The organism is Pseudoalteromonas sp. MSK9-3 (assembly GCF_003590335.1).
Classification (GTDB): domain Bacteria; phylum Pseudomonadota; class Gammaproteobacteria; order Enterobacterales; family Alteromonadaceae; genus Pseudoalteromonas.
The window spans coordinates 1-43,417 of record NZ_MIET01000019.1 but is presented as its reverse complement, the minus strand read 5'-3'; the positions used below and the strand labels follow the sequence as shown (position 1 = coordinate 43,417).

47 protein-coding genes are annotated in these 43,417 nt (G+C 40.7%); 25 read left to right on the top strand and 22 right to left on the bottom strand.

Features of this window, described 5'->3' with window-relative positions; all coding sequences use genetic code 11:
* Positions 1-194: 194 nt before the first annotated feature.
* Positions 195-719: a hypothetical protein gene (locus BGP78_RS07130; RefSeq protein ID WP_147386065.1), complete on the bottom strand. Its 525-nt coding sequence runs from the start codon at positions 717-719 to the stop codon at positions 195-197.
* Between the two features lie 98 nt (positions 720-817).
* Here BGP78_RS07130 and BGP78_RS07125 point away from each other — a divergent pair, with 98 nt between their 5' ends.
* The gene (locus BGP78_RS07125) at positions 818-1,972 is read left to right on the top strand and encodes an IS110 family transposase (protein ID WP_119860748.1); all 1,155 of its coding nucleotides are present in this window, start codon (positions 818-820) and stop codon (positions 1,970-1,972) included.
* A gap of 406 nt (positions 1,973-2,378) precedes the next feature.
* Here BGP78_RS07125 and BGP78_RS07120 read toward each other — a convergent pair whose 3' ends face one another.
* From BGP78_RS07120 to BGP78_RS07110, 3 genes are all read right to left on the bottom strand, one after another.
* Positions 2,379-2,660 (bottom strand): hypothetical protein, encoded by a 282-nt coding sequence (locus BGP78_RS07120; protein ID WP_119860747.1) that lies wholly within the window; start codon positions 2,658-2,660, stop codon positions 2,379-2,381.
* A 340-nt stretch (positions 2,661-3,000) separates the two neighbouring features.
* Entirely contained in the window at positions 3,001-4,089 is a 1,089-nt protein-coding gene (locus BGP78_RS07115) for an IS91 family transposase (protein ID WP_119860746.1), read from the bottom strand.
* Positions 4,086-4,919 carry a tyrosine-type recombinase/integrase gene (locus BGP78_RS07110; protein ID WP_119860745.1) on the bottom strand — a complete coding sequence of 278 codons (834 nt, stop codon included), beginning with the start codon at positions 4,917-4,919 and terminating at the stop codon, positions 4,086-4,088. The genes BGP78_RS07115 and BGP78_RS07110 overlap by 4 nt, the downstream gene beginning before the upstream one ends.
* A gap of 421 nt (positions 4,920-5,340) precedes the next feature.
* Between BGP78_RS07110 and BGP78_RS07105 the strand changes: the two genes are divergently transcribed.
* Both BGP78_RS07105 and BGP78_RS07100 read left to right on the top strand, forming a co-directional pair.
* Complete coding sequence (locus BGP78_RS07105; protein ID WP_119860744.1) at positions 5,341-5,592, top strand: site-specific integrase; 252 nt, start codon at positions 5,341-5,343, stop codon at positions 5,590-5,592.
* Between the two features lie 128 nt (positions 5,593-5,720).
* On the top strand, positions 5,721-6,491 hold the full coding sequence (locus BGP78_RS07100; RefSeq protein WP_310732131.1) for an integron integrase: 771 nt from the start codon (positions 5,721-5,723) through the stop codon (positions 6,489-6,491).
* Between the two features lie 89 nt (positions 6,492-6,580).
* Here the strand turns inward: BGP78_RS07100 and BGP78_RS07095 are convergent, their stop codons facing one another.
* Entirely contained in the window at positions 6,581-7,468 is an 888-nt protein-coding gene (locus BGP78_RS07095) for a PD40 domain-containing protein (RefSeq protein WP_119860742.1), read from the bottom strand.
* Between the two features lie 418 nt (positions 7,469-7,886).
* On the opposite strand from BGP78_RS07095, the gene BGP78_RS07090 reads away from it, so the two are divergent.
* Entirely contained in the window at positions 7,887-8,090 is a 204-nt protein-coding gene (locus tag BGP78_RS07090; RefSeq protein WP_119860741.1) for a hypothetical protein, read from the top strand.
* Between the two features lie 97 nt (positions 8,091-8,187).
* Here the strand turns inward: BGP78_RS07090 and BGP78_RS07085 are convergent, their stop codons facing one another.
* The 3 genes from BGP78_RS07085 to BGP78_RS07075 all read right to left on the bottom strand — a co-directional run bounded on the left by BGP78_RS07085 (position 8,188) and on the right by BGP78_RS07075 (position 10,524).
* Positions 8,188-9,498 carry a hypothetical protein gene (locus tag BGP78_RS07085; RefSeq protein WP_119860740.1) on the bottom strand — a complete coding sequence of 437 codons (1,311 nt, stop codon included), beginning with the start codon at positions 9,496-9,498 and terminating at the stop codon, positions 8,188-8,190.
* Positions 9,499-9,585: 87 nt separating this feature from the next.
* Complete coding sequence (locus BGP78_RS07080) at positions 9,586-10,062, bottom strand: GreA/GreB family elongation factor (protein ID WP_119860739.1); 477 nt, start codon at positions 10,060-10,062, stop codon at positions 9,586-9,588.
* Positions 10,063-10,080: 18 nt separating this feature from the next.
* Positions 10,081-10,524, bottom strand: coding sequence for a hypothetical protein (locus BGP78_RS07075; protein WP_119860738.1), 444 nt, complete (start codon positions 10,522-10,524; stop codon positions 10,081-10,083).
* A 310-nt stretch (positions 10,525-10,834) separates the two neighbouring features.
* On the opposite strand from BGP78_RS07075, the gene ccoN reads away from it, so the two are divergent.
* The 14 genes from ccoN (at position 10,835) to BGP78_RS07005 (ending at position 25,247) form a co-directional block, all read left to right on the top strand.
* Positions 10,835-12,268 (top strand): cytochrome-c oxidase, cbb3-type subunit I, encoded by a 1,434-nt coding sequence (gene ccoN / locus BGP78_RS07070; protein WP_119860737.1) that lies wholly within the window; start codon positions 10,835-10,837, stop codon positions 12,266-12,268.
* A gap of 12 nt (positions 12,269-12,280) precedes the next feature.
* Positions 12,281-12,955 carry a cytochrome-c oxidase, cbb3-type subunit II gene (gene ccoO / locus BGP78_RS07065; protein ID WP_010362723.1) on the top strand — a complete coding sequence of 225 codons (675 nt, stop codon included), beginning with the start codon at positions 12,281-12,283 and terminating at the stop codon, positions 12,953-12,955.
* Between the two features lie 5 nt (positions 12,956-12,960).
* Positions 12,961-13,146, top strand: a complete 186-nt coding sequence (locus BGP78_RS07060) for a CcoQ/FixQ family Cbb3-type cytochrome c oxidase assembly chaperone (protein WP_010362722.1) — start codon at positions 12,961-12,963, stop codon at positions 13,144-13,146.
* Complete coding sequence (ccoP, locus tag BGP78_RS07055; protein WP_010362721.1) at positions 13,143-14,111, top strand: cytochrome-c oxidase, cbb3-type subunit III; 969 nt, start codon at positions 13,143-13,145, stop codon at positions 14,109-14,111. Before BGP78_RS07060 ends, ccoP begins: the two co-directional genes overlap by 4 nt.
* 112 nt (positions 14,112-14,223) lie before the next feature.
* Positions 14,224-14,715: a FixH family protein gene (locus tag BGP78_RS07050; protein ID WP_119860736.1), complete on the top strand. Its 492-nt coding sequence runs from the start codon at positions 14,224-14,226 to the stop codon at positions 14,713-14,715.
* A gap of 5 nt (positions 14,716-14,720) precedes the next feature.
* Positions 14,721-17,096, top strand: a complete 2,376-nt coding sequence (locus tag BGP78_RS07045; protein ID WP_119860735.1) for a heavy metal translocating P-type ATPase — start codon at positions 14,721-14,723, stop codon at positions 17,094-17,096.
* Positions 17,093-17,266 (top strand): cbb3-type cytochrome oxidase assembly protein CcoS, encoded by a 174-nt coding sequence (ccoS, locus tag BGP78_RS07040; protein ID WP_119860734.1) that lies wholly within the window; start codon positions 17,093-17,095, stop codon positions 17,264-17,266. Before BGP78_RS07045 ends, ccoS begins: the two co-directional genes overlap by 4 nt.
* Positions 17,253-17,924 carry a sulfite exporter TauE/SafE family protein gene (locus BGP78_RS07035; RefSeq protein WP_119860733.1) on the top strand — a complete coding sequence of 224 codons (672 nt, stop codon included), beginning with the start codon at positions 17,253-17,255 and terminating at the stop codon, positions 17,922-17,924. Before ccoS ends, BGP78_RS07035 begins: the two co-directional genes overlap by 14 nt.
* Positions 17,925-17,958: 34 nt before the next feature.
* Positions 17,959-18,693, top strand: a complete 735-nt coding sequence (locus tag BGP78_RS07030; protein WP_119860732.1) for an FNR family transcription factor — start codon at positions 17,959-17,961, stop codon at positions 18,691-18,693.
* Between the two features lie 100 nt (positions 18,694-18,793).
* Positions 18,794-19,720 carry a universal stress protein UspE gene (uspE, locus tag BGP78_RS07025; protein WP_119860731.1) on the top strand — a complete coding sequence of 309 codons (927 nt, stop codon included), beginning with the start codon at positions 18,794-18,796 and terminating at the stop codon, positions 19,718-19,720.
* 138 nt (positions 19,721-19,858) lie between these two features.
* Entirely contained in the window at positions 19,859-20,530 is a 672-nt protein-coding gene (locus BGP78_RS07020) for a response regulator transcription factor (protein ID WP_119860730.1), read from the top strand.
* Between the two features lie 5 nt (positions 20,531-20,535).
* Positions 20,536-21,921: a sensor histidine kinase KdpD gene (locus BGP78_RS07015; RefSeq protein ID WP_119860729.1), complete on the top strand. Its 1,386-nt coding sequence runs from the start codon at positions 20,536-20,538 to the stop codon at positions 21,919-21,921.
* A 102-nt stretch (positions 21,922-22,023) separates the two neighbouring features.
* Positions 22,024-23,880 (top strand): DUF1800 family protein, encoded by a 1,857-nt coding sequence (locus BGP78_RS07010; protein WP_119860728.1) that lies wholly within the window; start codon positions 22,024-22,026, stop codon positions 23,878-23,880.
* An 11-nt stretch (positions 23,881-23,891) separates the two neighbouring features.
* A complete protein-coding gene (locus BGP78_RS07005; RefSeq protein ID WP_119860727.1) occupies positions 23,892-25,247 on the top strand; it encodes a DUF1501 domain-containing protein in 1,356 nt (451 codons plus the stop codon).
* A gap of 187 nt (positions 25,248-25,434) precedes the next feature.
* Here BGP78_RS07005 and BGP78_RS07000 read toward each other — a convergent pair whose 3' ends face one another.
* Positions 25,435-26,040, bottom strand: a complete 606-nt coding sequence (locus tag BGP78_RS07000; protein ID WP_119860726.1) for a DUF998 domain-containing protein — start codon at positions 26,038-26,040, stop codon at positions 25,435-25,437.
* A 270-nt stretch (positions 26,041-26,310) separates the two neighbouring features.
* Between BGP78_RS07000 and aroQ the strand changes: the two genes are divergently transcribed.
* On the top strand, positions 26,311-26,838 hold the full coding sequence (aroQ, locus tag BGP78_RS06995; RefSeq protein WP_259386216.1) for a gamma subclass chorismate mutase AroQ: 528 nt from the start codon (positions 26,311-26,313) through the stop codon (positions 26,836-26,838).
* 65 nt (positions 26,839-26,903) lie between these two features.
* Here the strand turns inward: aroQ and ttcA are convergent, their stop codons facing one another.
* Positions 26,904-27,785 (bottom strand): tRNA 2-thiocytidine(32) synthetase TtcA, encoded by an 882-nt coding sequence (gene ttcA / locus BGP78_RS06990; RefSeq protein ID WP_119860725.1) that lies wholly within the window; start codon positions 27,783-27,785, stop codon positions 26,904-26,906.
* Between the two features lie 226 nt (positions 27,786-28,011).
* Between ttcA and BGP78_RS06985 the strand changes: the two genes are divergently transcribed.
* Positions 28,012-28,251: a hypothetical protein gene (locus BGP78_RS06985; protein WP_040697040.1), complete on the top strand. Its 240-nt coding sequence runs from the start codon at positions 28,012-28,014 to the stop codon at positions 28,249-28,251.
* Between the two features lie 64 nt (positions 28,252-28,315).
* Here BGP78_RS06985 and ppiC read toward each other — a convergent pair whose 3' ends face one another.
* Positions 28,316-28,594, bottom strand: a complete 279-nt coding sequence (gene ppiC / locus BGP78_RS06980; protein ID WP_010362706.1) for a peptidylprolyl isomerase PpiC — start codon at positions 28,592-28,594, stop codon at positions 28,316-28,318.
* 270 nt (positions 28,595-28,864) lie between these two features.
* Between ppiC and BGP78_RS06975 the strand changes: the two genes are divergently transcribed.
* Both BGP78_RS06975 and BGP78_RS06970 read left to right on the top strand, forming a co-directional pair.
* The gene (locus BGP78_RS06975) at positions 28,865-29,065 is read left to right on the top strand and encodes a hypothetical protein (RefSeq protein WP_119860724.1); all 201 of its coding nucleotides are present in this window, start codon (positions 28,865-28,867) and stop codon (positions 29,063-29,065) included.
* A gap of 150 nt (positions 29,066-29,215) precedes the next feature.
* Positions 29,216-30,226: a tetratricopeptide repeat protein gene (locus tag BGP78_RS06970; protein WP_119860723.1), complete on the top strand. Its 1,011-nt coding sequence runs from the start codon at positions 29,216-29,218 to the stop codon at positions 30,224-30,226.
* 92 nt (positions 30,227-30,318) lie between these two features.
* On the opposite strand, the gene BGP78_RS06965 is transcribed toward BGP78_RS06970, so the two are convergent.
* The 4 genes from BGP78_RS06965 to BGP78_RS06950 form a co-directional block, all read right to left on the bottom strand.
* Entirely contained in the window at positions 30,319-31,161 is an 843-nt protein-coding gene (locus BGP78_RS06965) for a hypothetical protein (protein WP_119860722.1), read from the bottom strand.
* 266 nt (positions 31,162-31,427) lie between these two features.
* Complete coding sequence (locus BGP78_RS06960) at positions 31,428-33,671, bottom strand: NAD(P)-binding protein (RefSeq protein ID WP_119860721.1); 2,244 nt, start codon at positions 33,669-33,671, stop codon at positions 31,428-31,430.
* A gap of 32 nt (positions 33,672-33,703) precedes the next feature.
* Positions 33,704-34,663 carry an acetoacetate decarboxylase gene (locus BGP78_RS06955; protein ID WP_119860720.1) on the bottom strand — a complete coding sequence of 320 codons (960 nt, stop codon included), beginning with the start codon at positions 34,661-34,663 and terminating at the stop codon, positions 33,704-33,706.
* A 22-nt stretch (positions 34,664-34,685) separates the two neighbouring features.
* Positions 34,686-35,282, bottom strand: a complete 597-nt coding sequence (locus BGP78_RS06950) for a hypothetical protein (protein ID WP_119860719.1) — start codon at positions 35,280-35,282, stop codon at positions 34,686-34,688.
* Positions 35,283-35,610: 328 nt separating this feature from the next.
* On the opposite strand from BGP78_RS06950, the gene BGP78_RS06945 reads away from it, so the two are divergent.
* Positions 35,611-36,423, top strand: coding sequence for a TIGR02285 family protein (locus tag BGP78_RS06945; RefSeq protein WP_119860718.1), 813 nt, complete (start codon positions 35,611-35,613; stop codon positions 36,421-36,423).
* A gap of 5 nt (positions 36,424-36,428) precedes the next feature.
* Here BGP78_RS06945 and BGP78_RS06940 read toward each other — a convergent pair whose 3' ends face one another.
* The 6 genes from BGP78_RS06940 to BGP78_RS22630 all read right to left on the bottom strand — a co-directional run bounded on the left by BGP78_RS06940 (position 36,429) and on the right by BGP78_RS22630 (position 41,575).
* Positions 36,429-37,001 (bottom strand): YceI family protein, encoded by a 573-nt coding sequence (locus BGP78_RS06940; RefSeq protein WP_119860717.1) that lies wholly within the window; start codon positions 36,999-37,001, stop codon positions 36,429-36,431.
* Position 37,002: 1 nt separating this feature from the next.
* A complete protein-coding gene (locus tag BGP78_RS06935; RefSeq protein ID WP_119860716.1) occupies positions 37,003-37,566 on the bottom strand; it encodes a cytochrome b in 564 nt (187 codons plus the stop codon).
* Positions 37,567-37,743: 177 nt separating this feature from the next.
* Complete coding sequence (ccoG, locus tag BGP78_RS06930; RefSeq protein ID WP_119860715.1) at positions 37,744-39,126, bottom strand: cytochrome c oxidase accessory protein CcoG; 1,383 nt, start codon at positions 39,124-39,126, stop codon at positions 37,744-37,746.
* Positions 39,127-39,271: 145 nt separating this feature from the next.
* The gene (locus tag BGP78_RS06925; RefSeq protein WP_119860714.1) at positions 39,272-40,708 is read right to left on the bottom strand and encodes a sigma-54-dependent Fis family transcriptional regulator; all 1,437 of its coding nucleotides are present in this window, start codon (positions 40,706-40,708) and stop codon (positions 39,272-39,274) included.
* A gap of 138 nt (positions 40,709-40,846) precedes the next feature.
* Positions 40,847-41,341, bottom strand: a complete 495-nt coding sequence (locus BGP78_RS06920; RefSeq protein ID WP_119860713.1) for a peptidylprolyl isomerase — start codon at positions 41,339-41,341, stop codon at positions 40,847-40,849.
* Between the two features lie 57 nt (positions 41,342-41,398).
* Positions 41,399-41,575, bottom strand: coding sequence for a hypothetical protein (locus BGP78_RS22630; RefSeq protein WP_182912240.1), 177 nt, complete (start codon positions 41,573-41,575; stop codon positions 41,399-41,401).
* Positions 41,576-41,717: 142 nt separating this feature from the next.
* Between BGP78_RS22630 and BGP78_RS06915 the strand changes: the two genes are divergently transcribed.
* Entirely contained in the window at positions 41,718-42,182 is a 465-nt protein-coding gene (locus tag BGP78_RS06915) for a GNAT family N-acetyltransferase (protein ID WP_119860712.1), read from the top strand.
* Positions 42,183-42,224: 42 nt separating this feature from the next.
* Here the strand turns inward: BGP78_RS06915 and BGP78_RS06910 are convergent, their stop codons facing one another.
* The gene (locus BGP78_RS06910) at positions 42,225-42,785 is read right to left on the bottom strand and encodes an NAD(P)H-dependent oxidoreductase (protein WP_119860711.1); all 561 of its coding nucleotides are present in this window, start codon (positions 42,783-42,785) and stop codon (positions 42,225-42,227) included.
* A gap of 129 nt (positions 42,786-42,914) precedes the next feature.
* Between BGP78_RS06910 and BGP78_RS06905 the strand changes: the two genes are divergently transcribed.
* Positions 42,915-43,277 (top strand): helix-turn-helix domain-containing protein, encoded by a 363-nt coding sequence (locus BGP78_RS06905; protein WP_119860710.1) that lies wholly within the window; start codon positions 42,915-42,917, stop codon positions 43,275-43,277.
* Positions 43,278-43,417: the final 140 nt, after the last annotated feature.

Here is a 43,417-nt window from a genome sequence, read left to right as displayed (position 1 = left end):
AATTGATATAGATATATTAATTTAACTTCTGAACGCAAGAAGTGCATCCACTCGGCTAAAATAAATGAACGCCGCTACAAATAGAAAAATATATTCATCACTATTTACTATAAATAAGCTATAAAACTCACTTCGGGCTTGTTCAACACCCAGATAAGGTGTCGGCTGCGCGACACCTATCCTTATTTGTTAGGTTACTGTTCCCAATGCTCTATTGTATATAAACCACAAGCAGAAATTAAGTCTAAGAATTCGTTCAATTTATCGATGTTTCGATAATATATAATATTTGTATAATCCTCACTTCCTAAGTAAATACACTCATATTCAGGAATGGCAATTTTAAAATATTCGTCATTTGTACCACTACAATAATGCTTTAATAACTCTCGACTTCTAAACTCTTTGAAAGCTACTCTATCAGCATTTTTACCTTTGAATCTATAAGTATAAACCCTTGTAATCTCGATTAACTTTTCACTTAACAGGTTTAATTTAGAAGTTCTTTTTCGATCTTCTTCATCAGAAACATTTTCAAGAAAATGGTAATCATCCTTCCCTAACCACTGCTCAAACACAGAAACAGCTAAGTATGTAAAACCTTCTACTTTATGAGCTGCGCTATAAGTTGCAGAATCAATATTTGGAAATTTTTCAGTTAACTCCTTATTTAGAGTTTTGCTGATATTCTGGAATCTGCGCATAAGTAACCTAGACATAATGACTCCCACACGGTGCTAGCCTCCGCATTTTCGTGGGTTAGCTTAAAGCCAGAGCCATAATTAGTTTGTCAAATAACTAAATAGCAGAGGCTAGCATGAGCAAACATAACATACTTTTCATTGGCTTAGATACTCATAAAGAGTTTAATGAAGTGGCTTATATTGAAGAGCAACGCGGCGCTCAACCTATCCATCACGGCCGAATTCCTTCTTCTAAAGTCGCTATTAAAAAGCTTATCAGGCAATTTGAATCTAAATACCCTAATGCAACTCTGCATTTCGTTTATGAGGCTGGCCCTTGTGGTTACTGGATTTACCGTTTAATTACTTCTCTTGGACATTGCTGTTACGTGGTTGCCCCCTCTTTAATACCTAAAAAGCCTGGTGAACGCATTAAAACTGACAAACGTGATGCACTAAAACTCGCAAAGCATCTTAAATCTGAAGACTTAACCCCTATTTATGTCCCCGAGCCTGAAGATGAAGCTATTCGTGATTTATCTCGTGCTCGAGAAGTCGCCATGAAGGATTTAAAAGATGCCAAATACCAACTAAAAGCGCTGTTACTTCGCAATAATATTAACTATGCAGGCACAGCAAACTGGTCTCTCAAACACTTACGTTGGCTCACCGAACTTGTGTTGCCACACCCTGCACAACAAATCGTTTTACAAGAGTTTATTCAAACTATAAACGAGCGAACTCCACGATTGGGCCGACTCGACAACGAACTATCTCATCATATTTATCAATGGCGTTATTACCCCGTTGTTAAAGCCATTCAAGCCATGCGCGGCGTTCGCTTACTTGTCGCCGCTGGCGTTGTGGCTGAGCTTGGTGATTTAACCCGCTTCGATCATCCGCGTAAACTCATGAGTTACCTTGGCCTTGTACCAAGTGAACACTCAAGCGGTGGTAAAAGGCATATTGGTGCAATTACTAAATGTGGCAATGGTCGAGCAAGGCGATTATTAGTTGAAGGCGCGCATAGTTATCGCCATGCTGCCAACGTATCGACTGAACTACAAAAACGACAAGAAGGCTTGCCAAAGCAAATTGTTGATATCGCATGGAAAGCACAATTAAGACTCTGCAAACGTTATAAAAAGCTTATAAATAAAGGCAAGCATTACAACCTTGTTGTCACTGCTATTGCCAGAGAAATGATTGCGTATATCTGGGCAATTGCAAAAGAAGTAGTATTGATACCCGTTAATCCAAGATTACGTTTAGCACGGGTATCCGCTTAAAATGAACGAATTAGAGTTAATGCATTGGGTCAGGCATCGGGTGTGGCACAAACACCGACGGCGTTAGGATGGCAATGCTGCAAACACAGCATTGAACCACGAACATAGACTGAAGACAGGTGCCACGTCGAACTAAGTAAGGTCTGCTCTGCTCACGAAAGTGAGTAACCAACGAATATCAGCATGAAAACCGACGAAATTACTTGCTTCATCCTATGTATTAACTCGCTCTAATTCGAATTGAGAGATTATGGCTTATAGTTAAGCAGGGATCAGTGTGTTTAACTTGACAGTGGGAGTCATACCAACGCCGCCATAAACGGCACAAAATAGCTGGCTAAAATAAGCGAGGAACGAGCACAAGCCAGCTGTTTTGTGTCCGCTTTTGATGACCTTGTTATAAGCCTTATAAACGAACCCCATTCTCATAATGGTAATGTTCTTGGCTGGCAGTTGTGAAACCACCTATAAAATTTGGCTGTTTACTCTTTTCGGCCAATTTTTCTTTTTTAATGCTGTGCATGTCATTTTCTATAGCCCAATCAAATACACCTTGATCAAGGGGGTATTTCGTAATTAGCCCACTTAACTTATTTTCTTTTATCCAGCTTTCAGCCAATTCCAACGTGCTAAAAACACCACCAGAAAAGCCATTACTATTTTTATTAAATACCCAAACCCAATTCATACATCATAGCTCCAAGGGCTTATAACTATTTAGTATTTATGCAGCACGTTGTTTGTGCTGCATAATCGCTTGTTGGACTGAGCCGCTACCTGCTCGGTGTGTCAGAGTTGGTGTTATTTATGCTATGGGAATTTGCTTTTAGTGGCGTAACTTGTCTCGAGCCTATTTTATCGGCTTGTCTTTCGTGATTAAGCAATCCCTGCATTACTCAGTACGTTTTATCCTGCCATTAGAGCTAATTTTCGCCGATTTATCAATGATATTTTCACCGCGCACGCACTTTTCTAGCCCGAACACTTAAGCAGGTTAACGCGTTGATTTAATTCAGCAAGCTCTGCTGCTAACTCGTTCGCGCTAATTTCATTGTCTCTTCACTTGAATTAACCATTTCACTAAATCGTAAGACCCCTATTTTACATACTTCACAAGCCCAATGAGGGGATGGTGACGCAGCTTCCGCCTTTTTCTTCTTCACTTTACATAGATTGGGCCCTTGTGCCTTTATCAACGCTAACTTTCGTTTGCAACATGCATTGGCTAAAAAGCCATAGTGACGAATGCGCATAAACCCTTTTGGCAGCACATGCTGTAAATAGCGCCGTAAGAACTCTCTACAACTCAGTGTCATGACCTTTTCGCTGTGTTTATCGGCATAGTTTCGATATTTAAAGCGCACGCTGTGTTTATTCACCGACACCAGTCTCGATTCTGACATCGCGCCCTTTCGGGTATACCGTGCTAGATAACTTACTAACTTATCACTGTATGTTAAACACGCTTTGCTATACACACACCATTTAGCTGGTGTGTGTATATGTGTCAGCGAAGTACCTTGCGCATGCAAGGCCGCAAGCATTTTCCCTCTAAATACTGTTGATAATGCTTTAACTGGGTATAAGTAGCCCTGTTCTATTTCATGCCATTGAGTTTGCGTTAGCCCTCCCGCTGGTACTAAGCAATGCAAGTGAATATGCTGACTTAAGGTTTGTCCCCATGTATGCAAAACGCTTGTCATCCCTAACTGCCCATGCCCTTTACGCTGTGCAAATTTACTTAGGGTGTCCCATACTGCTTTAAATAAACACTGATAAAGCGTGTTTGGGTCATAGCGTGCAACAATATTCAGCTCATGTGGCAGTGTAAAAACAAGGTGGAAGTAACGACAAGGCAATAAACGGGCTTGCTGTTTTTGCGCCCACTGTGCTGTTGCCATACTTTGACAGCGTGGGCAGTGTCGGTCTCGGCAGCTGCATCCGACCTGTTTTACCTCGCCACACGTATCACATTGCCATGATTGATACCCTAACTTGCCTGTCCTACATGATTGAAGATGTTGGCAAACCCGTGTCTGCTGGTAATTCAGAGAGTGGTGTTGCCGATAATCATCTAACCCTAAGTTTAAAATATCAGCAAGGTGTAACCTACTCATTGTTTTGCCCAATCGGCCAGTAAATCAATGCCGCCATGGCCTAATTCAGGTAACCAATGCAAGTAACTCTGTGTCGTTTTGATATCACTGTGACCAAGCTGATGTTGCAATTGGTGAAGCGGCATGCCTGACTCAAGTTGATGTGTCGCGTAAGCATGGCGAAGTGCATGCGGGTTACACTGCTGCAAACCAATGCTGTGTGACTGCTTCCTTAATGACTTTCTAAAGCTCGATGGCGACATCGGTTTGTCCATAAGCCATCGAGAATAGAACATCCAGCCTGATGGACGGTACACTTTCCAGTAGCAACGTAACTGCTTCAATACACTCTCTGACACAACAACGTAACGTGATTTATCTCCTTTACCCTGCTCAATTAAAATGGTTTTTCGTTTACCGTCTATGTCTGTAACTTTAATGCGCAATAGCTCACCAATACGTAAACCACAGCCATAACACACGATAATTAGCGTCTTTAATCGCATGTCTGTGCAGCTTTCTATCAGCCGTTGTATCTCGCTACGAGATAAATAAATGGGTGCTCGAGACTTCGCTTTTGGTAAGGTAATATCTAAGTTCAATGGCCGATGTAAAATGTGCTTAAACAAGAACCAAATACTGTTTATCTGTAACTTTTGGCTTGCCCGAGAAAGCTTGCGAATCGCCGGATCTTGAAAGAATGAATTCAACTCTTCATCTGTAATTAAATCCAATGATTTATTAAAGTAATTTCTGAGTTTAAGTAAGTGCGCGCAATAGCTTTTACTTGTTCTTTGTGAATAACCTCGATAGGTTATTTCTGCCTTGACCTGTTCAATGAGTGTATGCATTTTTGACCTCTAAGTTGTGAAATAACTCAGAGAAAGTGTGGCTCAAATGCTGAGAGTAGGATCTCCGCGTAGCGGCTTAGTTCAACAGCGTTTTAGCGTGAATGTCGATAAACACCCTGCCCTTGTGTCGTGCAGAGAAAATCAGAACCGCTAATTAATTTAATATATATTAGTAACTTAACACTTTCCCTCACACACAACAATCACCTTGTAACACCTTCTGAACCCGAGAATTTACTTAACCGAGCATCAGTTGGGTCGTTATGTAATTTTACTAAAGTAAAAACCACATATAATTCAGTTAATTATGTTCACATGCTAATTTAAACGCGCATTTTTAAAATTACATAACGAGAAGCAAAGTTCGCAATTTTCACAAACTAAATTATAACTGTATATAAATACAGTTATCGAGCTTATTATGTCTTCCTCTCCTTTTCTTGAATCTGTTCGAACCGAACTGCGTACAAGGCGCTATAGTATTAAAACTGAGAAAGTGTACTTATACTGGATCAAGTCATTCATCATTTTTAATGATAAAAAACACCCTAAGGATATGAGCAACCCTGACATTGAGCGCTTTCTAAACCACTTAGCAGTCAACAGGCTCGTCAGTGGCGCTACTCAAAATCAGGCCTTATGTGCCATTATTTTTCTGTATCGATATAATTAACCTCAGCTCTGGATAAGCGAATTTGCCCAATAAAGCTATTTTCTCACTCTCGGCGTTGCTTTCATTTGTAATAGCCCGCTATTACTGCATAAAAGCGCCTTGATATTGAGTAAAATATCATCATTGGATTGTATGTAAGTTTGTTTTCAAAACATTTTCTGCTCCAAAACCCTTATCCAAACCTGAGGTTAATTAAAAAAGACATTAAAAATCTTCGCTACTCGTTTACTAAACGAGAGAAGTCAATGCCCACGGTGTTATCCCATGAAGAAGCCATGCAAGTAATTGCGCCGCTACATGGAAAGTACTGGTTAATCGGCTCGCTACTTTACGGGTGTGGGCTAAGAATAAATGAAGCACTCCAACTTCGCATAAAAGACATTAACCTAAATGACAATTCCCTCTTTGTATTTCGAGGAAAAGGTAAAAAAGACCGATATACTTTGCTGCCACAGCGACTGAACCAGGCAATAACCCAACAAATAGCGCAGGTGAAACTACTTCATACTAAAGACGTGTCTGAGGGATATGGCTTAACTTCACTTCCGCCTGCCTTATTACGAAAATACGGCAACGCAGCAAAAGATACTGCATGGCAATATCTATTTCCTTCATCTACGCGTTGTGTGCACCCGTATGACAACTATATTTGCCGACATCACATTCATGAAACATCCTTTAGAAAACAGCTAAGGCAGGCTGTGTTAGCCACGCCAATTACCAAACACGTTAAAGCGCATACATTCCGCCACTCTTTTGCCACACAACTATTACAAAATGGTACTGATATTAGAACTGTGCAAGCGCTGTTAGGCCATACCGATTTAAAAACAACCGAACTCTACACGCATGTGATTGGGAGTCGATTTAGCTATACTTTAAGCCCAATAGATAGGTGAAGCATTCAGTTATAATAGGCCAGTAAGCTAATGCCTTACTGACGTATTATAAAGGGCTGTTTATAACCGATTCATTATTACAGGCTGACTCACTTGGACCTAAGTGCTGCTATCACTTTTGCATCCACCCAATGCTGTTTACCAACATAATAGCGACTACCATCTTTTCTATAGTGCCAATCACCTCGAATAAAAAACAAGTATTTACCATCATGTGACACGATTGGAGAACTTTCTTGAAGATTAGTGTTTATGTGAGGCCCCATATTTTGAGCTGCTCGCCAAGCGCCATCTGTATCTTTAAAGCTAATATAAAGATCCGACTGGCCGTTGCCATCTTCACGCACCACATCCCAGATCAGATAAGATTCATCGGGTGCAATATAAGGGTGGGCGATATAGTCCCCTTGATTTATCTCAGGCCCTAACTTCACTGGGTTCTCGTATGTGCCATCAATTAAACGCGAATAACCCAAATTGCCATGTCCATTATCTTCTTTTTTGAAAAAAGGAAAGTAATAAGTGCCATTTAATGACACTGATAAGCCATGCGCGTTTTCTTTTAAAAAATCTCCCGGAGTTTTTAACTCTGACCATCTGTCACCTATCCGCTCTCTATATTTCTTAGCGACATACATTTTATTGCCATCATGAGAGAATTGCGGCCATCTTATTGGTGTTTCTGATACAGGCCCCCAGCGTTTACCATCATAGCGAATAACAAAAAATGTCCGTTGTTTATATTTACCATTTGCTTTTGTAAAGTAGAATGTTTTTAAGTCTGGGGTAAATGTACCGCTTTCAAATAACCCCTCTGGTGAGACGACCTTGGGCTCGAACACTTTAGGTATTAAGCCGGGTGGCTTTTCACCAAAATAACGTGCATCACCCGCTATAGTTTTAACTTGGCTATAACTATTCCCGCTCAACATGATGGTTGAAAAAAATAACACAGTTGAAATACCAATACGTTTCATAATTTACCTTGTTGTGAAGCCAATAATAGCTATTACTTGTTTATTGTTTTTAATTCGGCAGCTATTATTGATGTATGATTGAACGAGAGAGAACAGTAACCTTTCCGGCAAAAAAACACCTGACACACGAGTGACTTCATACTGATTTTTAGCTGGTTAGTGCTATATATCCGCCATATAAAACGCATTATTTCAAGATAACCAATATATTTTTATAACCATATAAATCATGAAATTAAAAAATAACACTCATCAGTTTACAGGTGCGTTATTTTAAGTTTTAAGGTGTAGTTTTAAGGTGTGCTTTTAAATACTTGAGTTAAAAACAATTGACTACTCAGCCATCCGCGAATAATGTAAAGCGCATCGCCTGAACCATAAGCAGGGCCAAACGGACGAATTAAAAAGGAATATAACAATGCAGCAAAATAGACGAGCACAAACTCAAAAAAAGATGGGGCTATGTATTGCCTTAGGCGCTGGAGTCGGCTCCAGCGTGGGTATCACGGTTGGGGTTATTTTTGATATTTTAGCATTTAGTATTGCAATGGGTGGCGCGTTTGGCGTAAGCATAGGGGCGGCTGTGGGCGCTGCTTTATCAGCAAAACCATCGCATAAATAGCGCAACTTTTAATGAGAAAAACGTCTCGCTCTGCTGTTTTTTGCTGACTGAGCGTTAACTCACATCACACTTTAACGGTTATCACCCACCGCTAAATTCAGTGCTCATAACGCTCGGCCCATGTCAGGGTACCCAATACCTTGGGTTCATCCAGCTCGTAAGAATAAGTATGAATATCATCTATTTGCCGGGCATGAAAACGCTGCTCAACGTCAGCTATATTTGCGCTAGCCCACTGCTCAAGTGAGTCTGATTTTTTAAATAAATGCGGTTTTTCTACTACATCCGTCATCAAGTTAGACCATAGTTCAGCCTGAATTTGCGGCGGCTTTTCATTAACTTGCTCAACCATGTCATTCATCCAGCTTAATCCGAATGCTTCATACGCATGTAATAATTTTTTATGGAAGTTTTTACGCGCACCATCATCAGGCATGGCATCGTCCAATGACACGAATTGCCCCTCTGAGCTTTTGTAATAGTTTAAATGTGCGTCGTAATTCACTTGCTGGCCTACGTAATTGAAAATATTATTTGGGCCGTTGTCGTCCGCTTCATTTAACATATCAAAAAAGGCCCTTTTATCGTTATGCGACACCAATTTTGCCATATCAATAATGCCGCGACTTTTTTCAAAGTCCCCTTCCTTTAGATGGGCGTTAATGGTGCTGAGGTCATCATCACTGTAGCTCGACCGTAACAGCACGTCAGTGTAGGCATCAACTAAGTGTTTACTTTGATCACCTCTCATAAAAGCCACATTAAAGCCGTTTTCTGCTCGTGGCACGTGCATTAAAATCGGCTCTTTGCCTTCCTCATTTGTGGGGATCAAAGGTACCGGCTTTTGCTCATTCTTAGCTTGTTCAGCGAGTACACCGAATGTCTCTATGGTGTCTTTCAACCTATCGGGTGACATACCATCAAGTGCCTTGAATAACTCGTCTGCTTTTTTATTATTCATCAGTGAAAAGCGTGGAAATGACTCTTCTAGTACCTGTGTAAACTGGCTAAGTGTTTCATCGTCCATTTTTTCTAAAATAGATAGCAACCGTTGTGACGGCTCATACTGCTTCATGATGTCGCGCTGTTCAGGATTGAACCTGTCTAATTGATCTAAAAATGCGTCTATATCTGGCTTATTATTTAATTCACCGTAGCGATACTCGCGCTCATTACCTTCGCCCGACATATCGATTTTAACATACGGCACATACCCAAAAGGCTTCGACAGTGCCGCACTATCCGCAGCGTAAGAGGTAGTCACGTTATTTTGCGTATATTTGCTTGCTTCTTTATCAAGCAGCGAGCGTTCTGCGTCAGTCAGTTTAATTTGACCCGTATTCACCGCTGATGGGCGATGCATACCTGTCAATTGGGGCTTGTATAAAGTAGTTTGCTGTATTTTCACCGCTTTTTCCTTGCGATCGTTTAGTTCAAAAACCAGTCAATAACAATAGATATCGACTAACTCCTTGCAAACTTTATCGTTATTTGGTTATAAAATTGCCACAACGTCAAAGTGCTGAGTACGATCGCCCACAGTAAGCACCACTTCATCATCAACTTCTTTATTAAACAGCGCTTGTCCAATAGGAGATCCGTGTGTGATCACCAAAATAGCATGTTGCTGAACAGTCACTTTTAACCCGCCTTCGCTGGGGCCTAAGTAAAACCAGTGCGTCTTATCATCTGTATCAATGAGTTGCACAAGGCTCCCTTCTTTTGCCCGTTTTTCAGGGTCTTGGCTAAAGCTATGGGTAAACAGCGAAATCGATTTATGGATCTCATTCACCCGTTCACTTTGCCCATGCGCTAAATACCCTGACTCAATACTTAAAGAGTCGTACTGTGTTTCTGCTGCGCTTTGTTCATGTGTTGCATCTTGATGCGCACTGTCTGCCGCTTGTTTTGCTTCTGCCAGCTTTGTCTCTAGTGCAAATTTTATATGCTCTATTACATGGCCTTTATTCATCTTCATTGTCACCGTTTACTACTGAATTACATACAAAGGAAAGTCGTACAACTTTTCCTGATTGGTATTGTCGACTACGTTAAGTGTCAATCTCCATTGCATCACTTGTGTTGTGCAAAGGCCAACCATGGTTGTTGCATAAAACTGACCATTTTTTTCTTGCTCAAAAAATACCGGAATATACCCCATATTCATCTCTTTTCCGGCTAAAAAAGCAGACTTAATCACCATATCGCTTGGAAGAGTGACTGTTACACCGATTTCTTCCTCTCCTTTTATTAACTTAGAAGAGTACCAAAGTAGTAATTTTGCGGCATTGGTACAAGGAGATTGTATTGTACAGTTTTCTATTTCACTTAAACTTTCACTTTTTTCTGAACTTTCATGTATAATAGCTGTAGGGTCAGAGCATGCGCTCACAAAACTCAACACGGCAAGTACGAAAAACCATAATTTGAGCATTATTTATCCTAATTTAGGCGATAAAAACTGATGCATAGTAATGCAGATTTTAATATTACGCTACAATGATGAATAACTGAGCAAAGAATGGAGTGAAATTTGATTGAAGTCATAATTTTACGCGTTTGAGGTATCTTTTTTTTTGCAAAAAAATTATTATTTCCTTGCAAAAATAAGGGTTTCTCAGGTTGGTTTCAAATGAAATTGTCAAGCAATTTCATTTTTAAGCAAGCTTGTTGAAATATAAAGCAGGGCCTGTTTATGCAGGTAATTCATTTCTAATCGCATTAATTGCAGCGGAATCCAGAAAATGAGCCAGACAGTAGCATCACAAACTGAGTACAATTATAAAGTTGTACGCCAATTCGCTATCATGACAGTGATTTGGGGCATCGTTGGCATGGGTGTTGGTGTTCTTATTGCTGCCCAACTAGCTTGGCCAGCATTGAACTTTGATACACCATGGTTAACTTACTCTCGACTACGTCCGTTACACACGAACGCAGTTATCTTCGCATTTGGTACTAGTGCACTTTTTGCAACATCTTACTATGTTGTTCAACGTACATGTCAAACGCGACTTTTTTCCGACAAGCTCGCTTCGTTCACCTTTTGGGGTTGGCAGGCAATCATTGTTTCGGCAGCTATTACGCTTCCTCTTGGTATTACTTCGTCAAAAGAATACGCAGAGCTAGAGTGGCCAATCGATATCGCAATTGCGGTTGTTTGGATCACCTATGCGGTTGTGTTCTTTGGTACATTGATCAAGCGTAAAGTTTCTCATATCTACGTAGCAAACTGGTTCTATGCTGGTTTCATTATTACGGTTGCAGTGTTGCACATCGTTAACAGCATGGCAGTGCCTGTGTCGTTAACTAAATCATATTCAATTTATGCTGGCGCAGTCGATGCGATGGTTCAATGGTGGTATGGTCACAACGCAGTAGGTTTCTTATTAACAGCTGGTTTCTTAGGTATGATGTACTACTTCGTACCTAAACAAGCTGGTCGCCCTGTATATTCTTACCGTTTGTCAGTAGTTCACTTCTGGGCATTGGTTTCTCTTTACATTTGGGCTGGTCCTCACCACCTTCATTACACAGCACTTCCAGACTGGACGCAGTCTTTAGGCATGGTAATGTCGATTATCTTATTCGTTCCTTCATGGGGTGGTATGATCAACGGTATCATGACGCTATCTGGCGCATGGCACAAACTTCGTACTGACCCAGTGTTACGTTTCTTAGTTGTCTCTCTTTCGTTCTATGGTATGTCAACGTTCGAAGGCCCAATGATGGCAATTAAGTCAGTTAATGCATTGTCACACTATACTGACTGGACTGTTGGCCACGTGCACTCTGGGGCGCTAGGTTGGGTTGCGATGATCTCTATCGGTGCAATTTATCACCTAATTCCTGCATTATTTGGCCACGGCAACATGTATAGCGTTAAGCTCGTTAACACACATTTCTGGCTACACACTGTGGGCGTTGTTTTATACATCGTTGCAATGTGGATCTCAGGTGTAATGCAAGGCCTAATGTGGCGTGCTGTAAACTCTGACGGTACATTGATGTATAGCTTTGTACAATCGCTTGAAGCATCTAAACCATTCTACATTATGCGATTCCTAGGCGGTGTATTCATCGTTGTTGGTATGCTTGTAATGGCATACAACGTGTTCCGCACTGTGAATGCTAAAAGTGGCACACTTGCTACCGATGCACACGCAAAAATGGCTTAAGGGGTGTAGAGTATGAGCGATAAAAAATTAGCCAATAAACATGAAATTGTAGAAAAGAACGTTGGCCTGATGGCCATACTGACTGTTTTTGCAATCAGCTTTGGGGCACTGGTAGAAATTACACCACTTATGTTCCAAGAAGACACAACTAAACCTGTTGATGGCCTACGCCCATTGACGGCATTAGAAATGGAAGGTCGTGATATTTACGTGCGTGAAGGCTGTTATAACTGTCACTCACAAATGATCCGTCCATTTCGTGATGAAGTTGAACGTTACGGCCACTACTCTGTAGCGGGTGAGTCAGTATGGGATCACCCATTTCAATGGGGTTCTAAGCGTACTGGTCCTGACTTAGCGCGTGTTGGCGAACGTTATTCTGATGATTGGCACTACGCCCATTTGATGGACCCTCGTTCAGTAGTTCCAGAATCTAATATGCCTGGTTACCCGTGGTTAGATAGCAACAAGGTAGATACGTCTCTTACTTTGAAGAAATTGCAAATCTTCCGTGACAATTTTGGCATTGATAAAGCATCACCAAAGTATGATGGAAAAGGTTACGGCGATGATAATGAGCTACTTGCTCAAATTGCTGAAGTCGATTCTATGAATAACGGAACTGGTGCAACCGAAATGCAAGCCCTAATTGCATACCTTCAGCAACTTGGCACACATTTGAAGTAATTATTATGGATTACGGCACATACAGAGGCATTTTGACTCTGATAATTTTGGTACTATTTATTGTGATTGTTGGCTGGGCATACAGCAAACGCTCAAAGAATCGTTTCGACAGCGCTGCAAATGCGATTTTCGAAGACGAGAAAAAGCACGACAGCACAATCTCTAACGAGGAAAAGGAGTCTGAAAAATGACTAGCTTTTGGAGTATTTGGGTTATCGTATTAACCCTTGCGTGTCTTGCTCTGATCTTAGGCTTACTACTTTGGAACCTGAAAAACTATGCAGGTGTTGAAGAAGGTGAAAGCTGTGGTCACGAGTTCGATGGTATCGAAGAATTAAACAACCCACTACCAAAATGGTGGACGTACATGTTCTTCGCAACCTTTGTTTGGTCTGTGTATTATTTAGCAGCCTACCCTGGCCTTGGTAATTTTGCGGGTTTCCTTAATTGGACCAGCTCAAACCAAGGTGTTAAATCAATGGAAGAATCTAAAGCTGCTATTGAGGCTGCAAAAGAGAGCGGAAATTGGGTACAGCTAGACAAAGAAGTTGAGTATGCACAAGAGCGCTTTGGCCCTATCTTTGAAGCATTTGCTAAACAAGATGTGGTCACACTTGCCAAAGACGAAAAAGCACTTGAAATTGGTCAACGTTTGTTTGCGCAAAACTGTGCACAGTGTCACGGTTCTGATGCACGTGGTGGTATGGGCTTCCCTAACCTAACAGACAACGACTGGTTATACGGTGGCAAACCTGACCAAATCAAAGAAACACTGCTTAACGGTCGTGTAGCTGCGATGCCTGGTTGGAAAGACGCACTTGGTGAGCAAGGTATTGACGAAATGACGGCTTATGTACTTAGCCTTTCAGGTCGTAAAGTTAACCAAAAAGATGCTGATGCAGGTAAAGCTAAGTTCGCAATGTGTGCGGCTTGTCACGGTATGGACGGTAAAGGCTCTGTTGCGCATAACCTCCCATTCGGTGCACCTGATCTAACAGATAATATTTGGTTATACGGTGGTTCTAAACGTGCAGTTGAAGAAACACTTAACCACGGCCGTGCAGGTGTAATGCCAGCATGGAAAGAGATCTTAGGTGAAGATAAAGTTCACTTATTAACCGCTTATGTTTATAGCTTATCGCAAAATAATCAATAAATTATAACGAGTTAATCGAGATCAAAAAAGCCTCCATTTGGAGGCTTTTTTTTAGGTTTTTCACCGCAAATAGGATAAAATACCTGCACACTTTTTAAGTCTTTGAGTCGTTATGAATCCTACCCCGTGGTATAAAAACTTTTGGCCTTGGTTTTTAATGTTTTTCCCTGTAGTCACTATTATTGCCTGTATTGGATTAGTCGTATTTGCGGTTGGCAACGGCCCCGATATGGTCGTTGATGACTATTATAAAAAAGGTAAAGCCATTAACCTCGAACTCACAAAGTTCAATAAAGCCAAAGCACTTTATTTACACGGAGAGTTACAAGTAACAGCCGACACCATCAAGTTTCACTTTACTAAAGGTGATGCCAGCAAAGTTAACGCATTAAAGGCATCGTTTTATCATCGTACTATTCAAAAGTACGACTTCAATACAAACTTACTTGCCAACGCCAATGGCGAATTTACCGCTGTATTAGATTCAATAGAACAAGGCGCTTACACTGTATTCCTTGAACCTATGGATGGCAGCTGGAAACTAAAAGAAAACTTACAATTACCTAGCGACACAATCATAAAAATATCACCAGAATATAAGTAGTCACCATGTCAAAAGCGTGTTTCCATTGCTTAGAGCCTGTCCCAAAAGGATTTAATGAAACGGTGCTATTTGATGGCCAGCAACACCCTGTGTGTTGCATTGGCTGCCAAGCCGTTGCTGAAACCATTGTTGCACAGGGTATGAGCGACTATTACAAATTTAGAACTGAAAGTGCAGGAAAGGTAGACGCGCTTATTCCTGAACAATTGTCGATTATTAAAAGTTACGACAACCAAGATATTCAATCCGATTTCGTCTCTGACAGTGGTAACTTGTCAGAAGTATTATTGAGTGTAGAGGGCATAAGCTGTGCAGCCTGTGCTTGGCTTATTGAAAAGCAACTGCTGGCACTCAAAGGAGTCACCCGTGTGGATGTAAATACATCAACACACCGTGCGATGATCCTCTGGAACAAAGAACACACGCTTTTGAGTGATATCATTCAAGCGTTAATGCAAATTGGCTACAAAGCTTACCCTTTTCAAGCAGACGAAGAAGCAAACCAAAAACAAGCGACCGCAAAAGCCTATATTCGCCGTTTGGGCGTAGCTGGCTTAATGACAATGCAAGTGATGATGTTTGCATTTGCGATGTACTTTGGCATGTTTTCAGGCATGGAAGAAGACTTCGAACAGTACTTTCGGTGGATCAGCCTGATCTTGGCGTCTCCCGTTATTCTTTACTCCGCACTGCCCTTTTTAACCAATGCGATTAAAGGCCTAAAAGCTAAACAACTCAACATGGATTTGCCTGTCTCTTTGGCCATTTTTGGTGCCTATGCAGCGAGTTGTTACGCTACAGTAATGGAAGTGGGTGAAGTTTATTTCGAATCGATTTGTATGTTTACCTTTTTACTTTTACTGGGTAAATACCTCGAATTCAGAGCACGTTTAAAAGCCAGTGAGTTTACTGCTAACTTACAAAAACTCTTGCCGCTGACCGCACGTAAAATCGATGATAATGGCGATGAAGCGGTCGTTGCAGCCAAAAATCTAAAACTCCATGACCGAGTACTCATCAAAGCCGGTGAAACCATTGCTGCCGATGGTATAGTCATTGAAGGTACCACAACCGTTGATGAGTCGATGATGACGGGTGAACACTTACCTGTGAAAAAGCACCTTGGCCAGCAAGTGTTTGCCGGTACCGTCAATCACGATGGTGTTGTGAGTATTCAAATTAATAAAGTGGGGCAAAACACCCTGCTTAACCAAATTATTAAACTCCAACACTCAGCCCTGTCGAAACGACCTAAATTAGTCGAAGTTACAGACAAAGTTGCACAATGGTTTGTTGCCTGTTTATTGGTTTTTGCATCAATTACTGCCATTGGCTGGTATCCCGTTTCTCCTGAGCAGGCCTTTTGGATCACTATTTCAGTCTTAGTAGCAACTTGCCCTTGTGCACTGAGTTTAGCCATCCCCACCGCACTCACCTGCGCCGTGGCGACCCTGACTAAAAAAGGGGTTTTGATCAAAGAGGGCCATGTACTAGAAACCTTAACCAAACTTACACGTGTCGCATTTGATAAAACAGGTACTTTGACCGAAGGCCATTTCTCTATAGACAAAGTGGTGTTACATAGCGACTCTTACCAAGAACAAGATGTGCTTGCCTTAGCCGCCAGTTTAGAAAGGTACTCTGAACACCCCATTGCAGCCGCATTTAGCGAACACTTAAACACACATCATGAATTAAAAAACATAGAAGTGCATACCGGTAAAGGAATTAGTGCATCTTTAGGCGAACAAACCATTGCAATTGGAAAAAGTGGCTGGCATCAAGGAAAGCGCTCTAATGCACAAGCAACTTTATACATAGATGAACATGCAATCGCGGACTTTTATTTCAATGACAAAGTCAGAAAAAATGCCAGCGACGTCATTGCCCAGTTGCAAAATAACGGTTTGAGCTGCCACTTATTAACGGGCGACAGCTCCGATGCAGGTGCAAAGCTGACGACAGCGCTCAAGCTTGACTCACAACAAAGTAGTTGTTCACCAAAGGACAAACAACATGCTGTTGAAGCGTGGTCTAAACAGGGCGAAATTGTTGCTATGGTGGGCGATGGTGTAAATGATAGCCCTGTTTTTAATAGTGCGCACCTGTCTATCGCGATGGAAACCGGTGCCGATATCTCAAAAAATACCGCTGATGTGGTATTGTTAAAGAGTGACCTTAATGCCATTTTGCAATTGCAACAAATTGCGTTGCAAACACGTCGTATCGTAAAGCAAAATTTAACTATTTCGTTGTTATACAATGGATCTATTTTGCCACTTGCAGCGCTTGGTATGGTCCCCCCTTGGGTCGCGGTTATAGGTATGTCGGCCAGCTCAATCATTGTGATTGGTAATTCATTGAGGTTATTAAAGTTATGAGCATCATTTATATTTTAATTCCCATCGCTATTTTGTTCGTCATTATTGCTATCGGTATCTTTTTTTGGGCGGTTAGGAGTGAGCAATTTTCAGATCTGAACAAACAAGGTCATAGTATTTTGTTTGAAGACGACAAAGAACAACACAAAAACGCCAATGACCGAGATTAGTTTATTCGGGGCATTTATAATGGGCTTAGTAGGCAGTGGCCACTGCATTGTTATGTGCGGGGGGATTGCCTCTAGCTTGCAAATGGCGAATACAACTCTCAAACCCATCACCGTCGGATTACTTTACAACTTAGGCCGTGCATTAAGTTATATGATTGCTGGTGCATTAGTGGCGTCATTAGGCAATACATTTGCTAAGCAAAATACGGAATTTGCACTGAGTTTAAAAATATTCAGTGGTGTATTTATGATACTGGTTGGCTTATACGTAATGCGCTTAGCCAGCTCACTCAAATGGCTTGAACAAGCGGGTAAAACCGTGCTTTGGCAACATTTAGTGAAACTAAATAAGCACTTATTACCCATTAACACTTACCCAAAAACTTGGCTGTATGGCATGCTGTGGGGTTGGCTACCTTGTGGGTTGGTCTATTCAGCACTGACATGGACTTTACAGGCCCCTACTCCTTGGTATGGCAGTGCCATTATGCTCAGTTTTGCACTAGGTACACTACCATCCATGTTAATTGTAGGACAATCAGCACAACAACTCAGCCGCTTTTTGAATCTAACGCTTATTAGGTGGGCGTTAGGTAGTATTTTTATCTGGTATGGTATCTATCTACTAATCATTGCATCCGATAGATTAGTACATTAACCTAGACTCAGCGTCATATTTTAATGGATTTATTATGGATTTAAACAATCAAAAACGTTCAAAGAGTCAATGCACAATTAGCTGTAATGACTGTAGTATCAGCCAATTATGTTTACCATTTACTTTAAATGGCAGCGAAATGGATAAGCTAGATGAAATCATCGAGCGTAAAAAGCCATTACATAAGGGTGATTACTTGTTTGAATCAGGCGCGCCACTTAATTCAATTTATGCTGTTCGCTCAGGATCTTTTAAGTCGTATACACTTTCAGAGCAAGGTGACGAGCAAATTACAGGCTTTCATTTAGCCGGTGATTTAGTTGGATTCGATGCCATTAATAAGATGAAGCATCAAAGCTTTGCACAAGCACTTGAAACCTCAATGGTCTGTGAAATCCCATTCGATACCCTTGACGAGCTGGCGGGGAAACTACCTAAACTACGTCAACAGATCATGCGGTTAATGAGTAACGAAATTAACTATGATCAAGAAATGCTGTTGTTATTAAATAAAAAAACAGCAGAAGAGCGCCTTGCTACCTTCATATATAATTTATCAAATCGCTTTGGTGAACGCGGCTTTTCTCGTAAAGAGTTCCGTTTTACCATGACGCGTGGCGAAATCGGCAATTACTTAGGCCTGACCGTTGAAACCATCAGTCGACTGTTAAGCCGCTTCCAAAAAGCCGACCTTATTAAGGTTGAAGGTAAATTCATTACTATCTTAAATATTCCTGAGTTAGCAAAAACAGCAGCTATTTCTCTTTGATCTAGGGCAATGAATTCCCAATAACAGCTTTCGCCTTGCGCTAAATCAGTTACACTTAATGTAACTGATTTAGCTAATAAAGCATGTTAAGGAGTTCGTAATGGATAAAATTAAACGCATTCTTGCCGTTATTGATCCAACCAAAGCACAGCAAAATAGTTTGCAACGCGCCCTTTCATTAGCCAAAAAAACCGGTGCGCACATTACCGCATTCTTATCAATTTACGACTTTTCTTACGAAATGACCACCATGTTGTCTCGAGATGAACGTGAAGCTATGCGAGAAGCGGTCATCAAAGATCGCGAAGCTTGGATCAACGACTTACTCTCTAGCATTGACGACATAGACGTACACAGCTTGGTTTTATGGCATAACCGCCCTTACGAAGCCGTTATTAATACCGTTATTAATGAAGGCTATGACTTAGTCATTAAAAGTACGCACCAACACGACACGTTAAAATCAGTGATTTTTACGCCCACCGACTGGCACCTTATTCGCAAGTGCCCTTCGCCTGTACTACTGGTCAAAGATCATGAATGGCCTGAACAAGGGCATATTCTCGCAGCGGTCAACTCAGTCAGTGACAATGAGCAACACCAAGCATTAAATCGCCGAATTATTAGCGATGCTCAGTTTATTTGTCAGCTCGCCAATGCTCAACTTAGCCTTGTCAATACTTACCCCGCAACCCCAGTCAATATTGCCATTGAGATCCCGGAGTTCAACCCATCACAATACAATGAAGCGGTTAAAAAGCACCACGAAGATGAAACCTTTGCTTTAGCAGATTCGTTCAATATTGCGCGAACTGAATGTGAAATAAAAGAAGGCTTACCAGAGGATGTGATCCCTTTAGTGGCCAATAATAAAGGGTCTGAGTTGGTTGTGATCGGCACAGTTGGCCGAACAGGGCTTAGCGCAGCCCTTGTTGGAAATACCGCAGAGCATGTGATTGATAGCCTTGATTGTGACGTGTTGGCATTAAAACCAGATGGGTATAAAAGCCCGCTTGCAGGGAAGTAACTTTAACTGCCCACGGCCTAAGCGGTGCTATGTGCTAATTTCACCGCTTACTATACAAAATTGTATCAGAAGCAACGCATTATTTAAGGTATTATGATCAATACACCCCCTTTCTTTTTGCATGTGTAGGTACAAAAAATGAAAGTACTGCTGGTCGAAGATGACGCTGATACTGCGCAATTTATTGTTCATGGCCTCGCGCAATATGGAGATGTTATTCAGCACTGTGATAATGCTGAGCGAGCTATGATTGCCGCTTCTACGCAGCCATTTGACGTCATTATATTCGACCGACTTCTCCCTAATATGGATGGGTTAGATGCGGTTCGAATTTTAAGAAAAAGTAACGTACACACTCCTATAATTATGTTAACCGCATTATCAGAAACCTCCGACCGTGTTGCTGGACTTGATGCTGGTGCCGATGATTACTTAGTCAAACCTTTTGCATTTTCTGAGCTTTATGCTCGCCTCAAAGCCTTAACACGCCGCCAACCAATTACAGAGAACAGTACTGAACTATCTATCGCTAATTTAACACTTGAGCGAACGACACGAGCTGTCAAGCGCGACAATGTTGACATAGAATTAATGCCGAAAGAGTACCAGATCTTAGAGTATTTATTACTTAATCCAAAGCAACTGGTGACTAAAACCATGTTATTAGAACAAATATGGGGATTTAGCTTTGACCCAAAAACCAGTTTAGTGCAAACCCATGTAAGCCGCCTACGTAATAAAATCGACAAACCGTTTCCTACTGAGCTAATAAAAACAGTCAGAGGCTGCGGATACATCATTTCCGATTAATCATTATGTCATTACTCAAAGCCTTCGCAGCAACCCCGGTGATCAAACGCACTCTTGTGCTTTGGTTTACCATCAGCATTATTATTAGCACAATTTCCACAATCGCATTGCAACAAATCAAGGCTGAGCAAGTAAATGAGCTACTCGAACTAAGAAGTGACCTACATGTTTTATTTGATGAAGAGGGTCTGACAGCCGTCCTTGAAGAGTACGCACTGCAAGACTACCCAATTTGGCACAAGCAAGAGAGTGATAGTCGATTTGACGAAGAGGAACTGCTCTTTGCGTTATACCGTGATAGTACGCTACTTTTAGGCAGCACTGAACTTGCCAAAAACCGCTCTACATCACCTCAATGGACTGTGTATAACTCGCATATTGACGAACCGCAACAGGCTTTATCCTTATATTTTAGCCTCAATGACACCTATGCTTTATCAATATTGCAACGCCAAGATGATCACTATCAGACTGCAAGAGCATTGGTCATTGGTATAGTATCTTGGTTCATTGCACTCACATTGATACCCATATTCCTTGTTATAGCAATCGCTCATTTCACTCATAGCCAACGTGTGTTACATATCAAACATGCACTGCTGAAGGTGGCTAAATCTCCAGACTCTGAGCGCATAAATATAGATAACCCTAAATCCGATAGCCTCACTGAACTGATCATATCCATCAACCATATGCTGGATGACATTGCTGACTTACATAAGACCATGAAAACCATGTCAGTTGGCATTGCACACGACTTAAAAACCCCTCTAACCAGAGTGGCAAATCGGCTGCATAGTATGCAGCAAGATATTGTTAATCCAGATCGTTTATCAACTCACTTGGAGAAAGCATCCTCTGATTTAAACTCGGTGATCACCACATTCAATAATTTAGTCAGACTGAACGCCATTGAATCGGGGCAACATAAGCAAGGCTTTAAAAAAATAGATCTTTCTGCATTGAGTTTAGATTTAGCGCAAAGCTATGAGCCAGTATTTATTGATTCAGGGCGAACACTTGAAATTTCAATTGTTAACGATGTTATGTGCCTTGCTGATGTGGATCTTATTAATCAGCTGATCTGTAATTTACTCGAAAATGCGCTCGATTATAGCCATCCACACGCACATGTTTGGATCCGCCTGCAAAGTCATACTAATGGAGCGCTTTTACAGATTGGCGATAACGGCCCAGGCATTGCAGTAAATGACAGAGCACATGTCTTTGATAAATTTTATCGCGCTGATGTAAGCCGAGCGAAACCAGGCAACGGCCTTGGCTTAAGTATTGTACTTGCCATTTGCACAGTACATGATGCGCATATTCAATTGCTCAATAATCAAAAAGGCGCTGTCTTTAATATAGAACTCCCCCTATTATCACAATAGTGCACCTTACAAAATTGTAAGGTTCATTGCGGTAAAGTGTAAAACATCGTATTAGGATTACTTTGTATACTGATCCTATGTTTTAACAAGGGTCAATGTCTAATGAAAATAAACGTGACACTGCAACGCATCATGTTAAGTACACTAATGGCTTTCACGCTGGGTTGTGGAGGGGGTTCTAGTGCCGAACAAACAAATACCAGCACAGCACCAACAGGTGAAAACAGCCAACCTGTGACACCAATAGATACTACAATACCTACACCTCCCCCCTCGCCGCCACCAGAACAACCCATTACTCAGGAAGATCTAACTTTTTCAAATGCAGAAAAAACCTCTCGATTTTTGCAACAATCCACTTTTGGCGCCACTGCAAATGATATCGCGACATTAACCAATACCAGTGCCTCAAAGTGGTTTAAAAGCCAACTCGCTGAGTCCCCAAGTAACGTACTCCCAATAGTGGTAAGTTATGCACCACCAGATACACAAAATGACGATGAATTTGATTTATTCTTCATTGAGTCAACCACCTTCGGTTTTTGGATGAACAGTATTGCAGGCGCGGACCAATTACGTCAGCGTATGGCGTTCGCCCTATCGGAAATTTTAGTGGTGTCGAATAAAGGAGGCGAAACACTCACTGATCAACCTACTGCGGTTGCCTCATATCAAGACATTTTAATTAATAATGCCTTTGGTAATTACCGTACCCTACTAGAAGAAGTCACTTATTCCCCAGCAATGGGGCATTACTTAACCTATTTAGGTAACCAAAAATCGGACCCTGCAACTGGCCGAGTACCTGATGAAAACTATGCCCGAGAGCTGTTGCAGTTATTTACACTAGGTGTTGTTGAACTTAACACCGACGGCTCTATCAAAACCGATAATGACGGTATTGCCAGTGAACTATATTCGAATAAAGATATCACAGGCTTAGCAAAAGTGATGACCGGCCTTGACTATAACGAACCCGATGACGAAACCATAGCCAATAACGTTTTTACTCGGCCCATGGCCATCAACCCAGAAGCCCACTCCGATGACGAAAAATCGTTTCTCGGGCTCACTATTCCAGCGGGAGTTGACGCAAAAACCTCTATCAACATGGCACTAGATCATATTTTCGCTCACCCGAATTTACCGCCATTTATCACCAAACAATTAATACAACGACTGGTTAGCTCGAATCCAAGTAGTGCATATGTAACACGCACCGTGAGTGCATTTAAAGAAGGGCTATATACACTCCCAGACGGTACCGCAGTTGGTACGGGGCAACGTGGCGACCTCAGCGCGACACTCGCTGCCATCTTATTTGATGAAGAAGCACGAAATATCGCCTCAAATACCGGGGGGAAAATCAGGGAGCCAATCTTACGCTTTACCCACTGGATGCGGGCCTTTAATGTGCAAAACATTACCCCTCAATTCCAAACAATATTGTGGGATACCAGCCCAGCCAATTTGCTGGCCCAACATCCATACCGCTCACCCAGTGTCTTTAACTTCTTTCGTCCTGGTTATGCTGCACCTGGCACAACCTCAGCTTCGAATGGGTTAGTGGCACCAGAATTACAAATAATTAATGCCACATCTATTCCCGGCTACGTTAACTTTATGACGCACTTTATTTCGAGTGAACAACAATATGCCAATGCTGACGATCTCAATGATGAATTCGACAACCCCCGTATTCCAGTCAGTCTGGAGGATTACCAAAAAAGCTTTTTAGCCACCTATGATGAAGAGCTAAAACTTGCCAATGATATTGACGCACTCATCGCCAGATTAAACTTACTCCTGACTGCAAATCAGCTGTCTCAGGCAAGCAAAGCATCTATTAAGAAAATTCTAAATAATATCCCTGCGGATGAAGAAAACGGCTACCTTACGCGTGTGCAACTCGCCGTGCTGTTGGTCATGACCACCCCTGACTATATTGTACAAAAATAGGAGAGCTCCACATGAATAGACGATCTTTTCTCAAAGCCGGCAGTGCGTCAGTGGCAGCAGCTCCCTTTTTAAACTTAGCGGATGCACTGGCCAATACACAGGTTAACGCCAATGACGACTATAAAGCATTGGTCTGTATTTTTTTATATGGTGGTATGGATAATCACGATACGGTTATCCCTTACGATCTAGCCAGTTATAATAAGTGGTCAAATATTAGAAGTACATTGTTGTCAGGCTACACCACAAAACGCACACTCGATAACCTTGCCCCCATCACAGCCCCGTCGCGGTTTGGTTCACGTCAATTTGCCTTAGCGCCTGAATTAAGTGGTATTGCACAGCTTTACCAACAAGGTAAAGTCTCTGTCGTTGGGAATGTCGGACCTTTGCTAGAACCCACATCAGCTGAGGCGATCCGCGCAGAAACAGCACGATTGCCCGCTCGACTATTTTCACACAACGACCAACAATCCACTTGGATGTCTGGCAAAACAGAAGGCGCACAATTTGGCTGGGCTGGATTGCTTAATGATGCACTCATTGGGCAAGGACTACAAACCCCAAGCACATTTTCCGCCATCACAACTGCTGATGCCGACTTGCTGATCACAGGCAATAATACCACGCCTTATCATATTAATGATGGGCAAGCAGCAACCATTAATGTCATTGATTTTTTTGATGAGCCGGATGCACTTAGCGCACATTTTAGCGCACTCGGTCACCAAACAAATAATCTAGTAGAGCAAGATGTTTCAGCTCACATTAATCGTGCTTATAACGCCAATAAGCAATTTAATGCAGCACTCTCAGGCACCACAATCTCACTACCTACTTTTCCAGCAACCCCTATTGCCAAACAATTAGAAGCTGTGAGTAAAACAATTGCGATCCGAGAGCAACTCAACGAAAAGCGGCAAATTTTCGTTGTTGCCATGGGAGGTTTTGATACTCACTCAGGACAAGCACAGTCACTGCCTAAGCTGCAGTCAGCGTTAGATGGTGCTTTTGTCGCATTTGATGCCGCGATGCAGAACCTTGGGCTATCTGATAACGTAACCCTATTCACCGCATCTGACTTTGGCAGAACGCTTGCGATAAACGGTGATGGTACTGATCACGGGTGGGGAGCGCATCACTTTGTGATGGGAGGCGCCGTGCAAGGTGGTACTATATTTGGTGACATACCTGAATCAGAGCTAAACCATCAGTTAGATGCGGGCGGCGGTCGCTTGATCCCAACCTTATCGGTCGATCAATACGCCGCTAGTTTAGGCCAATGGCTTGGTATTGAACAAGGCACTCTTGAAACCATCTTTCCAAACCTCATTAAATTTGGCGAGATCCCAAACTTATTTAAATAGATTAAAGTCAAAATATCGGGGTTGAGGCCAGTTGCTCAAACCCGATGTAATTTACTTACAGTTGCAAATTATGACTTCTCAGAAAAAGGCTTAATTATTTATGATCATTAAATGATCTGGAGCGGTAATTTTCTATCGAAGGCAAAGCATTAGCTGAAAGCTGATTAAGATCGCAACTTACACTTTTTTATAACAGCAACATTGAAAACACACTGAGCCATAGGAGTTGAATGCCATACGAGGCTCGCTGATGCAATCCAGCAGAGCGTTTTTGTTTAAAAGCACGTGCCAGCATAAATAAAAATACGCATGCTAGAACAGCTGACAAAAATGAAAATAAGCGAAAAGCAACAGAAATAACTTCCCCTGTAGGAGTGACTGATATCAAGATAGGTGCAACCAATAACGCAAGTAACATAATAAAACCAGCCCAAGAGTGTATCTCGCACTCTCGTGTTGGTGTTGTGGTGTAAGGATCAGCATCCATAGGAAAATAACCCGCAACCCACGTACCAATACCGTGAATGACAATACATAGCCCTGATAAATTAACCAAATAAGAAGACCACTCTAAACTAATTATATAGCCACCAAACAAGCAAAACAGTAAACCCAGGGGGTAATTATTGATCCTAGGCGATAGCTTTTCTGTTGGACTGCCCGACGCACCCAATTCGCTACAAAACTGTTTAGCATGATCATAATTTGGATAAAATCGACTCGCAATATATACGCCAATGATCAGCCAAACCATTGCGATTAGTCCTGATAATGCTGCAACTGTTTCAAACATACTCTAGTCCTTGTGATAAATTAAACTTTAGCCGTAAATACGTACTAAACTGAATAGAAACTGCTCAGACTTTCTTTAGAATATACCATGTCCCTTTAATTGATAAAACAGCACAGGAAAGGCGCTGGGGAGAAATCGCTCAAAACATTTAGCCATAACACCATACAATTAATCAACGCCATATACATATACCAACCCCCTATGTTCTAATTGAGACATATAGCTTAATCAGGCAAATAAAAGATAGCTGCGATCATCTTCAGGGTTAAAGTGAAAAAGTATATTTTATTATTGTTTTTAGTGACGCCATTCTCTGGGTGGTCTAGTACGTGTGCAACAGATATTTTTGGGGTGATTAATCAACGATTAAGTTATATGGAAGATGTTGCTTTGTACAAAGTAAACCACCAAAAAGCAATTGAAGACATAGAGCGTGAAAAAACAGTTATCGCAGAAAGTGCCCGTTCGGCAACCTTGGTAGGGCTGGACGAAACAAGTATTGCCCATTTTTTTTCGTCGCAAATAGCTGTCGCAAAAGCCATTCAATATCGTTACAAAGCTGACCTACTGAGTGTTGAAACACACAGAAAACCAAGAGACTTAAACACACATGTGAGGCCACAACTCATCAAGCTGGGCAACGAAATTAATGCAAAAATTGCCAATTACTTAAAAGCAGGTAATGCATTCACCGAACAACAACGAATGGCTTTTAACGAAAAAATAGAATTAAGGTATGTGAGTACTGCAGATAAAGCGAATTTATTTGATGCGTTACAAAAAATTAGACTGAAATAAAGAATTGAGTAACATTAAGGATAGCAACCACAGTACATATGTGGTTGCTCTAAATGCACCGATATTTAGATATTCGTCACATCGATAAATAAAGACTCATCAATATTTGACGATGACACGGTGGCCTCAGCAAATTCGTACTCTGCTTTTTCCGCCTCTCGGTCAATGGGTAGATTAATAAAATCAAACAGGTCTCTATCAGCTAACTGACTTGGGCTAACATTCTGTATTGATTTAAAAATACTCTCAACACGACCTGGTGTTTTAGCATCCCAATCAACAAGCATCGCTTTAATATTCTGTCGTTGTAGGTTTTCTTGTGAACCACATAGATTACAAGGAATAATTGGGAATTGCTTATATTCGGCGTATGTAATCAAATCTTCTTCGCGACAATAGGTCAATGGTCTGATCACCACATTTCGCCCATCGTCTGAACGCAGCTTTGGCGGCATAGCTTTTAGTCGAGCACCGTGAAACATATTTAAAAACATGGTTTCGACAATATCATCTAGGTGGTGGCCAAGCGCTATTTTAGTTGCACCAATTTTTTCAGCAAATGAGTACAAGGTACCCCGTCTTAAACGAGAGCAAAGTCCACATGTCGTTTTGCCTTCAGGCACCTTTTGCTTTACAACCGAATAGGTGTCTTTATCTACAATGTAATAAGGAATATCAAGACTTTCAAAGTATTCTGGTAAAATATGCTCAGGAAACCCTGGTTGCTTTTGATCGAGGTTAACCGCTACAACATCAAATTTGATCGGCGCAACTTTTTGCAAGCTCAAAAGTATATCTAGCATCGCAAATGAGTCTTTACCGCCACTAATACACGCCATCACCACGTCGTTTTCTTCAATCATGTTGTAATCCACCACGGCATTACCAACATTCTTTCTTAAACGTTTATGTAGCTTTGTGATTTCAGGTGTTTCTTTTTGAGTCATTGCAGGCTTCCCACATCGCCAGTTCACCGACGCCGCGTTATCAAATAAAATTACAGGGCGCGAATTATACGGGTTTTTAGCTAAGGTTGGAATACTGCGGCTTAGATTCTAACATTTGGACCTTTTAGTATTGAAAAGGCTCAAAAAAGCCAGGAATTATTTGCTAAGTTTCGTAAAAGCGACTTACCTTAGAAGGATAATATTAACAAATGAACAAGGAACTACGATGATGTTACGAATAGTATTAATAGTCAGTACTTTTATTACGCTTTCTGGTTGCTCTGATGCCGCCCCCGTTCCTGTGAGTGAATGCGCAAAGGTAGTGGCTCATGCTAAAAAAATACTCGGTGATAAAGCCCCCAGTACCGCTGACATGACGAAGCAATGCAAAGAAGCAAGTGACGAAGCTCGTGGCTGCGTACTCACGGCAAATAAAGCAATGAAAATACTCAATTGTGATATGTAAACGCAGCAATAAATAACGAATATCGCTTTTATCCAGAGAGGTCTAACCTCTCTGTTGCCTTAAACTAAGTACGATACAACACTTTTATTACGTGCCAACCAAAGCGAGTTTTCACTAGGTGAGGCTCTAGTATCTCTTTGCTGAAGGCTACTTTATCGAACTGAGGCACCATTTGACCGCGTTTGAATTCGCCTAAGTCGCCTCCTTTTTTACCCGATGGACATGTCGAGTGCTTTTTAGCAAGCACCTGAAACTTTGCGCCTTTTTTAAGTTGCTTGATAATGTCTTCAGCAAGCTCTTTATGCTTCACCAAAATGTGTAATGCATGTGCTGTATTGGCCATAATTGCCCCTATCTATCTAAAACCAGCGAATTGTAACATACCTACATATCTAGTGAAGTGGATGAGGCCATCCAGCCTTTATTATCTGAAGTTGGGATTAAATTAAGCTTTTAACCAGCTCGAAAAATCACTTTATTCTAAAATAAAACTTTAATAATTTAAAAATAAAGACTTTTTATTTAAATAAAAAACCACAGTAATATAGTTGCATCAATTTAAATTAAAATATATGTTAACGTCAGTTGTAAACAATGTAAAAGGATTGAAACAATGAAATTAAAGCTAAAGAAAAATAAAATCAAAGTTCTATCACAGAACGATGTAACGCTTCCTCAAGCAGCTACCCCTAATGTTGCTGGTGGTAGATGGACTGCAATAGAAAACTGTTTTTTTACAAACCCCTACCGCTGTGGTGAATCAAACCACCCGAATGCTTGTAACCCATCTCAGCATGTAACTGTTTGTACTTAAATACATTTAAAACATCCATAGAGAAAATGCACTACGCATTTTCTCTTCCCAGTTAGCAACATCAATTAACCTTTCTACATCACGCAGCTTTGAATAATATCGAAAAACAGCCTATATTTTCTCTTTTAGAACACTTAATTAAGGTAGCTGATGAAATTATTTGCAAATGTTTTTTTGCTTGTATCAATTCCGTTAGCAGCTGAAAATATTGAAAATAAGCTCCAAGAAGCCAAGGACTACCTCACAGTTGACCCTGCACAGTCCTTACAGTTGCTAAGTACAATAACGGAGATGAAAACTCTCACAGTTCCACAACAAATAACCAAACATATCATTACAATGCGCGCGTCAGTTCCCACTGGTAAAACCACACTATTAATTGACTCCATTGACGCCGCTTTTCATCATTATCAACACCCAATATTCATTGAAAACCTAACCACAATAACCAGTGCTCTAGGTATCTGGTTAAGAAAAAATAACTATTTAGATGACGCTCAAATCAGTTTTGAATGTTCATACCGAAATGCTAAAAATAATAGACATAAACTCATATTAACCAATAGCCTTGCATTATTAGCTCGACAGCTTGACGATCTAGACAAAGCAAAAAAACTTTACACCACAGCAAAGAAGTTAGCGCGAGCATCTCAACAAAAAAATGTACTTGCAATAATAGAAAATAACCAGGGAATGATTGCGTTAGAAGAAGGAAAAGTCACACTCGCTGAGCAACACTTTAGAAAAGCACTCATTGGGTATCAGAATTTAGATAAGCGTTCAGGTCAAATATCAGCAGGGCTAAACCTACTATTTGTTTTTGTAATTCAAAAAAATCAGATTAATTTTGAGCGGCTTTATGAGCCAACTTATAATCTCACAACCGCTTTTCCAAATGAAGAAAAAAATGCATTATTATTTTGGCTAAATATGCGTTTTTTACAGCTACAAGGTAAACAACTGACGAAAAATGATCATAAGCATCTGAAAAATAATTACTTGCTCATTGAAGATAAAAAACTAAAAATGCTGGTCAATAAGTATATTGCACCTCACTTTAACTTTAAAATAGTTAAAGTACGCTATGGAAATAAAATATTTAGCCGGCTCTGGTTTAAACATGTAAAGTCATGTGATTGGAAAAATAGCAGTAATCTATAGACCACTGCTATTGATTTTCATGAAGGTATAAATAATCTAGCCTTTACTTGATCAGGTTATATTAAAGTACCAGTTCATGAATAATTATAAAATCAGTCTAAATTAACTTTTTTAATATTAACGTTCATTACGCCGTCGCCTGTTGCTTCATTGCCAATTAAAAACAATGACAGGTCACTTGTTGACTCAATATACACCGGTGCGTCATTTTTCAAAGTTTTGAGTGTTCGATCTCCATTTCCTGCTAGAAATGAAATACCCAACGTTGAATAAGAACCACCAGACGTATTTAATTGCGTGTTATTATCAATCAATGATACGGAGTAAGTAACACCGCTCTCAATCTGATAAGTAACTACTTCGCCAACTCCTGCGCCTAGTACATTCTGAGCTGCGTCAATGGTAACAATATCGCCACTGATTTTTGACAGCCCAGTGACTGATACGCGAACATCGGTGATAACAACATCCGTATTTGTAGTATACGGAGTAAACGCAATTTTACCCTCACTGATAAAGCTTTTTGTAAACCCTTCGGCCAAATTAAAGCAGCTAGAAAAGGTGGGGTTTGCTAAACTTGAACCACGGCCGCTAGAGCTATTATTACCGCGACTACCACCTGCGTATACAAAATAACTATACAGATCAACACCAGCACTGCCAGGCGTTGAACCTGAGCCTGAATACTGCGTATCTAATTCAAAACACACCTCATTAACACTTAACAGTTGCTGTGATATATCAACATGCGCTTGGGCATAACTTGCGAGATATCCCTGAGCATAGTTTTTTGAGTCTAAAGCGCTTCTATCAGGTTTAGAAATTTGCAATGGATACTGGCTTTTCAAAGTAGGTGAAAAATCGTTTGTGATCACAGTGGCATTTGCGGAAAGTGAAAATAAGAATGCCGAAGCAAGAATTGTTTTATTAAACATACATCGTCCTTTTTAATCTAATACACTGCATAGTCCTCTACGCAGGCCGCGCAGTATATTAAAATATTCATATATGTCAATACTATAAAAATAACCGCTAGCTATTGATCCCTCCTTTATAGACAGGTTAGTAGTTAAAAAATAAAATCCGCAGTCCACTTTAATAACAAAGTGGCCATTCTATGCCGGCCACCAGCCAAACATGCCATCATATTTTCCTAATGGTCACGTCACTGCTAAATCAGTCTACCCTCACCGTGAGGTACCTATGCACCATCTGGTTCGAAGCCAAACTCGCCAGAAATATGCTCGGGATACCCTGATATTGCTCTTGCCGTAAGCATTCCAGCCATAACCGCAGCTTCAACGCAGCCAGCGTTCACGCCAGTTTTTATCCAATCACCGGTAATATATAAATTTTGGAAATCAGTACCGTCAGTCGCTAATCGATATGCGCTGCTACCGCTGACCGATAAAACATACCGTTCCGATGGGTCTACATTGACTCGCCAATACTGATCATTGAATCGCTGCTGGCCAACAAGGCTCGGCTCACTATGTATTACAGACCAATCAAACTGACCAGCAACATAAGCATTCGGCCATAAAGGCTGCATTTCAATATTTAATTTATTGAGCGCATTTTGTTTCACTTTGGCTTTTTCACGTTTATCAAATTCATGATCGGTTATTGGGGGGTAACTATCACAGCTAAATGCACTACAGAAATACGCAATATTAACAGGGCCATTACTCGGCCAGTCCTCTTTAGATAACAAATTCGACATCGCTGCCCAAGTATCAAATGGCTGCGAAAATGCACTTAAAATGGGCCGCTCTTCACTAGCTGGTGTGTAATTAAACCCAAGTTCTTCATCTGTTTTATTCAACCATACCTGAAACGCCTGTGTTGCCACTGTTTTAACGTGTTCAGCCTGCGCTGCTAATTTCGCATCTTGGTGAAGTAACTCGGGGCACAAGTGCTCTAATGACGCAACGGATATACCAAAAACCACTTGGTCAAAGTCGATACCACGTTTAAGCGTTTTTGTCGGCAACGGCTTATTGAATTCAGCTTGGTATATTTGCGGCCAATTAGTCCAAAAAGACTCCAAGTTAATAGAATGCGATCTAATTAAATCAGCTTGCCTCGCATCAATTTGATCTAATAATGGCTGAGCGGGCCAACATGGCAAGCCTTTTACATCTACCAACGGGTCATACTGCTCATTTATCAGCGACACTTGCTGAGTGATAACAATATCTTCGACATAATGCGTCCCACCTGCTTCGGTGTTGGCCGTTAATGATTCTACTTGACTGAAAAACTCGAATTTAACGCCCCGCTGTTTTAGCAATTCGTACACTGGAGAGAAAATCACGTCCCCCATGCCAGCTTGCATTTTCCACATTACGCCACCGTGATAACATAAAATGATCCGTAACATCGCTAAAGCCGCAACCCCAGCCTCTACATCGCCTTTCTTGAAATCTCCATCGACATAGCCAAAAACGAGATCATAAAATCCGCGCACTGGCGCAGACTCAACACTGTATGTTTCATTTGCACCATTATTTCGAAGCCACTGTTTAAAATCTACATGGTTTATTGACCCAAAGCCTTTTGAAAAAACTTTATCCTTGATCAGTCCCGTTACCATGGCAATGGCCAGATCGGCACAAATATAGGCACGACGAATATTGTCGTTTTCGTCCAGCATGTCGGCTACTTCACTATTTAACCAACGCTTGAGTTTTCTCACAACGTACCAAACAACCAGTCTGTCTTTAGGCTCACCCAAGTGCTTATCTTGGGCTCTTAATGTCAGTAAGCGCTGTAATTGATGCCCTAAAATACTCGGTGTTGACCAAATTTCTTTGAGTTCATCATGCGCACTATCAAAAAAATCTTCAACGTCATCTTCAATGTCATCGTATGCGTCTCTTACTTGCGACGCCAAATGCTGCAATAACCCCCGGTCTCGTCGCTTAGTTGTTTGTAATTTTGTTTGCTTGTGTGCTTTATCTACTTCGTATTCAATAGAGTCAACGAACTTTCGTAACCACGCAACTAACATCTCAACCAACTGCCAGAAGTGCAAATCGAGCGTCCCATCGGCGGGGTTCCCTTCAATAACCGGAAAATCAACAGGCCATGTTTGCCATTCTTGCTCGATATATTCTTGTAATACCACAAAACTGTGAGGTTTAAATGCGTCTTGCCAAGTGCTCAAAGGGTCTGAATTAGGGCGATCTAATTTGTTATAAACAGTTTCAATCATTTTAAACGAGTTGACATAGGCACCAAACCACACATGTAACCCATGTTCTTCAATACGTTCTGCAATTTGCGCATTACGACCACTCGCTCCCTTCCCTCCTAAACGCCAACCGAGCTGATGGACTGTAATATCGTAATGTGATTGCCAATCATCTTTTTCAGTTAAATAAACCGCTGCCGTCATAGCAGCAACACCACCACCTAAAATAGCAATTTTTTGTTGGGTCATAATCGCGTTTCCTTCTCTACTAAAATCAGTAATTAAGCTAAAGAGGTATGAATTTCGTAAGCACCATCTTGATCAAAATCCATACTGACATAATAGGGCAATACGGCCTGCTGCTCGCCAATTGCGATACCAAACATGTCGTCAAAAGGAAATGCATCGAGCTTATTAATCGTCACTCTGTATTCATCTTTTAAAAATCCAACCTTGTGGATTTTTTCAATCGTAGAAGGTGAATGAACCACCGCTTTGTATACTGACTCGTTCGCGAAGCCATCAGGAAATTGTTTGAACAAGATCTGATCCATTTGAGGATTTTTAAACCCTTCTAAAAACTGCTTTATTAGCTCAGCACTTATATTTAAGTCACCACAACTAGAATGCAGTAATTGAGATATTTCGTGACCAATTTCGACTAACTCTTCAAACCAGGTATCGTCATCTGCGATCCGCTTCACATTTAACAATTCATGGCAACGCATTTTTGTTTCTGGAGTAAAAGGATGAAAGGTATCTAAACTAATTGAAAAATAGTCAGCCTGTTTATACGAAGTTGGCATTTCATATCGACATTGATATTTATTGTATCCCCAAGTTTCTCGCCCATTAACTAATGCATTAATGTTGTTCACCGCAATAAATGCTGGGTACCAATATATATGACTTACTTTCTGATTTGCTTTACTGACTTGCGCAATAGGCAGCCATACTATGATGTCTGTCTCTTGCATCCAGCCATAATCACTAAATGGTGGGACTTTTGACGCGATATTTTCAATGTCTGTGAATGTCAGTAAACAATAAGAAGATAAGGGCTGAAAATAAAAAGTACTGCTTTGAACGGTATTTAATGTCGCATTAACAAACTCATGAATTTTTTCATAATCTCCGGCAATGAAAAACCCATACATCATGGCGTTTAACATTCTACACGGTGGCTTAGCAATTGGATTACCCGGAAAGTGTTGATAACGCCCATAGAGAGATTCAGTCATTGGCTGATGTCCTTTTTCTTCGTTATAAAGTGACCTCCACTTGATGATTTACAAGTGAGTCTTGAACGACAACTGCTTCTTGGTCGCACAAATGAGTATAGTGAAGATATGCGTATTTGTTGAAGTTTTGCGAAAGTGCATTCATAAAACCATGGCTGTATCTCGTACGAACACACTGAACACCAGAGACTGTTTTCAATCTAGAGATCACTGGTGAAATATCAAAATGATCTTCTTTGTGCGGAAAATAAAGATCAACGTGACATTGAGGGCGTAAATTCGTGTAATTACGTATTTGCCCCGGATAAAACCCTATCATTTTTTGCACGCGCTTCAATGGTGTAGCCGCCAGCGCTCGCCAAGCAGCTACCGCCCCAGCACTAAACGCCACAATAAAATCAGGTTGTTCGTTAATGAGTGCTTCTTTTACTTTAGAAGCATAGCCATCGTGGCCCATTGAGGTAATAAACCTGTCGTATGCTTGTTTTTCAGACTGCCCCGTTAAGTTTTGGCAGCAAGCATAAGGAGAGCATATCACCACTTTGGTGCCAAGCTCCTGTGAAAACGCATCTAGGTTGGGTGTGTGACCAAATATGTCACTGACAATGAGCGTAACCATATTATGTACTCTTCTTTGTGAGTTTTTATTTAGAAATTGTTACGCCAACCTCCGATTTTATCGGAAAATATTAACCTTAAGCAATTAAACTGTCGCATTTTATGCAGTTAATCATTTGTATTCCATTAAAACCAAACATATTATGCAGTGCTTAAGCGTTATTATTTACGGTTGGTACATATTAAGCGTAGCAGTGCTTTTTACTTTGTAAATTCAACAATACAATTTAATTACACTAAACTTACAAAAATATTCAGGCCATTTTTTTCTTTTTGCTACACTTAGTTAAGATTCCTATTACAGTAGTGACAATAAATTGCGAATAATAGTGTTAGTAATAATACTTTGGGCGCTTCCAATAAATGCTAAATCAATCAACTGGATACGTTTAGATTTTGCCCCATATTATATACTAGAAGGGCAACTACAAGGGCAAGGTAGAGATGAGTTAGTCATTCAACTCTTACACGACATGATGCCCGATCACACCTTTTCTAACAGTACGTTACCAGCCAGCCGCGCTATTCATGAGCTGTCTAATGCAAAAAAAACTAATTGCATGATTTCACTTTATAAAACAACAAATAGAGCGCGGTATATTCTATTCTCTGAACAATATTCAACGATAGGTTTATCACCTTCTATTGCGCTGCGAAAAGATATTATACAGGCGCTAAACTTAGCGCCAGGGCAACGAGTTTCGTTGCTTAAATTATTAAAAGAACATAAATTAACTGTTGGCGTGTCACTCAACCGCTCTTTTGGCAAAAAAATTGACTCTATATTGGCCACACTTCCCTCAGAGCAGTTGATACTGCGCCCCGGTAAAGATCCATTAAAAAGCCTAACCTATATGCTGTTAAAGAAGCGATTGGATTTAATCATTGGTTACCCGAGCGAACACTATCACTTACAAACGTTATTAGAGAATGGCAACGAACTCGCTCAATTAGTTATTAGTGAAACAGATGATATTACGCGCGGGTATGTTGGGTGTACAAAAAATGCTGCTGGGCTTGCGTTAATTAGTGAGATAAATAAAGCATTAGCCCCTTTACATGATGAGCCTAAATACAACGAAGTCATGCTTAAATGGCTACCCAATGAGCTTAAAGCACAATTGAACAGCCACTTACGCTAGCTAAATTACTTGCGGATCCCTTCGATGTGTAAACCAAGGTTAACGTGTGTTGAGGCTGGGCCTAAGTCATAGTCAATGCCATAGTCGGCCAATTTAATTTTGGTCGCACCTTCAAAACCAACACGGTAGCCACCCCAAGGATCACTGCCTTCACCTAGTTTTTCAATGTCAAACGCTATAGTTTTTGTCACGCCATGCAAGGTAAATTTACCTGTTACCTTACCATTTGTCTCATCGCTAAAGCTGATACTTGTGCTCTCAAAGGTCGCCTTTGGATACTTACTCACGTTTAAGAAATCACTACCTCTAAGGTGCTTATCTCTTTCTGCATGATTTGAGTCGATTGAACGCGTGTCAATGACCAGCTTGATTGCTGACTCATTTGGCTTTTTAGCGTCATAATTAAATTCGCCGTCAAACTGATTGAACCGGCCATGAAGCCAACTATAGCCAAGATGTTTAATTTTAAAATTAACAAACGCGTGCGCGCCCTTTGTGTCAATAACATAGTCAGCTGCACTGGCTGTGGTTGATGTAACGCACGCCGCTAATAAACCTGCGATTAAAAACTTTTTCATACTATTGCTCCTCTTGTGGTGAACACATTCTTTTTAAGGTCAAATCTTTCAATATCCAATGATGATATAGCGCTGCGCTGGCATGTATAACCACCAAGCCTATCAAGGCCCACGCTATGTATAGATGAACAACACCTGTAATATCACTTTGCTGTTCAAACAACTCACCAATACTGGGCAAAACAACTATCCCAAACACGTCAATACCCCGACCGTCAGCGGTTGAGATTAAATACCCTGATACAAACAAAATAAACAACAACGCATACATAGCAAGGTGTGCCAGTTTGGCAAGTCTATGTTGCAACTGATCACTTCTTTGAACACTAGTTAGGTCTTGCACAGACTCATTTGTTAGTTTCCAAGCCAAACGCAAAATGATGAAAGCGGCAACGATAACCCCTACGCCTTTATGAATAGTGAGTGCGTCTCTATACCAAGGGTCGTAGTAGCTTAAATCCACCATATACAACCCTAACCCAAACATAGCGAGAATGGCGCACGCACTGAGCCAGTGAAATACAATGGCTACCCAGCCGTAACTACGTTTCGTATTACGGAGCATACATAACCTCCTCATCAACTTTAAACATTGACGCTAGCTTACCGAGAAACTTTAGTGAATGATATGCACATAAAAACATAGTTAATGTGCGTATATGCACACAATGGTAATGCGTGTAAAAAAGCGCGGCACCAGAGGTAACCACGCAAAGTTTTGGGGGGAAGTTAAAACCTTTGTCTAATTTTTATAAAAGTAACTGTCTTTTGTAATAGTGATGCTGCTGTCTTCAAGTGCATCAATTGTGAATGTTATGGCTGTCGCTTTTTTACTTAGATCATACCCATCAGCAATAACGGTCACTGGCACCAAGTCCATTTCGCCCGCTTCAATCACAATTCTCGTCGGGACTTTTAAGGTCGCACCTGCTAATCCATCTAAGCTAATTTGATAGCTCATTGTCTGTTGCGTCTTATTAATAATACTTAAGGTATATGGGTTTTCGACCAACCCTTCATAATTCATACGATACAAGGCATTTCTGTCGCGAATTACCGACGCTTCAATAGGTGTACGATTAAATGCCCACACTATCATCGTTATAATGATCAGAGCAGTAAGAGAAGCATAACCTAGTAGTTTGAGCCTGAACGGATCTGTCTTTTTACCATTCGTTTGATTTTCACTTTCATAGCGAATGAGATTTTTTTCATAGCCAAATTTACTCATCGTGTCATTACATGCATCAATACACAGACCACAATTAATACACTCGTACTGCATGCCATTTCTAATATCAATACCTGCGGGACACACATCAACGCACAAATTGCAGTCTACACAGTCTCCTAATCCGGCTTTTTTGGGATCTTCTTTACGCTTTCTCGGGCCACGATTTTCACCACGCGCGGTGTCATACGTCACCACCAATGTGTCCTTATCAAACATCACAGCCTGAAAACGAGAATAAGGGCAAGCTACGGTACACATTTTTTCTCTTAAGAATCCCGCATTACCATATGTACAAAACGCAAACAAAAACACCCAAAAGCTAGTCACCCCTGACCATTCCAACAAGAACATATCTGCGTATAGTGTGTGTGCGGGAATAAAGTAAGCCATAAAAGACGTTGCAGTAAATACAGAGATCAGTAACCAAGCTGCATGCTTTAAGGTTTTTTTACGTACTTTGTCAAACGACCAAGGGGATTTATCTAGCTTGATCCGCTGATTTCGAGTGCCCTCTGTTTTGTGCTCAACCCACGTAAACAAAAGCATCCACACTGTTTGTGGACATATATAGCCACACCACACACGACCAAGCCAATTAGTTACAAAAAATAGCGCGAATGCCCCTGACATAAATATCCACGCTAAAATCATAAAATCCTGTGGTAAAAAGGTGGCACCAAAAACCCTAAACTGCTGCGTTGCTACGTCTAACAAAACAGCTTGTTTGCCTCCATATTGAATAAAGGGAATAGCGATAAAGGTTATCATCAGTAACCAACTTAAATAACGACGGATTTTTTGGAAGAAACCTTTTTGCTCACGAATATAAATGGGCCCCTCAGATTTATAGGGCTTAATGATCATATCTTCTTCTTTAATATCAAACTTCATAGTACTTGCTTTACATTGACAATAGACAGTTTGACATTTGCAAGTTTCAGACCAAACTGAAACTTTATTAAGCATTTGATTTAAAACAAAAATAAATTATATAACAAAAATACAATCGCGATATATCACGATTTGTGGCGATATATCACGAGGCAATGACCTTTCTAACTATCCCCAGCTTTTTCATTTTTGATCTGAGCGTACTTTCTGGCAGGCCCAGTTTCTTCGCTGCGCCATGCTCACCTGCAACACGCCAATGGCTCGCCTGCAACACTGATTCGATATGAGATCGCTCCGCATCAGACAGTAAATAACTCCCCTTTTGACCGCCATAATTGTCGCCAGATAAAGGTTGGCTCAAATGAAGCAATCGATGCGTGCCTAGTATCGCTTCTCTTTCTAGGATATTTTGTAACTCTCTGATATTTCCTGGCCAGTCATAGGCTTGTAGTTTTTTTATGGAGTCTTGTGCGACGCCTTTTAATTGTTTACCTAGCCGCTTATTTAGCTGAGATATGAGGTTCGCACACAGCACTGGAATATCTTCCTTTCGTTCTTTTAATGCAGGTACTCTGATTGGAAATACGTTCAAGCGATAATATAAGTCCATGCGAAATGTGCCACTTTCAACCATCGCCCATAAATCTCGATTAGTCGCAGCTATTACCCGTAAATCCACGTGCAAAGTTTGACTGCCCCCAACCCGTTCAAACTCTCTCTCTTGTAACACCCTAAGTAACTTACTCTGAGCCTCTAAGGGAAGCTCCCCTATTTCATCTAAAAACAATGTGCCTTTATCTGCTAACTCAAAACGCCCTTTACGCTTTTCGTTTGCCCCAGTAAATGCCCCTTTTTCATGGCCAAACAACTCAGACTCCAAAAGACTTGGCGTAAATGCAGCACAATTCACTTTTACAAATGGCATGGCTTGGCGATTACTTAAACGATGCAAATTACGCGCAACAAGTTCTTTACCTGTGCCATTTTCGCCTAAAATTAAAACAGTGCTATCAGTGGTGCTCACTAATTTAATTTGTTCCAACATGGTTTGAAATATATGGCTGTGACCGACTAACCCTGAGTCTTGCCAATCGGCGTTTAGCTCTGAGAGGAGGTATGAGTTTTCGTCTTTCAATTGTTCACTTAAACATTGCACCTGTGCTAATGCATCTCTTAAAGCACGTTCAGTATCATGCTGTTGAGACACATCGCGAAATATCGCGACCGCACCAATCAACGCACCATCTTTATAGACTGGTGTTGACGTATACTCAACAGCAAAGCAACTACCGTCTTTACGCCAAAAAACTTCATCTGTAATATGGCGATGCTTACCGTCAAACATAGTGCAATATATCTGGCATTCATCAGCAGGATACGGTGAACCATCCGCATGACTATGATGATGGTATTGATGTATTTTCTTCCCTAATAAATCATCTTCAGTCCACCCTGTCATTCTTTCTGCTGCAGGGTTTACAAAAACCGCATTGCCAGAAAGATCAAAACCATAAATGCCTTCTCCAACAGCATTGAGTAAGAGTTCTGGATCATTTAAAAATCGTTTTACTACGTTTGACATATTTAACCTCGCGAAATATCACGATCAAAATATCAAATTACACAGTGCTTGGCGAGTATTTGCCAAACCAGATTGAGTAAAAATCCCTTTTTATATAAGTAAAACAGCCTACTCGACTGCTTATCGCGATAATTGTACCTATTCTTTAATTGTGACTTGTTCAATAACAATCGGTTCATAAGGCACATCATCATGGCCGGCCACCATACCTGTTTTTACTTTTTCTATTTGTTTTATCACTTCTAACCCAGCCGTTACCTGACCAAAAGCGCAGTAGCCCCACCCTTCATTTGTTGTCGAGAAATGATCAAGAAACGCGTTATCAGCTGTATTAATAAAAAACTGTGCAGACGCTGAGTGCGGTGCGTCAGTGCGAGCCATTGCAATGGTGCCTAAGGTATTTTTCAACCCTCGATTCGCTTCATTGACGATACTCTCTCGAGTTGGCTTTTCTTTCATTTTGGCAGTGAAACCGCCTCCTTGGATCATAAACCCTTTAATAACTCTGTGAAAAATAGTGCCCTGATAAAAGCCATCCTCACAATACTGTAAAAAGTTCTTTCTCGTTACCGGTGCGGTAGTTGTATCGAGCTCTATCTCAATATCACCAAAATTTGTTGTAAATATAACCATTTTATTGCTTCACTTAGTTAGAAATTAATAACCATGTATAGTACGATTTTTTTAATATCAGCAATACACTTTCATTAAACAAATGAATAAATTTACACCCTTACAGCCAAACACAAATAAATCTCCCGCTGGCGCGCCATATTTCAATCCGTGAAATAACATAACCGCCACAATAGCCACTGTTCGCAATAAGTCTAAACCTGAATAGCGAATCGCATCCTTTTTACTAGCCATATAAGCCCACCTTTAATATAAAAACCAAGCTATCGGTTTAAAATTTAATACATTGTTTTCTATAGGACGCAATATAGCTTAATTGTCATACCAACCCAATCATGTCAATATCAGTGAATTAATTATCAGCAAAGGATGTAAAATGGACTTTATAAAACTAGGGTGTAAAAAGGAAATTAAACCCTTAATTGCAAAATGGTACTTTGATCAATGGGGTAAAAATATTCAAGACTCCACGCTCCTCTCATTTAATAGAAAGCTCGAAGACTATCTTAATATTGATCATATTCCCTTTGTCATATTAGCCATAGAAAATGGCACTGTACTCGGTGCAGCGCACATACGGTTCCATGAAATGACCATATACCCAGAAAAAACACATTGGTTAGGCGGTGTCTATGTTGATAAGCCACATCGCGCTAAAGGGGTAGCTACGTCGCTTGTGAAACACATGGAGGAATTGGCTATTTCGCTCAACATTATGACGCTCCACCTACAAACTGAAAATTTAACCGGAGGGTTATATGCAGCATTAGGTTGGCAACCCGATGAGCAAGTTAATTACAATGGTGTTGATGTACTCGTCATGTCTAAACAGCTGATATAACGATTTCTATATACTTGCTACCCATACAAACCCATCTAAGTTTCACAGGCATTTTAACCCATCAATAGTGTCAATGAGCCGGTTCGCATGGCATTCAGCTCTACGTTGAATGTCATTTTTACTCGTATTCCCCTGAGGTATACACACCATCCCATATGAAAGAATCGGGTTTATAAAATCCATACCACAAAAGTGTGCAGTTTGCTGCAAAGGCTTTAGAAAGTCTGACATTGCAAAGCTATTATGCCCACCAGGGCGATAACTCTCCTCAGGGCCTCCAATAGTTGTTGAAACCAACAATTTTTTACCTGATAACTTATTGCCTCCCTCTCCATATGCAAATCCATATAGAAGAACTGAGTCAACCCATGCTTTTAGCACGCTTGGTACACTATACCAATGCAATGGATACTGAAATACAATGAGATCACACTCTAAAAGTGCACTTTGTTCTGCTAATACATCTATTTTATAGTCGGGGTATAGCGCATATAAATCCTTCACCTTTATATCTAGCTTTTGCATTAAAGCGTCTAAGATAACCTTATTAGCATTAGAACTATTATTTATGTCTGGGTGTGCCAAAATAATTAAAGTTTTCAATTTATATTTTCCTTATGTAATAATTATATTTAAGCCTTTAGGTAATAGCATATAGAATAAAAGCAAAGCATATAAGTACGCACATTTAAGGTAGTTAATATCAATTTGTATACTAAGGAGTAGACCGTAATGCCCCACACAGACTATGACTGCAACTTAGGTTGCCCCATTGAAGCAACATTGGAAGTAATTGGTGGAAAATGGAAGTCAATTATACTTTATCATTTGATGGGAGAGACACTTAGGTTTAATGAACTGCGTCGAGTTATGCCCGAAATAACCCATAGAATGCTTACTAAGCAACTGCGAGAACTGGAGTATAGTCAATTAGTGAACCGAGAAGTATATCCAGAAGTACCACCAAGAGTTGAGTATTCTCTTACGCAATATGGCCAAACACTAGAGCCAGTCTTAAGTGCACTACAAGTTTGGGGTATAAACCAGGGCAAGAGCATGAAAAGACATTATAAATTCAAGACCTTTTCAAGGTAATCTGTACTGCGCATCGCTTTCTTTTGCTTTGCGGGCATACCTTTCTTAAAGCTCGTTTCAGCTTTTAGGTGATTAAAAGCGATATGCCTAAGCCCTGCGAACACTGATGCTGCTCCTTCACGCCTAATTCGGCAATCATC

Excerpts from the sequence above, each read along its gene's own strand:
- BGP78_RS07130 (WP_147386065.1), bottom strand. The coding sequence starts at position 719 with ATGTCTAGGTTACTTATGCGCAGATTCCAGAATATCAGCAAAACTCTA.
- BGP78_RS07125 (WP_119860748.1), top strand. The coding sequence starts at position 818 with ATGAGCAAACATAACATACTTTTCATTGGCTTAGATACTCATAAAGAG.
- BGP78_RS07120 (WP_119860747.1), bottom strand. The coding sequence starts at position 2,660 with ATGAATTGGGTTTGGGTATTTAATAAAAATAGTAATGGCTTTTCTGGT.
- BGP78_RS07115 (WP_119860746.1), bottom strand. The coding sequence starts at position 4,089 with ATGAGTAGGTTACACCTTGCTGATATTTTAAACTTAGGGTTAGATGAT.
- BGP78_RS07110 (WP_119860745.1), bottom strand. The coding sequence starts at position 4,919 with ATGCATACACTCATTGAACAGGTCAAGGCAGAAATAACCTATCGAGGT.
- BGP78_RS07105 (WP_119860744.1), top strand. The coding sequence starts at position 5,341 with ATGTCTTCCTCTCCTTTTCTTGAATCTGTTCGAACCGAACTGCGTACA.
- BGP78_RS07095 (WP_119860742.1), bottom strand. The coding sequence starts at position 7,468 with ATGAAACGTATTGGTATTTCAACTGTGTTATTTTTTTCAACCATCATG.
- BGP78_RS07090 (WP_119860741.1), top strand. The coding sequence starts at position 7,887 with ATGCAGCAAAATAGACGAGCACAAACTCAAAAAAAGATGGGGCTATGT.
- BGP78_RS07080 (WP_119860739.1), bottom strand. The coding sequence starts at position 10,062 with ATGAATAAAGGCCATGTAATAGAGCATATAAAATTTGCACTAGAGACA.
- BGP78_RS07075 (WP_119860738.1), bottom strand. The coding sequence starts at position 10,524 with ATGCTCAAATTATGGTTTTTCGTACTTGCCGTGTTGAGTTTTGTGAGC.
- ccoN (WP_119860737.1), top strand. The coding sequence starts at position 10,835 with ATGAGCCAGACAGTAGCATCACAAACTGAGTACAATTATAAAGTTGTA.
- ccoO (WP_010362723.1), top strand. The coding sequence starts at position 12,281 with ATGAGCGATAAAAAATTAGCCAATAAACATGAAATTGTAGAAAAGAAC.
- BGP78_RS07060 (WP_010362722.1), top strand. The coding sequence starts at position 12,961 with ATGGATTACGGCACATACAGAGGCATTTTGACTCTGATAATTTTGGTA.
- ccoP (WP_010362721.1), top strand. The coding sequence starts at position 13,143 with ATGACTAGCTTTTGGAGTATTTGGGTTATCGTATTAACCCTTGCGTGT.
- BGP78_RS07050 (WP_119860736.1), top strand. The coding sequence starts at position 14,224 with ATGAATCCTACCCCGTGGTATAAAAACTTTTGGCCTTGGTTTTTAATG.
- BGP78_RS07045 (WP_119860735.1), top strand. The coding sequence starts at position 14,721 with ATGTCAAAAGCGTGTTTCCATTGCTTAGAGCCTGTCCCAAAAGGATTT.
- ccoS (WP_119860734.1), top strand. The coding sequence starts at position 17,093 with ATGAGCATCATTTATATTTTAATTCCCATCGCTATTTTGTTCGTCATT.
- BGP78_RS07035 (WP_119860733.1), top strand. The coding sequence starts at position 17,253 with ATGACCGAGATTAGTTTATTCGGGGCATTTATAATGGGCTTAGTAGGC.
- BGP78_RS07030 (WP_119860732.1), top strand. The coding sequence starts at position 17,959 with ATGGATTTAAACAATCAAAAACGTTCAAAGAGTCAATGCACAATTAGC.
- uspE (WP_119860731.1), top strand. The coding sequence starts at position 18,794 with ATGGATAAAATTAAACGCATTCTTGCCGTTATTGATCCAACCAAAGCA.
- BGP78_RS07020 (WP_119860730.1), top strand. The coding sequence starts at position 19,859 with ATGAAAGTACTGCTGGTCGAAGATGACGCTGATACTGCGCAATTTATT.
- BGP78_RS07015 (WP_119860729.1), top strand. The coding sequence starts at position 20,536 with ATGTCATTACTCAAAGCCTTCGCAGCAACCCCGGTGATCAAACGCACT.
- BGP78_RS07010 (WP_119860728.1), top strand. The coding sequence starts at position 22,024 with ATGAAAATAAACGTGACACTGCAACGCATCATGTTAAGTACACTAATG.
- BGP78_RS07005 (WP_119860727.1), top strand. The coding sequence starts at position 23,892 with ATGAATAGACGATCTTTTCTCAAAGCCGGCAGTGCGTCAGTGGCAGCA.
- BGP78_RS07000 (WP_119860726.1), bottom strand. The coding sequence starts at position 26,040 with ATGTTTGAAACAGTTGCAGCATTATCAGGACTAATCGCAATGGTTTGG.
- ttcA (WP_119860725.1), bottom strand. The coding sequence starts at position 27,785 with ATGACTCAAAAAGAAACACCTGAAATCACAAAGCTACATAAACGTTTA.
- BGP78_RS06985 (WP_040697040.1), top strand. The coding sequence starts at position 28,012 with ATGATGTTACGAATAGTATTAATAGTCAGTACTTTTATTACGCTTTCT.
- ppiC (WP_010362706.1), bottom strand. The coding sequence starts at position 28,594 with ATGGCCAATACAGCACATGCATTACACATTTTGGTGAAGCATAAAGAG.
- BGP78_RS06975 (WP_119860724.1), top strand. The coding sequence starts at position 28,865 with ATGAAATTAAAGCTAAAGAAAAATAAAATCAAAGTTCTATCACAGAAC.
- BGP78_RS06970 (WP_119860723.1), top strand. The coding sequence starts at position 29,216 with ATGAAATTATTTGCAAATGTTTTTTTGCTTGTATCAATTCCGTTAGCA.
- BGP78_RS06965 (WP_119860722.1), bottom strand. The coding sequence starts at position 31,161 with ATGTTTAATAAAACAATTCTTGCTTCGGCATTCTTATTTTCACTTTCC.
- BGP78_RS06960 (WP_119860721.1), bottom strand. The coding sequence starts at position 33,671 with ATGACCCAACAAAAAATTGCTATTTTAGGTGGTGGTGTTGCTGCTATG.
- BGP78_RS06955 (WP_119860720.1), bottom strand. The coding sequence starts at position 34,663 with ATGACTGAATCTCTCTATGGGCGTTATCAACACTTTCCGGGTAATCCA.
- BGP78_RS06950 (WP_119860719.1), bottom strand. The coding sequence starts at position 35,282 with ATGGTTACGCTCATTGTCAGTGACATATTTGGTCACACACCCAACCTA.
- BGP78_RS06940 (WP_119860717.1), bottom strand. The coding sequence starts at position 37,001 with ATGAAAAAGTTTTTAATCGCAGGTTTATTAGCGGCGTGCGTTACATCA.
- BGP78_RS06935 (WP_119860716.1), bottom strand. The coding sequence starts at position 37,566 with ATGCTCCGTAATACGAAACGTAGTTACGGCTGGGTAGCCATTGTATTT.
- ccoG (WP_119860715.1), bottom strand. The coding sequence starts at position 39,126 with ATGAAGTTTGATATTAAAGAAGAAGATATGATCATTAAGCCCTATAAA.
- BGP78_RS06925 (WP_119860714.1), bottom strand. The coding sequence starts at position 40,708 with ATGTCAAACGTAGTAAAACGATTTTTAAATGATCCAGAACTCTTACTC.
- BGP78_RS06920 (WP_119860713.1), bottom strand. The coding sequence starts at position 41,341 with ATGGTTATATTTACAACAAATTTTGGTGATATTGAGATAGAGCTCGAT.
- BGP78_RS22630 (WP_182912240.1), bottom strand. The coding sequence starts at position 41,575 with ATGGCTAGTAAAAAGGATGCGATTCGCTATTCAGGTTTAGACTTATTG.
- BGP78_RS06915 (WP_119860712.1), top strand. The coding sequence starts at position 41,718 with ATGGACTTTATAAAACTAGGGTGTAAAAAGGAAATTAAACCCTTAATT.
- BGP78_RS06905 (WP_119860710.1), top strand. The coding sequence starts at position 42,915 with ATGCCCCACACAGACTATGACTGCAACTTAGGTTGCCCCATTGAAGCA.